The following is a 57,553-nucleotide window of genomic DNA, read 5'->3' on the forward strand; positions in this document are numbered from 1 at the left end:
CTCCATTCCGAACCTGGAAGTTAAGCCCTTCAGCGCCGATGGTACTGCGACCGGGAGGTCGTGGGAGAGTAGGACGTCGCCGGACATTCACACTGTTAAGGGCCACCCCACACCGGGGTGGCCCTTAACATTTCCCCCACCAGTTTTTGATCCTTAACTGTTCTGACCTCGAGCGGTCGGCCCATCAGGCCGGCCGCTTTCGCACGTCCAGACCACTTCGCACGTCCAAACACTCAGCGCCTATGGGACGCATGTTCCATCCGCCACTGCCCTCAAGCCTGGTTTGCTACCAGCTCAAGTCTTTTGAGCGTGCGGCTACCAGTTGTCCGTTCCCGCCCGAGGGAGCGCCGGCGTACGTGAGATCGCGGCACACGAGCGCTACCCGGGAGGTGCTGGCGTTCAGGTCCTCACCCAGGATCGACAGGGGCTGGGTCGTGGTGGTGCCAAGGTTGACGGCGCCGCGGCAGATCGAGTGCCCCAGACACTTCTGGTCTTCGTTGTCGCCCGGCTGCCCGGCTGCCCGGCTGCCCGGCTGACCCGCCTTGGCCAGGGGCTGACCGGCATTGCCGTTTGGCCGGGGGCTCAGCGGCATCGCCGTGGTGCGCAAGATCCGCGGCCATCGCGCCGGCCCGCCCGGTGACGATCCGTGCCGCCGGTACTCCGGCGGCGGCATCGCGACCCAGGCGCTGCGCGAGCAGACGATTCGCACCGCCGGTATTACGGCGGCGGCATCGCGATCTAGGCGCTGCGCGAGCACAAGGAGGTCGTCACTGCGGTCCGCAGGGGCCACCGGAGCAGGCCGGATTCGCCAGGCCAGGTCGTCGCGCGGGTTCATCAGCCGTCTGTCGGCAGAGTGGTGGGCCGTCGCTGGCGCCGCCGTGGCCGAGGGCCTCACCGGCGGCACGGGCCTGGACTTGCCCTGGTGGGTGAACAGCGCCCTGCCGGGCGCTCTGGCGCGCCGGGTAGAGGTGGAGGGGTCACCATCCCGTGTGGCGGTCGACTCGGATGCATCCCCGTCGGCCCGGAGTTGGGCTGCCGCACCACGTTGCCTCTGGGCCAGCGCGATTCGGTGCCTGCGTGCGGGAGCGCCAGGTTGTGTGGGGTGTCGGCGGGGAGGGTGGCTTCGTGGAGTCCGCCGCCGAGGATGCGGAGACCGTCGCGAAGGAGATCCCCAGAGTAGTCATGAGCTCGTATGCCCGATGAGCAGGTCGTCGCACTGGTCCTCGGCGAGGCCGCGGGATGGAACAGCGTCCCCGAGCGGCAGCGTATCTCCATGAGGACCGGCGTGGCCGGGCGGAGGTGGCTGCGGAGGGTTGTTCGGTGAGCTGCTTTGCGGAGGGTTCGGTGGCGCGGGCGTGGCGTCGCATGCATGCCCGGGGTTCTCGACGAGCGCGTGCGAGGTGCGGTACTGGTGCCTCGTGGAATCAGAGGTGCGGTGCAGAACGTCGTTGGAATGACCTGAGACTGGTGGCTTGGAGCCGGCAGCAGGTCAGAGGTCTTCTGGGGTGATTCCTACGAGGGCGGCTGCGGCGCAGATGTGGACCGGGGAGAGGTCTATGGGGGCTACGGGGGCCTCGAGGAGGGTGCCTCGTTCGAAGGGGGTGAGGTCTATGTCGATGCCGTGGGCGCCGGCGACCATTCCTCGTACGTAGGTGAGCCAGCCCATGGTGGGGATGCCGCGGCGGAAGAGGCCGGCGGCTGTGGCGAGCTCGGTGTCGGCGATGCTGGCCCATTCGGGTTCCCAGATCGTGACTACTGCTCGGAGGACCTGGGCGAAGCGTTCGGACTGGATGAGGGCGTCATCGTCGCTCCAGTGCAGGGTGAGCTGGTCTGACGCGGTGGTCAGGGTGCTGCCCATGGAGAGGTCGAAGAGCCAGGGGAGTTCGCCGGTGCTCTGCAGGTGGAGTCTGGTGGTGCTGGAACCGTTGGAGAGGACCTTGGTGGTGGCCTCGACCATCTCCTCGAGGGGAGTGGTGCCGTCGGCCTCCAGTACGTGGTACCCCCAGCGCTCGTCCTGGGTCCAGGCGTGGACGTCGGGGAAGGCCACGGCGACTGCGGTGAGTGTTCGGCCGACACGGAGTGCGCGCTGCTCGACGGACTCGTCGCGGTGCGACCACTGGGCGCGCAGAAGCCAGGATGCCATTCACGCCCTCCGATCGGTTACCGGCTGGAGTTGCCCCACGGACGGTACGCCGCGTGATGACGGGTTGGCCAGATGTGAGCGGTGGAAGCGGGTGACATCCCCGTTCAGCAGACGCATCACAGGTCTAGTGTGGCGGATCCCGGGTGTGGACCAGACCACCGGGGTGCCTATTCCGCAGTATCCCGCCCTAACCTGCGCTGTTTGGTGGGGGTGGGGCGGCGCCGTGGTGCTGGGTTACGGGGTGTCGAGGGTGGGGGTCGGGAGGTCGAGGGTGGGGGCTGGGCCTCGGTAGGAGTCGAGCCAGGTGCGGAGGAGTTCTACTCGGGCGGCGTAGTCTTCGTTGCCCTTGACGACGGGGGCCTGGTTGTAGGGCATGGTGTCGGAGCTTCGGCGGAGTTTGACGTAGAGGCGGGACGACGCGAGGGCGTAGCGCTCCATGTCGTCCTGGAGGGCGCCGATGACGGTGATGTTGCGGTCTCGGCCGATTTGTTCGAAGAGGGCTACTGCCTCTCGGCGGTGCTGGGAGCCTAGGTTGCGGCCGAGCTCGTCGAGGATCAGGAGCAGGGGGCGGTCGCTGCCGCCGGCCAGGGCTGCGGCGCAGACGAGTTTGACGGCCTTCTCGTCCATCTGGGCGGTGTTGCCCTTGACGTTGAAGGCGGAGAACGGGCCGCCCTCGGAGCGGCGCCACTTGGGGGTGACGGTCCAGCGCCAGGGCTTGTCGGGCTCGGACGGCGGGTCGGGTTCGGGGTACTCGAGCTTCGCGCCGTAGCCGCCGTACGCCTGGTCGAGGCGGTCGAACTCGTTCGACACGAGTCGCAGGCGGGACTTGATGCCGTCGGCGAGGGATGCGCGGTGGGCGCGGGCGGTGCTTTCGGCCTCACCGAGGCCTTCGCGGGCGCGTTCGAGGGCGGCGTTGCGCTCGGCGCGCTGGCTGGCGATCTGCTGTTGCTGCAGGCTGTCGAAGGTCTCGTGCTGGGCGAGGTGGCTGGCCAGCGTGCGCTGCAGCGCGGGGACCAGGCCGACGCGGGTGCCGAGGGTGCCGGTCGACCAGCCGTCGGGGCCGTTCAGGATCTCCCACAGTTCGCTGGGGATCTCCTCCCGGGAGCGCGCGTTCGGGAAGCAGCGGCGGATGACGTCGTCGAGCTGGGTCGAGGTCTGGTGGTTCCAGTCGGCCGTCGTACGGCGCTGAGTGTCGCCGGCGAGGGCGAGCAGGAACTCGGACGCCTCGTCGGCGGTACCGCCCCAGGCCGTCGTACGGGACACGAGGTCGAGGCCGGTCTGCTCCTCGAGCAGGATCAGGCGGCGGCCGCCGAGCTCGTCGAGCAGGCGGTCGTGCTCGCGGCGGGTGGCCTCGAGGTTCTTCAGGCGCTCGTCGCGGACCAGCTGCTGGCCGGCCGCGGCTTCCGCTGACTCCTTCGCGGCCTGGAGCTGGGGGGCGAGGGCGTCGCGGTCGGTTTCGTGGCGGTCGTTCTCCTCGCGCAGGGCGAGCATCTGCTCCTGCAGGTCGGAGGCCGTGCCGAGGGCGCGGGCGGCCGCCGTACGGCGTTCAGCCTGCTGGACGCGGGATCGGGCTTGTTCCAGCGCGGCGGATGCGGCGGCGCGTGCCTCGACGGCGGATTCGACGCGGCGGCGGGCGGCCTCGATGCGGGCGGTGCGACCGGTGATCGGCTCGTCGTGCTGGCCGACGGAGATGACGCCGGCGGGGTCGTCGATGAGTTCCTTGCTCGCGCGTGCGGCGAGGGTGGAGAAGAAGGTGTCGAGCGAGAAGCGCGGGTCAGCTGAGCTCGGGCCGTTGGCTGCCGACTTGCGGCCCTTCGCGGCCGAGCCGGACGCCTTGGCGGCGGCCGCGCTGGTGCCGGGGGCAGAAGAGGCGGCGCCGTCGGAGGCCGAGGTGCCGGAGGAGCCCGAGGCCGAGGCAGCGGGGGCGCTGTCGCCGGGGCGGTTGGCGAGGACCAGGAGGAAGCCTGGGTAGCCGGCGTCGGCCAAGGCCGACGCGGCCAGAGTGGCGTCGTCGGCGTCGACGACTACGGCTTCGCTGTACGGCGAGAGGCGCGGTTCCCACTCGGCGCGGTCGCCGGCGGGGAGTTCGGTGATGTCGGTGAGGGCGCCGCAGGCGATGCCGGCGTTCTCCAGAACCTGCTGCTGCGGCGCGGACACGGTCTGGCCGCTCTCCGCCTCGCGCAGCTCGCCGGACGCCTGGTCGACGGCCAGTCGGGCCGCGTGGTCGCGGCCGATGTGCTCTTCGAGTACGGCGCGCGCTTCGTCCTGCTCGGTGAGCGCGACGTCCAGTTCGCGGCCGTCGGCCGAGCGGCCGGCGTCGACGAGGCGGCGGTGCTCTTGGCCGAGGCGCTCGAGCTGCTCGCGTACCGAGCGCTGCGCGAGGTCCAGTTCACGGTCCCGGGCGTCGAGCTTGTCGCGTTCCTGGCGGGTCAGCTGTACGTCGCGGAGGAGGTTCTCCTCGCTGCCGAAGGCGTCGATCTCGGTGTCGACGGCCTCGCGTCGGGCTTCCTGCTCCGCGACGCGTTCGTCGAGGGCAGCCAGCTCGTGCAGGATCTCGCTGTTCCGGGCGTCGCCGTCGACCAGGTGACGGGCGCAGCGTGCCAGCCAGGACTCCTTGGCGGCGGCCAGAGCGGAGCGGGCCGCAGCGCGCTGGAGGATGCCCGCCTCGACGGTGGCCATCTCCTGCTCCCAGCGCTGCAGGTCTGCGGCCGCCTGCTTGGTCGCCTCGCGCTGGGTGTGCTCCGCGGAGCGGTGGGCCTGCTCCTGCTCGAGTTCGTGGTCGAGGCCGGTGAGGGTGGCGATGGCGTTGAAGATGCGCGCGGGGCCGAGCTCGTTGAGCGGCTCGGCGAGGAGGTTGGCGGTGGGGCTGGAGCGGACCGAGGTCGACAGGAACGAGACGCAGCGCACCTGGCCGCCGTACAGGACCTGGGAGAGCTTGTTCGCGTGGTAGTCGGTGCGGCCGTTGGAGTGGGGGAGTGCGGCCCAGAGGGCGTCGGCGCCGGCGGCGCGTTCCGACTCGGTGGCGCCGTACGGGACGTGCAGGCCGTTCTTCCAGCGGAGGTCGAGGTACGACGCCTTGCGGTTGATGCGGATCCAGACGGTGATCGCGGCGGACTCGATCTCGGCGAGGTCGGTCAGGTCGGGGTCGGAGAAGACGCCGACGATGTAGCCGCGGTCTACGTTCGACCAGTTGCCTTCCTGGCCGGCTGCTTCTGCGGTGAAGAGGAGCTCTGCTGCGCCTGGGGCGCCGCTGGTGAGGCGCCATTGGTCGTCGGCGTGGAGGAGGGAGAGCGCGGCGATCCAGGAGGACTTGCCGGCGCCGTTGGAGTCGACCGGGCCTTGGCCGGCGACCGTCACGAGGCCTTGGCCGACCATGGGGATGGGGTGGGTCGAAAGGCGGGAGAGGTCGACGACCTGTACGCCGATCAGGACCTTCGAGCCGAGGATGTCGAAGGCGCCGTCGGACGGGCCTTCGGTGGTACGGCGGGTGCTGGGCTTGGGCTTGGCGTCCTTGCCTGACGGGGTGTCTGCAGAGGTCGCCTCCGCCGACTTGGGGGTGGATGGCGTGCTGGCGTTGGCGTTCGCGGTCGCCTTGGTGTCGGTCGCGGTCGCGGTCGCTGCCGTGGCGGCCTTGGGCTTCGCGTCCTTGCCTGACGGGGTGTCGGCAGGGGTCAGCTCCGCCGACTTGGGGGTGGATGGCGTGCTGGCCTTGGCGTTCGCGGTCGCCTTGGTGTCGGTCGCGGCCGCTGCCGTTGCGGCCTTGGGCTTCGCGTCCTTGCCTGACGGGGTGTCGGCAGGGGTCAGCTCCGCCGACTTGGGCGTGGTCGGGCCCTCGGGGGCGTTGTTGTGCTTGCCCTCGGGTGATGCTGGGCTCATGCCGCTCCCTCGTCTTCGGTGATGCCTTTGCGCGCGCGGATGGCCTCCGCGATCGGGCTGGCCGGTGCGGCCGCGAGGATCAGCTGATCCTGGAGGCGGCGGCGGGCGGCCGGGGTCAGTCGTTGGAGTTGGGGACCGGGGATGTAGCTCGGTCCGCCGGAGTGGTCGCCGGAGAGTTGGATCAGGCCGGCGGCTCGGAGTCGTTGCAGGGCTAGGCGTCGTTCCTCGCCGCTGATTTTCGTGGTGCGCAGTTCGTCGACGGTGGTTGGGCGGGCTGACTTCCAGCTGTCGCCGGTGAGGATGCCTTCGCTGCGGGGGATCGCGACTGAGTGCACGAGGACCAGGACGAGTACGGCGCGGTCTACGGCGGACAGGGGTTGCCAGCCCTGCGCTGTCAGGGTTTTGGCGACGTCGTCGGCGTAGCCGGAGGTCCAGTGGGTGCCGTCGACCTTGACCAGGACTCGGCCGATCAGGGTGAGCATCTTCTGGACCTGGCGGCGGAGGGTGACGTCGCGGAGGCCGGGGAGCTGGACTTCGGCGACCGGGTTGGCGGCGTACTGGACGGCGCTGAACGCCGCGAGCACCTCGTCGCGCGAACGGTCGCTGAGGTCGCGAAGGATGGGGTCGAAGAGCGCGTGCTGCTCAGTCATCGGAGTCCCCCGATGCGTCAGCCGAAGCCGGAGAAGACGAACCGTCCGAACGCGCCGGGTCCGCCGGAGCATCGGAGGAATCCTCCGATGCGTCAGCCGGAGAAGACGCTCCCTCCAAGGGCGCCGGGTCCGCCGGGGCATCGGAGGCGTCCTCCGAGACAACAGCGGCCGCATCGGCCGGTCCATCAGGTCCAGGCACCCGGCCGTCCGGTGCAGGCGAGGAGGAGTCCTCGGAAGGCAGCGGATCCGCGGGCGTTTCCGGCTTGCGTTCAGCCAGTACGGCGGCCGGCGGATCCGGGAGGACTCTGCAGATTTCCCGAAGGGTGGCGAGGTCAGACGTACCCCAGGTGATCGTGCGAGGTCCGAGTCGAACCTCCCCGACCTTCTCGTCCCAGAGGAGCCAATGCGTGGAATGCAGTCGGCGAAGACTGCCGATGATCAGCGTGAGGTCACTGGACTGCTCAGGCCGCCCACGCATCCCCGCGTACACCGCCTTGATCTGCACCAAGGTCCCGACAACGCCAGGCCAAGCAGACGCATCCCGCTCGACCCAGCAGCACGCCACGCAGATCGACAGCACCCGAGCCGTCTCGTTCGGCATCTCGACAGCAACCGGCGGCGAGCCAAGCTCCTCCAGTACGCCGTGCCCCGCACCATCCGGCAACGTCGGCAGCACCCACACCCCCGACCCATCAGGCTCGACCGCACGCGCCAACCCAGCGACCGCAGGCGTGTCCACCGGGACCTTCAACGCCCCGCCCGACTGCACCTTCGCCCACCACAACGCGTTGTACACGCGCCCGTTCTCCACAACCTCCGACGAGGACGAGGACGACGTCATCGCGTCACCCGCCGGAACTCGCCCTCGGTCGCCCACGGCGTCCCCGCGGCAGGATCGATCCGCATCCCGTCCGACCACACCAGCTCGTAGTCCAACTCGTCGTGCAGATGCGCCGCCGTCAGCTCAGCCAGCACGCGACGCGCAGTCACCCAATCCCCGGCGTCGTCGACCACCGACACGATGCTCACGGTGTCCCGCCCGGCCAGCACCCGCTCGGCCTCGGCGCGCAGATCCTCCCGATCGGTCGCCGCGGCGGACTCCGGCGCCTCGGTCTCCGCCGACGGTCGAGGTGGCGCCATCCGCGCCGTACCGGTACGACGGCCCGTCTCGACAGCCTCCAGCATCGTCTCGGGCGAGAAATCCGGAGCGGCCGTGTCGAACAACAGCCCATCCAGTACGCCGGCTAACACCTCGGTGTCACTCCCACGCGTGAAGGACAGCCAGGTCTCGATCGGCAGCAACCCCAGCGCCCGCGTCGTACCGGCCCGTTCCACAAGCCGCCCGGCCGCGAGCTGCACCGCATCGGCGTACGCCGCGAGCGCCATCCGCAGCTGCGTGCAGTCCCGGTGCAGGGTCGGCCAGCGCTCGAGCACGATCCGGTGGACCTTCTCGGCCTGCTCGATCAGCCGCTCGTTGCCCCACGCGAGCTGCGCGTTCTCGCGGAGCTGGGCCGTCGTACTGGTCGAGACCAGGATGGCCAGCTCGTTCCCGAGCAGCCGGAAGACCTTGGTCAGCCGCAGGATCGACGCCTGGCCCTCGTCCTCGGTGGCGCGCGGGTCGCTGACGCTGTGCGCCTCGAGGGTGAGCAGCTGGTGCAGCTCGCCCTGGCCGCCCTGCACCGACATCCGGCGCAGGAACATCAGCATCACGTACGGCGCGAACGCCGCGCGGTGGCGCAGCTCGTTGGGCCGGTCGACGAGTTTGGTGATGGCGCCGTACTGCCGCAGCACCTCGAAGCGGCGGACCACCAGGTCGTGCGCGAAGGCGCGGCAGGCCTGGGTCGCCTGCTCGACGGTCATCCCGTCGCTGCCGGCCTCGGCGAACGCGTCCAGGATCGCCTGGTCGACGTCGAGCAGCTCCGGGTCGACGATCATCGCCCCGGCCTCGCGGGCGAGCACGGCGAACACCTGCCGGTAGACCCGCAGGACCGCGGCTTCCGCCTCGGCGTCCAGCAAAGTGGCGTCCATCGCACCTCCTCCCGTCGGCCACCGCCCCGAATTCGGCGACCAGACAAGGGACTCTAGCGACCAGGACCCACAGACCGAAAACCGACCGACCGGCATCCTGTGGACAACTCGATGACAACTACGAGGAGCGCGGCGCCGCCGTCGATTCCCGCGTGATCAGCCGGACGTCGAGCGTGATCGGATCGGCCGGGTGCTCGGCGCGTTCGACCGCCGCCAGCAGCAGCCGGACGGCGATCGCCGCCTTCTGCGGGATGTCCTGGGCGATCGTGGTCAGCTTCGGCGTCACGTACCGGCTCAGGTCCAGGTCGTCGAACCCCAGCACCGACACATCTCCCGGCACCGAGCAGCCCGCCTCGGCCAGCCCCTCCATGATCCCGATCGCCAGGATGTCCGCGGTCGCGAAGACAGCTGTCGCGTCAGGATGCGACGAAGTCAACCCGAGCCCCAGCGAAAGCCCCGAAGCGTGATCGGTGGTCGAGACCGTCACCAGCCGCTCGGTCCACGGAACCCCGGCCTCGGCGAACGCGGCCCGGAACCCCTCGTACCGCTGATGCACCACACCGACGTCCGAGAACGCCGGCCCCGCGAACACGATCTCTCGATGCCCCAGCGCCAGCAGATGCCGGGCCGCAAGCAGGGCGCCGGTGTAATCGTCAGACCGTACGCCGGTAGTCAGCGGGTTGGCCGAGTAGCTGTCGATCGCCAGCAGCGACACCTTCCCCACGGTCGCAGCGGCCAGCCGGTCGATCTCCTCGTCCAGGAACCCGAGCAGCACCGCGCCGTCCAGGCTCCACGACTGCAGCGCCTCGGCGACCTCGGCCGGCTGCGAGATGCCGCGCAGCAGCAGGTGGTACCCGCCCTTGCGCAGCTCGCGCTCGATCAGCCCGACGATCGCGACGTTGTGCGGACTGATCATCAGGCTGTCCTCGTCGGCGGCCGGAACGAGCAGCCCGATCAGCCGCGACGACTTGGCCGCGAGGCTGCGTGCGGACGCGCTCGGGACGTAGCCGCGCTCGGCGACGATGCGCTGGATCCGCTCGATCGTCTCGGGTGAGACGCGCGCCCGCTTGCCGTTCACCACGTTCGACACCGTCATCATGCTCACCCCGGCCTCGTCGGCGATGTCCTTCAGCGTGACCCGCACGGATCTCCTCCCGACCTGTTGACAATCCCGATTCCCAGACTCTACGGTCCACCACAAGGTGGAGCGCTAAACCTACCATCAAACAAGGCGTTCCGGGACAGGGAGTGGACGATGGAGTCGAGCCTCGAGCCGGCAGTCGCGGCCTCAAAAGAGTGGTGGCGCGACGCCGTGATCTACCAGATCTACCCGCGCAGCTTCGCCGACGGAGACGGTGACGGGACCGGCGACCTGGCCGGCGTACGGGCTCGTCTGCCGTACCTGAAGAGCCTCGGCGTCGACGCGCTCTGGTTCACCCCGTGGTACCTCTCGCCGTTGGCCGACGGCGGGTATGACGTCGCCGACTACCGCGTGATCGACCCCGCGTTCGGGACCGTCGAGCAGGCCGAGCAGCTCATCGCCGAAGCCCAATCGTTAGGCATCCGAACGATTATCGACGTGGTCCCGAACCACATCTCCAGCGAGCACGTCTGGTTCCGCGAAGCGCTGGCGGACGAACCAGGGGCCCGCGAGCGCTTCTGGTTCCGCGAGAGCGAGGAGCTGCCGACCGACTGGGTCTCCAGCTTCTCCGGCGACACCTGGACCCGCACCAAGAACGCGGACGGTACGCCGGGGGAGTGGTACCTCCACCTGTTCACCCCCGAGCAGCCCGACCTCAACTGGAACCACCTCGACGTGCACCGCGAGCACGAGGACATCCTTCGCTTCTGGTTCGACCGCGGCGTCGCCGGAATCCGGATCGACTCGGCCACGATGCCGGTCAAGGACCCGACGTTCCCCAACCTCGCCAATGCCGAGCAGCACCCGTACGTCGACCGCGACGGCGTCCACGACATCTACCGGGAATGGCGCAAGGTGGCCGACGAGTACGACCCGCCGAAAGTCCTCGTCGGCGAGATCTGGCTCGCCGATCCCGAACGCTTCGCTCGCTACCTGCGCCCGGACGAGATCCACACCGCGTTCAACTTCGACCTGATGGGCCGCCCGTGGGACGCCGCCGAGCTGCGCGAATCGATCGAGACGACGCTGGCCGCGCATGCGCCGGTCAACGCGCCCGCGACCTGGGTGCTGTCCAACCATGACGTCACCCGCCCAGTCACCCGCTACGGACGGGAGGACAGCTCGTTCTCCTTCGCCACCAAACGGTTCGGCGTACCGACCGATCTCAAGCTAGGCACGCACCGGGCGAGGGCAGCCGCGTTGCTCACGGCCGCGTTGCCGGGCTCGCTCTATCTGTACCAAGGCGACGAGCTCGGTCTCCCCGAGGTCGAGGACCTGCCGCACGACGCGCTCCAGGACCCGATCTTCCACCGCTCGGCCGGTCAGGACCCGGGCCGCGACGGCTGCCGGGTTCCCTTGCCCTGGACAACGACCGGCGCGAGCTTCGGCTTCAACAGCCAGGGCTTCACGCCGTGGCTGCCGCAGCCGGCCGACTGGGGCGCATGGTCGGTCGAGAAACAGCAGCAAGAAGAAGACTCGATGCTCCAGCTCTACAGAGCAGCCCTCCACCAGCGCAAGCAGCTGCCAAAACCCTTCGCCTGGCACGAGCTCAACCACCAAGATCTGATCGCCTTCACCCGCGGCGAAATCCTCTGCCTCGTCAACTTCGGGCCGCCGCTCGCGCTGCCCGCCCAGTACGAAGTCCTGCTCGCCAGTACGACGGTCGCCGGCGAGCTCCCCACCGATGCCGCTGCCTGGCTCCGGCCCATCCCCACAGGAGTTTGACCCATGAAGAAGCTGATCACGCCACTCGTCCTGGTGGGCCTGCTCGCCGCGTCCGCCTGCAGCGAAAGCAAAGAACCCGAGGCCGACGCCGGCCCGGTCACCCTGAAGGTCGCCCGCGATCCCGGCCTCGACAAGGGCGCGATCGCCGCGTTCGACGAGCGGGTCGCGCAGTTCGAGAAGGCCAACCCCGGCATCGACGTCCAGCCGCAGGAGTACAACTGGACGGCGACCACGTTCACGGCCCAGCTCGCCGGCAACACGCTGCCCGACGTGTTCACGGTCCCCTTCACCGACGGCCGCGGCCTGATCGAGCGCAAGCAGATCGCGGACATCGGCGGTCTGGTCGGCGGTCTCCCGTACGGCGCGAAGTTCAGCCCGAACGTCGCGAAGTCGGGGCAGGCCGAGGACGGCAAGATGTGGGCCGTCCCGATCGCGGCGTACGGGCAGGCCCTGCACTACAACCGGACCCTGTTCAAGCAGGCAGGTCTCGACCCGGACAAGCCGCCCGCGACCTGGGACGAGATCCGCAGTGCGGCCAAGCAGATCGCCGAGAAGACCGGCAAGGCCGGATACGCCCAGCTGACCACCGACAACACCGGCGGCTGGATCCTCACCACGCTGGACTACGCGTTCGGCGGCCGCGCCGAGAAGATCGACGGCGACAAGGCGACCGCCGAGCTCGACACCCCGCAGATGGCCGAGGTGCTCCAGCTGCTGAAGGACATGCGCTGGACCGACAACTCCATGGGCGCCAACTTCCTCTACGACTGGGGCAGCATCAACCAGGCGTTCGCGGCCGGCCAGATCGGCATGTACGTGTCCGGTGGCGGCAACTACGGCTCGCTGTTCACGCAGAACGCGCTCAAGCCGGCCGACTACGGCGTGACCGTCGTACCGCTGAAGGACTCGCCGGACGCCGGTGTGCTCGGCGGTGGCACGCTCGCGACGGTCAGCGCGAAGGCCGGGGAGTCGACTAAGGCCGCGGCGGTCAAGTGGATCGACTTCTACTACCTGAAGAAGCTGATCGACCAGGAGTCCGCCGTACTGGATGCCAAGACCACGGCCGCGTCCAAGCAGCCGGTGGGGGCGCCGCAGTTGCCGGTGTTCGACAAGGCGACGTACGACGAGTCGCTGGGCTGGGTCAAGCAGTACGTGAACGTCCCGCTGGAGCAGATGGTGCCGTACACGGACAAGATGTTCGACCAGCCGCTGGTGACCGAGCCGTCCCGCTCGACCCAGGAGGTCTACAAGGTGCTCGACCCGGTGGTGCAGACGGTGCTGACCAAGAAGGACGCCGACATCGCCGACCTGCTGAAGAAGGCCGACGCCGAGGCGCAGGCCCTGCTGGACCGGAACTGACCGGATGCGCACCTCCTCCAAGGGCGCCCTGGTGTTCCTCCTGCCGCTGCTGCTGGTGTTCGGGCTCTTCTCCTGGTTCCCGATCGCCCGCGCCGTGGTGATGAGCTTCCAGGAGACCAACCTGGTCACCCCGCCCACGTTCGTCGGGCTGCAGAACTTCCAGGACGTCCTGGCCGACCCCCTGCTCTGGACAGCGGTCAAGAACACCCTGTACTTCGCACTGCTCGCCCTGCTCTTCGGCTACCCGGTCCCACTGCTCGCGGCAGTGCTGATGAGTGAGGTACGCCGGTTCAAGGGGCTCTACAGCGCACTGGCCTACCTGCCCGTCGTCATCCCACCGGTGGTTGCCGTACTGCTCTGGAAGTTCTTCTACGACGCGTCACCGAACGGAGTCTTCAACACCATCCTCGGCTGGGCCGGACTCGGCCCGGTGTCGTGGCTGCAGGACTCCGGCTCGGCCATGCCCGCACTGGTCCTGGAAGCGACCTGGGCCGCGACGGGCGGCACGGTGATCATCTACCTGGCCGCACTGACCGGAGTCTCCACCGACCTGTACGAGGCCGCCGAGATCGACCGCGCGTCGATCTGGCGCAAGGTCTGGCACGTCACGCTCCCGCAGCTGCGCGGGATCCTGCTGATCACGTTCATCCTGCAGATCGTTGGTACTGCCCAAGTATTTCTCGAGCCGTTCCTCTTCACCGGCGGCGGCCCGGCCAACTCGACCACGACGATCCTGCTGCTGATCTACAACTACGCCTTCGCCAACAGTCTCGGCGGCGCGTACGGCTCGGCGACCGCGCTGAGCATCATGCTCGCGGTCGTGCTCGGCCTGCTGTCCGCGCTCTACTTCCGCCTGACCCGATCCTGGAGCACGACATGAGCAGGGGCATCCTGTCCGACTCGGACTGGCGCCGGCCAGGTCTCCGGCGTACGTCGTACGGCGTGCACGCGGTGCTGCTCGTGCTCCTCTTCCTGGCCGGACTCGGCCCGATGCTGTGGCTCGCCAAGGGAGCCCTGACGCCGACGCAGGACACCCTGCGCGCGCCGCTCGCACTCTGGCCGAACGGGATCGACTGGGCCAACCTGTCCACCGCGTGGACCCGCGTCGAGATCGACAAGTACTTCTTCAACACCGTCGTCCTCGCCGCCGGCTCCTGGCTGGTGCAATTGCTCGTGGCAACGACCGCCGGGTACGCCCTGGCGATCCTCCGACCGCGGTACGGCAAGCTCCTGACCGGCGTCGTCCTGGCGACGCTGTTCGTCCCGTCGGTCGTCCTGCTCGTCCCGCTCTACCTCACGATCGTCGACCCGCCGCTGCTGAAGGTGTCGCTGATCAACTCGTTCTGGGCGGTCTGGTTGCCGGCCGGGGCGAACGCGTTCAACATCCTGCTCGTGCAGCGGTTCTTCGCGAACCTGCCGCGCGAGGTGTTCGAGGCCGCGCGGGTCGACGGCGCCGGTCCGTACCGGCTGTTCTGGTCCGTCGTCCTGCCGATGTCGCGGCCGATCCTCGGGGTGGTCTCGGTGTTCGCCGTGATCGCCGCCTGGAAGGACTTCCTCTGGCCGCTGCTGGTCCTGCCCGATCCCGATCGTCAGCCGCTGTCGGTGCGGCTGCCCGCGTTGCAACGGTTCGTCGAGCTCGACGTGTTCCTGGCCGCGCTCGCGATCTCCACCGTCATCCCGGTCGCACTGTTCCTGGTGTTCCAGCGCCTCTTCCTGAAGTCCGGGGCGCTGGGCGGTGCCGTCAAGGGATGAACCACCTCACCCAGAGAAGGGCCCGCCCATGCCCAGATTCCGACTCGTTGCTGTTCTAGTGCTCGCCCTGGCAGCGCTGACCATCCCAGCCGAAGCCGCAACACTCGAAGCCGAGAGTGCCGCACTCTCGGGCGGTGCAACCGCCCAGACCGAGCACGCCGGCTACACCGGTACGGCGTACGTCGGTGGTTACACCGACGGCAACAAAGGCAACGCCGCCACCACCTTCACCGCCTCGTCGGCCCAAGCGGGAACCGGTACGGCGACCCTGCGCTACGCCAACGGCACCGGCGTCACGATGACGCTGTCCCTGTACGTCGGCGGCTCGAAGCTCCGCCAGATCAACCTCCCCGCGACCGGCGGCTGGGCGAGTTGGGGCACCTCGAGCGAATCCGTCCCGCTCACAGCCGGCGCGAACACCATCGCCTACCGCTTCGACACCTCCGACTCCGGCAACGTCAACCTCGACAACCTGAACGTCTCCGCGCCCGTCCCGCCGTCCGACGGCACCGGCCTCGAAGGCGGCTTCCTCTCCGGCGGTGCGACCATCGGCACCGGCGTCAGCGGCTTCACCGGCAGCGGGTACGTCACCCTGAACAACCAAGGCAGCCGCGTCATCCGCACCGTCAAACTCAATGCCGCAGGCAACATCAACACCATCCTGCGCTACAACAACTCGACAGGCAGCACCAAGACCCTCAGCGTCTACGCGAACGGCGTCAAGACCGGCCAGCTCTCGTTGCCCCCGGCCACCGGATGGTCGACAACGCAACAATCGCTGCCGCTGCGCCAAGGCCTCAACCTGATCGGCTACCAGTACGACACCGGCGACAGCGGCAACGTCGCCCTCGACGACGTCACCGTCACCGGCGCGGCCGCCCTCGCGACGCGTGGCGCGACCGTCAACTACACCGAGTACGAAGCCGAGAACGGCAGCACGAACGGCACGGTCCTCGGCCCCGACCGCACTTACCGAACCATCCCCTCGGAGTCCTCCGGCCGCCGCTCGGTCCGCCTCGACAACGCCGGCAAGTACACCCAGTTCACCCTGACCCAGCCGACCAACTCGCTCGTCGTCCGCTACTCGATCCCGGACAACGCCGCCGGCACCGGCATCTCCGCACCGCTCGGCATCTACGCGGGCGGCACGAAGGTCAAGGACGTCACGCTCACCTCGGCGTACAGCTGGGTCTACGGGCTCTACCCGTTCCCGAACGACCCGGGACTCGGCAACGGCCACCGCTTCTACGACGAGGTCCGTACGACGCTGCCGAGCTACCCGGCCGGGACCGTGCTCAAGCTCCAGAACGACGGCTCGACGCCGATCACCGTCGACCTGATCGACACCGAGGTCGTCGCTCCGGCCCTGACCGCACCGGCCGGCGCGCTCGACGTCACGTCGTACGGCGCGACCTCCGGCTCCGGCGACGACACGAACGCCTTCACGACGGCGATCAGCGCGGCGAAGTCGCAGGGCAAGCCGCTCTGGGTCCCGGCCGGCACCTTCGACCTGACGAACCGGCTCAACGTGGACAACGTGACGATCCGCGGCGCGGGGATGTGGCACACCACGATCCGCGGCAACAACGGGCTCGGCGGGTTCCTCGGGATCGGTAGCAACATCCAGCTGGCCGACTTCACCTTCGCGGGCGACGTCCGGTACCGCGATCCCGACGGCGCGGTCACGACGCACGCGGCGATGCAGGGCGACTTCGGGACCGGCTCGCTGATCCACAACGTGTGGGTCGAGCACGCGAAGGTCGGACTCTGGGTCAACAACGCCAACGGGCTGTACATGGCCGGCGTACGGATCCGGAACACGTTCGCCGACGGCGTGAACCTGAACGACACCGTCAGCAACTCCCGCGTGGACCAGACCGTACTGCGCAACACCGGCGACGACGCGCTCGCGATGTGGTCGTTCAGCGCGTCGGTGACCAACAGCGCGTTCACCTTCAACACCGTCCAGTCGCCGGCGCTCGCCAACGGCGCCGCGATCTACGGCGGCAACGGGAACCGGATCGAGGACAACCTGGTCTCCGACACCGTCTACACGGCGTCCGGGATCACCGTCTCGACCTGGCACGGTGCGCAACCGTTCGCCGGTACGACGGTCGTGCAGCGCAACACGATCACCAGGGCGGGCGGGTTCAACACCGACTGGAACAGCAGCCAGGGCGCCCTGTGGATCTACGCCGAGTCCCGCGACATGACGGCACCGGTGCTGATCAAGGACGTCGACATCCTCGACAGCACGTACCAGGGCATCCTGATGACCTGGCAGCGGCCGATCACGAACATCACCTTCGACCACGTGAAGGTGAGCGGAGCCGGCACGTACGGCATCGAGATCTTCAGTCCCGGTTCCGGCACCTTCAACTACGTCACGGTCTCCGGCACGGGCAGCGGCGGTCTCAACAACACCACCGGCTACACCCTCAACCGAGGCCCGGGGAACTCGGGCTTCTGACCCCCTGAAAGCTCGCCGACGACCGAACCGGGAGAATTGGTTCGGTCGTCGGTGAACAGGGAGAGTGACGTGACGTTCGTGCCGGGTGAAGTGGTCGCGCCGGGGGATCCGCGGATCCTGCTGGAGGGACAGTGGGGACACCAGCCGGGGCTGGCGGTCACGGTCAACTCTGGGTCCCGGATGTCGTTCGGGTTCAGCGGGACCGGGCTGCAGGTGCTGTTCGACACCGACGGGCTCGAGGTCGCGCCGCACCTGTGGGTCACCGTGGACGACGGCGAGCCGACGCTGCACCTGATCGAGCAGCCAGTGCTCGAGCTGAGCGTCGACGACGGCCGGCACACGGTCGAGCTCGTGGTGAAGGACGTCAACGAGTTCGTCAACCGGTGGGAGCCGCCGTTCGCCTGCGCGGTGAGTTTCGCCGGGCTGATCCTCGACGACCGGACGACGCTGCGGCTCGGGGCGCAGCCGGGCGGTCCGCGGTTCGAGTTCTACGGCGACTCGATCACCCAGGGCGTGCGCGCCCTGAGCGAGGATCCCGAGTCGGCGGGCGCTGACGGGACGAAGGCCTTCGCCTACTTGACCGCCCGCGCGTTCGGCGCCACGTCGTACCAGGTCGGCTTCGGCCGGCAAGGCGTCATCAAGCCGGGCAACGGCGGCGTCCCGGCCGGTCCGGAATCCTTCGGCTGGAACTTCGCCGGCTCCCGCGCGCTCCGGATCGCCGCTCCCGACCTGGTCGTGCTCAACCTCGGCGTGAACGACGACACGCTGAGCCCCGAGCAGTACGCCGACTACCTGCGAGTCGTCCGTACGGCGTACCCGACGAGCACGATCGTTGCCGTCAGCCCGTTCAGCGGCAGGTACGCCGTGGAGATCGAGACCGGTGTGAAGTCGCTCGACGACCCGGCGGTCCACTACGTGCCGACCACCGGCTGGATCACCGAGGCCGACTGCACCGACGGCCTGCACCCCTCGGTCACGGGTCACGCCAAGATCGCCGACCGCCTGATCCCGGTGCTGCAGGAGATCACGGGCCTGCGGCTACGCTGAGGTATGGCGGACTTCGCAACGATCGACGAGTACCTGGCCGCGCTGCCCGCGGACGTCCGGCCGGTGGTCGAGCGGATCCGGAAGACGCTGCACGACGCCGTACCGGACGCGGGGGAGAAGATCGCGTACCAGATGCCGACGCTGACGCTCGACGGCAAGTCGCTGGTCCACTTCAGCGGCTGGAAGCAGCACGTCTCGCTGTACCCGGTCCCGCCGGTCGACGACGAGCTCGCGGCGGCGATCGCGCCGTACGTCGCGGGCAAGGGCACGCTGAAATTCCCGCTCAACCAGCCGATCCCGTACGACGTGATCGCCCGGCTCGCGCAGGCGTACGTCGACTCCCGCTGACGGCCTAGCGCAGCAGTTCCTGCGGATCCGCCGCCGGCGGACCGTCCAGCGTCCAGTCGCCGAAGTGCTCGGTGAACAGGTACCACAGCCCGTCGCGCCCCAGCCGCAGCTGCCGCCGCCCCGAGGTCACCCTGTTCTTGTCGACTCGCGGCGCATCGGCCCACGCCGGGCCGCGACTCGCACCGGCCAACCGACCGCCGTCGTTGTCGAGCGCCGCCAACGCAGTCTCGCCCTCGGCCAACGCGCCAGGCTCCGGCTTGAACGACTCGGCCGCAACCGCCAGGCCACCCGGCCCAGCGTCCCGCCACGCAACCGCCCAGTTCGTCAGCTTCCGCGAAGACACCCCGGCCCGATGCGCGAGATCGGCCAACGCCGACCGGCCAAGCACCTCCGCAGCCCGCCGCGCGAGATCCTGCTCGAAGGTCAACGACAACCCGCCGTCCCCAACGGCCAACTCCCACGCGCGCCGCGCGGCATCCGTCGCGAGCGTGACCAGATCCGAGCCCTCGACACCCGACGACCGAGGCGGCGCCAACGCGAGCACCGCCGCAGGCACGCCCGGCTGCCCGCCAGGCCGCAACGGCGTCGGCACCTGACCCGGCGTCGCAGCAAAAGCCTTCCGAGCCAGTACGCCGGTCGGCTTCACCTTCACCGTGCTCGGCGCCGTCTTCCGCCGCGCCCGCAGTGCGTCGAGCAGCTCGTCACGCCGCCGCCCGCGCAGCAGCATCAACGCGAACGGATCGTCGTCCAGCGCATCCGCGATCAGGTAGGCGACCGCCGCCGCATGCTTGCACGGCACGGCGAAGTCCGGGCAGTTGCACGCAGTCCGCACCTCACCCGCGCCCGGCAGCAGATCCAGCCCAGCAGCCTGTACGTCGTCCACGAGCTCCGGCGGCAGTTCACCGTCGAGCAGCGCGGCGACCCGCCCGATCTGCGCCGACACGATGTCGAGCACGGCGTCCCACTCGGCGTCGGTGAACGCCCTGATCTCCACCGTCACCCCGTACGGCGTGACGCGGCTGCCCTGCACCTCGGCGTGTACGACGCCCGGATCGACCGTCAGCTCCAGCACGCTGCCGCGCCGCGCGTACGACCGGCCGCGGCCCAGGCGGTTCGGATCGAGCCGCGCCCGCTGCTCCAACGCCTCGAGCCACGCCTTGCCCCACCACGTCGTACCGAACGGACGTCGCGCACCCGGTCCCTTGACCGCGGGCAGTCCGGCGTTCTCGCCGCCGCCTCGCCAGCCGCGCCAGGGCGCGCGGTCCTCCGGACTCATGGCGTTTTCCCAACAGCAGAAGGGTTGTGGAAGCTCGCGGCGCCCGCCTTCACCGGCGTGGTCGACAGTTCGACCAACTCGGTCAGCTCGGTGTCGGACAGTTCGCTCAACCACGCCTCGCCCGAGCCGACGACCGCGTCCGCGAGGTCGCGCTTGGCCGCGATCACGGTCGCGATCCGGTCCTCCAGCGTGTTCTCCGTGACGAGTCGATGCACCTGCACCGGCTGATCCTGGCCGATCCGGTACGCGCGATCGGTCGCCTGGTCCTCGACCGCCGGGTTCCACCAGCGGTCGTAGTGCACGACGTGCGTCGCCTTGGTCAGCGTCAGCCCGACCCCGCCCGCCTTGAGCGACAGCAGGAACACCTGCTGCTCGCCGGCCTGGAACTGCTCGACCATCTGCTCGCGCCGCCGGACGCCGATGCCGCCGTGCAGGAACAGCGACCCGATCTGCCGCGACGCCAGGTGCGCCTCGATCAGCCGGCCCATTTCGACGTACTGGCTGAAGATCAGCACCGACTCGCCCTCGGCCAGGATCACGTCGAGCAACTCGTCCAAGGCCGCGAGCTTGCCGGACCGCCGGGGGAGTGGGCCGGGCTCGTGCAGGAACTGCGCCGGGTGGTTGCAGACCTGCTTGAGCTGCGTGAGCAGGCTCAGCACGAGCCCGCGGCGTTCGATGCCCTTCGCCTGCTCGATCCGCGCGAGCGTCTCCCGCGCGACAGCCTGGTACAGCGTCGCTTGCTCGGTCGTCAGCGGTACGACGACGTCGTGCTCGGTCTTCGGCGGCAGCTCCGGCGCGATGCCCGGATCGATCTTGCGTCGGCGGAGCAGGAACGGCCGGGTCACCCGCGCGAGGCGAGCGGTCGCCTCGGCGTCGTGGTACCGCTCGACCGGTACGGCGAGGCTCTGGCGGAACCGCTCGAGCGTGCCGAGCAGACCGGGCGCGGCCCAGTCCAGGATCGACCACAGCTCGGACAGGCGGTTCTCCACCGGCGTACCGGTCAGGGCGAGTCTGGTTGCTCCGGGCAACGTTCTCAGCGAGCGGGCGGTCCGGGAGAGCGGGTTCTTCGCGTGCTGCGCCTCGTCGGCGACGACCAGGCCCCAGCGGATCTCGCCGAGCACCCGGTGGTCCTGCCGGACGACGCCGTACGTCGTGAGCACGACCTCGTCCTCGCCGAGATCGCTCAACGACCGAGCGCCGCCGTGATAGCGCCGTACGGCGACGTCAGGCGCGAACTTGGCGAACTCGCGCTCCCAGGTCCCGAGCAGCGTCGACGGGCAGACCACCAGCGTGGGGCCGCGCCCGCGGCCGGACAGGTGGAGGTGCAGTGCGATCACCTGGATCGTCTTGCCCAGGCCCATGTCGTCGGCGAGGCAGCCACCCAGGCCGAGCTCGGCGAGCTGCGCCATCCAGGCGACGCCGCGGCGCTGGTAGTCGCGCAACGTCGCGTGTAGCCCCGCGGGCTCGGCGAAGAGGTCGCTCTCGTCGGCGGACTCGTCCGCTGTCGGCCCGAGCTCGTCCGCGTCCGCGGCGCCGGTCCCGTCCGCGGCCCCGGTCCCGTCCGCGGCCCCGGTCCCGTCCGCGGCCCCGGTCCCGTCCGCGGCCCCGGTCCCGGCCGCGGCCCCGGTCCCGGCCGCGGTCCCGGCCCCGGTCCCGGCCGCGGTCCCGGCCCCGGGCTCGGCGGGCGACGGATCGCGGGCGTCGTCGCTTCGGTTGGCTCCTGGACCCGTGCGCAGCCGGTCGACCATCGTCTCCAGCGAACCACTCGGCTCGAACGCGACCAGCTCGCCGTCGACCTCGACCCGGCCGGTCAGCGCAGCGGCCAGTGCCTCAGCACCGGTCAGCTTGCGCGACGTACCCCGCCGGAGCTTGCGGACGAGGTCCTGGTCGATGCGCACCCAGCGGCCGCGCATCCGGATCATCGGACGCTTCGCCTCGGCCAGTGCGGTGATCTCCTGCTCGGTCAGCTCCGACCCGTCCAGCGTCGGCCGCCACTTGAACGCCAGCAGGTCCTGCAGATTGAAATCCGGCCCACTCACCGCAGCAGGAGTCGGAGTCGCCTGCACCGAGCCACGCACAGCCAGCTCACCAGCGAAGAGCTCAGCCGGCCAGAGCACCTCGATCCCCGCGCCGTCGAGCGCCGTACTGTCCGCAGCCAGGTCATCCAGCGCGTCGTCGTCGATGGTGATGTCAGAAGGCGCTGCGTCCTCCAGCGCGGCAGTCAGCGGAGGCCAGACCCGTGCGCCGCGCCGCAACGCCAGCAGCAGGTCCGTCTCGGCCCGCTCACCCAGTGCGGCCAGTACGGCGGGTGGCGCGCTCCACACGTCAGCCACGTCGACCAGCAGGCTCGGGTCGACTCCACTGCGCAGCTGCAGCACGGCCCGGAAGTCCTCCAGGTGGTCAGGCGGCTCGATCCGCAGCACCAGCCGCGCCCCGGCCTCCTCAGCCAGCGCCGTCTCAGTCAGCCACTCGGTCGGGCCGGTCAGCTCACGCGGCTCGATCTCAGCGAACGCACCCGCACTAGCCCGTACGGCGACCGCCGCCGCAGGAGTCCTCACCAGCATGTCGGCCAGTGCGTCCCAGAACGCCCGCACCAATTCGTCAGCCCCAACCAGCCGCAACGGCCTCGACCCCTCGACCGCCAAAGCATGCCCGTACGCCGGCATCGCCGCCGCAAGCTTCTTCAGCCAGCCCCGATCCACCGGATCCAACGGAGCCACCCGCCAAGCACCGAACCCCGCCGGACTCACGTCAGGAACGATCCGCCCCCGCCCAATCAGCCCAAACCCAGCCCAGAGCGCAGCCGCCCACGCCCGCCGACTCCCACTCCCCGCCTCGTCTACAGCTGCGCCCGCCGCGCCCCAAGCACCAGCCCCCGCACCGGCCTCGCCCCAACCCCCAGCGCCCGTCTCGCCCCAAGTACCAGCCCCCGCAGCGCCGCCCGCGTCGTCTACAGCTGCGCCCGACTCGCTCCAAGTACCAGCCCCCGCAGGTCCGCCAGCCTCGTCTGCAGCTGCACCCGACTCACTCCAAGTACCAGCCCCCGCAGCACCTGCCTCGCCCCAAGCCCCAGCGCCCGACTCACTCCAAGTACCAGCCCCCGCAGCGCTGACCTCGCCGACACTCAAATACTCGATCGCTTCCTCGATCGTCAGCAGCTTCGCCGGCACCAGCACCCGCCGTACGCGCTCACCCCGCGGCTGCACCAGCTCGATCCGCTCGTCCCCGACCACGCCTTCGCCGTACAGCGCAAGCCGCCCCGCGCGCGGCGGGTCAGCAGGCAGGAAGACGACCTCGACCACGCAAGGGAGGGTACGCGGCCGCACCGACAACTTGACCTCAACCATAGTTCAGGTAGCACCGTAGCGGCATGACAACGACCATGCGCGCAGCAGTGGTGACCGCCTTCGGCGACGCCGACGTGATCCAGCTCCAGCACCTACCGACCCCGACGCCCGGCCCCGGCGAAGTCCTCGTCGACGTCCAGCTCACCGACCTGATCTTCGTCGAGACCGCGATCCGCTCCGGCCTGCACGGCGGCTTCTTCGACGTCACCCCGCCGTACGTGCCCGGCAGCTCCTTCGGCGGCGTCGTCCGCGCGGTCGGCGACGGCGTCACCACGGACTGGATCGGCAAGACCGTCACCGGCCGCACACCATCCTTCGGCGCCCACGCCGAACAGGCCGTCGCCCCCGCGGAAGGCCTGCTCGAAGTCCCGAACGGACTGACGCTGGAAACCGCCGTGGCAGTCTCCGGCGACGGCTACACCGCGCTCATGCTGGAAGAGCTCGCCCCCAACCTCAAGGACAAGCACGTCCTGATCACCGCGGCAGCCGGCGGCATGGGCATCCTCCTCGTCCAGCTCGCCCACCAGGCCGGGGCCCACGTCATCGCCGCGGCCCGGGGCCAGGCCAAGCTCGATCTGGTGAAGGCCCACCACGCCGACGTGGTGATCGACTACAGCCAACCAGGCTGGGACAAACTGGTGCTAGAGGCAACCAACGGTGCCGGCGCCGACATCACCTTCGAAGGCGCCGGCGGAACCCTCGGCGCCACCGCGTTCACGGTCGCCGCCGACCACAGCTGGTTCTCCGCCCACGGTGCTCCCAGCGGCGGCTTCGCGGCGTACGACGAAACCGACGCCGAGCGCCGTGGCATCACCGTCAAGGGCATCCGCGACCTCCGCGTCGACACCACCACAACCACCGTCTCCGCCGCCCAGGTCCTTACCCGAGCCGCCCAAGGCGACCTCGTCCCGGTCATCGACCGTATCTACCCCTTGGACCAGCTAGCCGACGCCCACCGAGCCATGACGTCCCGCGAACTCGTCGGCAAGGCCCTGATTCGCATCCGTTAGCCAACCGCCACCGGGGGAACCGGGCCGGGTGAGGAGGTTCTACCGATGACTGTCGAACTCAACAAGAAGGCCCTCGATCACGCCAAGCACCTGATCAAGCAAGGGCAGCTCCAGCGCGACGAGCGGGACGACTGGAGCGAGCACGCGCCCAGCGCCGACCAGGAGAACGACTACCTCGACAAGCACGGCTGGGACGACTACGCCCAGTGGTACCTCGGTGTCGACACGTCGATGGGCGAGGAGACCAAGGGGCGCTACAAGTTCCCGTACGGCGATTTCCGGCGGGTGCACCGCTGCGGTGTGATCAGTGCGGAGTCCCGAGCCGCTCAGCAGAGCTACGACGACATCACCGAGGCCGTCGCCCAGCTGCACGAGCTGCTGGACGGGGACCACGCCTAGCTGAGCACGCGGCAGTTGACGTTTGCGTTAGCGGAAGGGCCAGTGCGGGCACCATCCCTGTAGGGAGGTCCCGCCATGGCCGAACCTCGAGCACGCCGACGGTGTCGTACTACGGGCGCCCGGCGGCGTGCCCTGGGTGGGTCAGTTGTCGATCGGCTGGGGGTCGACCGGCGCCGGCGGGTTGGGGCGGGCCGAGACGATCTGGTTGCGGCCGCCGCGCTTGGCGGTCAGGAGGGCGTTGTCGGCGGCCAGGATGAGCTGGTCCATGGTGCCGGCGACGTCGGGGTAGACGGCGGCACCGAACGACGCCGGGACGCCGCTGATGATCGCGGTCCGGTTGGCGACGGTCTCCACCGAGACGGTCAGGGCGCTGAGCCGGTCACGGATCCGCTCGGCGACCTCCAGCACCTCCACCTCGGACGCACCGGGCAGCAGCACCGCCAGCTCGTCACCACCGACACGGGCGACCAGGTCGCCCTGCCGCACCTCGGCGCGGACGCTCTCACCGACGGCCCGCAGCGCCCGGTCACCAGCCGGGTGCCCGTAGGTGTCGTTGATCTCCTTGAACTTGTCCAGGTCCAGCATCAGCAGACCGACGCTGCTGCGCAGGGACTCGGCCCGCGCGAGCTCGAGCGGCACGGCGTTCGCCCAGTACGACGGCGTGGCCAGGCCGGTCTTCACGTCGACGCCGGCAGCCCGCTGGTACTGCGGCAGCAGCAGGTCGCGGTGCAGGGCGAGCACGGTCACCATCAGGACCGGGACGACCCACGGGTACGACGACTGCAGCGCAGCGATCGCGATGCCCAGACCCAGTCCGGCGCAGATCACCAGCTGGTGGGACAGCTCGCCGAGCGCGTCCTTGGCCTTGGCCTCCGGCGAGGAGATCAGGATCGCGCCGACGACCAGCGCGTAGTTCACCAGCCACCAGGTCGCCGCGGCGGCCAGGACCACGAGGAGGGACCAGAAGTCGGTCGGCACCCGCGGCTCGCTGATCAGACCGCCGCCACGCAGTACGGCGGCGGCAGCGGCGCTGGCCAGGATGCAGGTCGAGTTGGAGAAGATCTTGCGGTGCGCGATCGTGCGCCCGAAGACCCGGAACCAGGAGTACAGGTACGACAGCACGACCAGCGGGATCACCAGCGACAACGGCAGCAGCAGCAGGCTGGCGAAGAACCACAGGCACTTGAGGTTCGTGTGCGGGGACGTGTTGGCGGCCATCTCCCGGCGCCGCTCGATCCCGCGGGCGGACTCCAGGTGCAACGTCGACGCGACCGCCAGCACGGCGAACGCCGTCCACTCCGCACTGGTGATCGGGCCGCTCAGCACCGTCGAGCGGACGGCCAGCGCCGTGATCACGAACGCGACCGCGTCGACCGCGATCACGTAGCCCAGAGCGGTGGGCGGCAGGGACCACAGTTTCCATTGCCGGGGTGGCACCCAACCGCTCCGACCGATCAGAATCATCATTAGCCTCACACTGTTCAGCCTGAACGGTATTGCAGTCATCGTAGTGGTTTGCTCACTTCAGGTCACCCCCACCCCCGGGGTAATCCTCAAACAGTTGTTCGGAAGGGTCGAGAATCATGGCTAAGGCGACGCGCGTCACGGGACACAGCAACGACTGGTTCACCGGTGGCAGCAACGACTGGTTCGCTGGTGGGAGCAACGATTGGTTCACCGGTGGGAGCAACGACTGGCTCGTCGGCGGCAGCAACGACTGGTTCGTCGGAAATGTCCGTACGGCCAGCAACGACTGGTGACGGTCGGTAAATCTTTACTGCCCTCTTACATTCAAACCCGGTGATTCCGGAAACGGAATTCGGAATTCACTTCACGGTGATTTGACCGGGATCGGTCGCAGCCCGGTGGGCACGTGCCCAGGCAGTGCCTGCCGCGACCGCGGCCAGGGTGCCCGCGACGCCCATCACGGCGAGCGCCCGCGGTGCACCGAGCGGTTCTGCGAGCGCGCCCGCGAGCAGGATGCCGAGCCCTTGGCTGCTCTTCAGAGCAGTGCTGGCCACACCGAAGGCCTGTCCCCTTTGGTGGTCCGGCACGGCCTGGACGAAGGCAGCGCTCGTGGGCAGGTGGTACGCCGATGCGAGGCCCGACAGCGCCCACAACCCGACAGTGGGCAGCAGGCGGGGCTCCAGCGCGCACAGCACCAGTGGGACGCACGCGCCTGCCGCCAGCGGCCCGATCAGCTTCATCCTGCGCTCCGGCGGCAGGAGGGTGATCAGCCACATGCCCAGTACGGCGCCGGCGGGGCTGGCGGCCAGCAGGAGGCCCGACGCCTCCTTGCCCTGGCCGATGGCGTCGGCGTACGGGACGGCGAGGCCTTCCACAGTGACGTAGAAGCCGGCGACGGCTGCCAGGGAGATCAGCGCGCGCAGCTTCGGCGTACGGAGTACTAGAGAGGTACCGGCGGCCAGGTCGCTGAAGTAGCTGCGTCGCGGCTCGTCGCTGACGCCCTCCTTCGTCGGAGCCGGGCGACTCCGTACGCCGAGAGCGATCAGCAGAGCGGACAGCAGGAACGTCCCGGAGTCGAGCAGCAGGCCGCCGGAGACGCCGACGGCGACCACGATCACCCCACCGGTCCCGAAGCCGAGCACCTGGCTGAACTGCACCACCATGTCGTTGGCGGCCTTGCCCAGCACGTAGTGGTCGCCCGGCAGTACGACGGGCAGCGTGGCGGCGCGTGCGGCGTTGAACGGCGAGCCGAACGCCTGCAGGCCCAGCAGCAGCAGGATGACCGACCACAGGGGGAGTGCCTCGATCGCCATCAGGGCGACCACGACGGCCCTCGCGAGGTCTGTGACGATCATCACCTGGCGACGCGGGTAGCGATCGGCGAAACCGGCCAGCAACGGGCCGAACACCAGGTCCGGGATGAAGGTCAGGGCGTAGGTGAGAGCGGTCAGTCCGGCTGACGCCGTGCGCTCGTAGACGAGGACGGAAAGGGCCACCCGGGCCAGCTGGTCACCGGCGACGGACAGGATCCCGGCCAGGAACAACGCCCTGAACTCCGTCTGCCCGAACACGTCCCGCCAGCGCGCACGCTCGACCCCCACCCCACCAACCATGCAGAGACCTTAACCACAATCCGTGCTGCCACACCTGCCCGCTGTGACGACAGGGGAATCCCTTCGGCGTGACCTTCCTGACACCACCAGTGGATCAAGGGTTTGCTCGCGGCGAATCAGTGCCACATCTCCTGCCCGGGTGTCGATGCGCTTGTCCGGGCCCTCTATCCTGGAGTCCTTCGGTACCGGGGTCTGGGCGGGGCGGCCCCGACCCTGGTACCGGAGTCTTTCTCCCGGGTCGAGCATCGCTCCCCGGATCTCTAAAAACTGTCGGTGGCGGACGGTAGCGTTCTTCTTGCCAGGGGCGGCTCCTGGACGTGCTTCCTTCTCCTTTCCAAGGCCTAGTAGCGCGTCCGCTCTCCGCCCCTGGCGCTGTCTTCTTTCGCCCACTGCCGGGAGGTTCGATGCCGGACGCGCTCGCCGCGGTGCTGCTGCGCCGCCGACGACTGGTCGACGGCGACCGCCTCACCCCACCGGTCCGGCGCTCCGCCTGGCAGTGGCTGAAGCGACCGCTGACCACGCAGGCCGGCCTCGGCGCACTGCAGGCCGACCTGATCCAGCGCGGCTTCCTGACGTCCGTCGCGCTGTACCGGTACGCCGCCGGCCTGAACCCGCTGGCCCTGACCGGCTTCGGACGCGACCTGCTCGCGCTGCTCGACCAGGAGTCCGGTGCGGACGCCGAGCACGTCCCGCTGTTCCGTGGCTTCCCGGAGAGCGTGCCCGGCAACACCGAGACCTTCTACATCAACCGCGTCTTCGCCCGGCTGCTGCAGGAGCCCGAGCAGCCGTGCGTGCTGTGCGGTGAGGTCGACAAGGTCCACGCCGTCTCCCCGTGCGCCCACCTGGTCTGCCGGTCGTGCTGGGACGGCTCCGACTTCAGCGCCTGCCCGCTGTGCCTGCAGCGGATCGACCCCGACGACCCGTTCCTCGAGCCGTCGTTCGACGAGGTGCCGGCTGACCCAGTGGATGGGGACCGTCTCCGTTTGCTCGGCCTGGCGCCGCTTGATGCCGCGCAGACCACGGCCGCCGACCTGCTCGCGCGCCGATCGCCCTTGTCCGTGGTCGATCGCGCCGACCTCGCCGTACTGCTGCAGGACGCCGACCCGACCTGGCTCCCGCCGGTCATCCCGGTCCGCGAAACCCGCGCGGTCGTCGTCGCTCAGCTGATGCAGCAGCATCCGTCGGTGATCGACCTGGTCGAAACGGCCACTGACGCGCTCCGTCTGCTCTACGTGCTGATGGACGCCGATCCGGGCCTCCGCACTCCGCCTGTACGACGACGCTCGCTGCCGCGCTCCGTCCGCCGCACGATCCTGTCGCGCCTCGACCGTGTGCCGCTGGAAGCTCTCGTCGAGGACCTCCACCGCCACGAGCGCACGTGGAAGCGTCTCGCCGAAAACCTCCACCCGTTCGAGCATGCGGCCCGCTACCCGTCGGCAGCGACCGCCTTCGCCCTGATCCGCGGCACGACCCTCGACCCGGCAACTCCCGCGCACCGCGCCGTACTCTCCGAGGTCGCGCGCCAGCCGTGGATCCGGCTCGAGCACCCTGCGCCCTCTGCCTCTGCCTCCGCCACTGCCTCTGGCGCGTCAGCTGCGTCCGCCTCCGCCACTTCGGTTGGCGTGCGGCTTGCGACCAGCACCTTCGCCAGCCGGGTCGAGGGTGCGTTCGCGGCGGATCGCCCTGTCGCTGCGTTGGACCTCTTGCGCCAGCGCCCGGGCGAGCTCGTCCGTCGGCTCGTCCACCTCGCGCGGGTGCTTCCGCCCGACGCGCACGGCGTACTGGTGGAGGCCCTCGGCACCGCCGTCTCCGACGTCTCGCCCGTCGTCCTCACCGCCGCACTCGGCCAGATCCGCACCCCACCAGGCGATCTGCGTCTGTTCTTCCCCCGCGGCGGTACGACGAAGGTCTGGACCACCGTCGACGAACGCGACCCGCTCCCAGCACCGCTCGCCGCGGCGCTGGCCGGTCTGCTGGTCTCCGAACTGTTGCGCAGGGCAACCGCTTTGCCGCGCCTGCGTCGTGCCTTCCTCGACGAAGACCTCAACCTGCTCGCCGCTCCCGGCAGTGAGCGCGGAGCGTCGTCGACGCTGCTGCGGATGACCCGGGGGAGCGCCCAGCCGATCCCGATCGACGACGAGCTGCGCCTGTTCCTGCACTGGCAGGAGCCTGCGGGGCAGCGGGTCGATCTCGACCTGTCCGTCGCGGTCTTCGACACCGAGTGGCGCTTCGTCGGCCTCTGCGACTACACCCGCCTGCGCTTCGACCAGGATGCGCTGGTGCACTCGGGCGACCTCACGTCCGCCCCCGGCCCGCTGGGCGCGACCGAGTTCGTCGACCTCGACCTCACCGCCGTACGCCGAGTCGGCGGGCGGTACCTGCTGCCTGTCGTCTTCAGCTACAACAACGTCCCCTTCGACCGCCTGCAGCGCGGTTTCGCCGGCGTCATGCGCCGCCCGTCCGGGCTGTTCGACCCGATCGCCGTCGAGGACCGCTTCGACCTCGCCGGCCCGGCGAAGATCCTGATGCCGTTCGGCGTCGACCTGCACACCAAAGAGCTGCGCTGGTACGACGTCAACCTCAGCGCCGCCGGGTACCGCCACAGCATCGCCAAGTACGCCGGGCAGCTCGCCCTGATGTCAGCCGCCCTCGAGGAGGTCCACGGCTCCGGCGACCGCGTCTCCCTCTGGGAGATCGCCTGCTGGCACGCGGCCGCCCGCACTGACGAGGTCGTGGTCCGCTGCGCCGACGGCTCCGTCGTCGGCTACGTCCGCACCCCCGACGAGGACACCACCACCTTCGCCCACCGCCTCACCACCCGCCGCGAACCCGACCGCGTCTGGGACACCGACGCCGCCCAGCGCGCCGACTTCGTCGCCGTCATCACCACCGACGACCTCAACCCGCCACCCGGCGCGACGGTCTACGCCCTGCACCCACGCCTGCTCGACCCCACCACCCACAACCTCATCGCAGCCCCGGCCCTGCTCTCCCCACTGACCCCCGACACGAGGGCCCGCCTCACCACCCACTGACGACCGCCCCAGCCCCCGCGCGCCCGCCCTGACCCCGGGGTCCCCAGGCCCGCGCTTGCTCCCGCGCCCATCGCCGCACGCGCCACCGCCCCGACGTACCGGCCCCCGCCCACCCCAAGTACCAACCCCCGCACGCGCCACCACCCCGACGTACCGGCCCCCGCCCACCCCAAGTACCAACCCCCGCACGCGCCACCACCCCGACGTACCGGCCCCCGCGCTCCACTCCAAGTACCAACCCCCGCACGCGCCACCACCCCGACGTACCGGCCCCCGCGCTCCACTCCAAGTACCAACCCCCGTACGCGCCACCGCCCCGACGTACCGCCCCCGCGCCCCACTCCAAGTACCAACCCCCGTAAGCCCCGCCCTTCCACTCCCACCAGCCCCCGAACCAAGCGGCGGTGCCGCCGGCCTCTCACCCACCGGCGGCACCACCGCCCGGCTCACTCACCCCGATGCAGGGGATCGCGGGAAGGTTGCGGAGTTTCACATTCCGGTGACGTGCCGCGGTTCGGCGGCGACGGAATTGCGGGACCGGAGTACAAAGGAAGTGTCGGCGAAGGGAGCCAACCATGACCTACGACGTGGTGGTGCTCATCGAACGTGAGATGAGCGAGGGCGACGCTGCAAGGGTCGCCGCCTTGCACGCGAGACATGACGACGCAGTGCACTACCACCTGCTCGTCTCCAGCCATCCGACCGAGGGAATCGCCGGACCGATGGCGCTGCTCGGGTCCAGTTTCGCCGACGTCGCCGGGCTGTCCGGCGGTGCCGTGCAGAACCGCGCCCACTCCGGTACGGCGACCGCGCTCGCGGACCCGCAGTACGACCTCGCGTCGGTGATCGAACACAGTTCGCGCCGCCTCCGCGGCCGCAACCCCGGCTCGGTCAACGTGTCGATCACCCACGGCGAGATCCTGCTCGCGCTGCGCACCCTGGTGAACAGCACCAAGAGCCAGGAGGTGGTCGTCGTCGCCTGGCCGGAGACCGCCGCCCGCTTCGTCTGCTCCGACTGGCCCACCCGGGCCCGCAAGGAACTCAAGGTCCCCAGAGTCCGCGTAGTGGAACACGACACCTGACCGGCGTCCGGCCGTACGACGTACGGCCGGAAGGTCCTTGACACCTGCAAACGCGCGGACGAACCTAGTGAACCGGTTTGCCCGAGGGCGTGGCTCCGGGTCTGCTGCTTGTCGAGCGGCAGACTAGGGGGCCACACCCTCCGACCAGTTCAGGAGTTCTTGCGTGAAGTCCTACTTCAGCCCCGTGGTCGCGCTGCTCGGATCGGCCGCGTTGCTGGCCGTCGCGGCCTGCTCGGCCGGTTCCGGCTCGTCCTCGGGGTCGGGGTCGCCCGGCGCGGACGACTCGCTCGCGATCGGGCTGGTCGCCGAGCCGGCCAGTCTGGACTTCACCACCACCGACGGTGCCGCGATCCCGCAGGCGCTGCTCGGCAACGTGTACAACGGGCTGGTCAAGCAGGACGAGACCGGCAAGATCGTGCCGGACCTGGCCACGTCCTGGAAGGTCTCGGCCGACCGCAAGACGTACAGCTTCACGCTGGTCGACAACGCGAAGTTCACCAACGGGCAGGCGTTCACCGCCGACGACGCGGTGTTCAGCATCGACCGGGTGAAGACGGCGTGGACGACCTCGCTGAAGTCCGCGATGGACGTGGTCCAGACCGCGAAGGCGGTCTCGCCGACCGAGCTGCAGGTGACACTGGCCAAGCCGAGCAACGACTGGCTGTTCAAGATGACGACGCGGATCGGCGCGATGTTCTCCAAGACCGGCGTCGACAAGCTGGCCACCGACCCGGTCGGCACCGGCCCGTACAAGTTCGGCGCGTGGAAGCGCGGCGACTCGATCGTGCTGCAGCGCAACGACGCCTATTGGGGGACCAAGCCGCACTTCGGCCAGGTCACGCTGAAGTACTTCAAGGACCCGACCGCGCTGAACAACGCGCTGCTCACCGGCACGATCAACGTGATCGGCACGGTCCAGGCGCCCGAGGCGCTGAGTCAGTTCACCAGCAACGACAAGTACCAGGTGATCGAAGGTACGACGAACGGCGAGGTCCTGCTGTCGTTCAACAACTCCCGTGCGCCGCTGTCGGACCTCCGCGTCCGCCAGGCCGTCCGGGCTGCGATCGACCACAAGGCGTTGCTCGACACCTGCTGGGCCGGCCGCGGCAAGCTGATCGGCAGCATGGTGCCGCCGACCGACCCCTGGTACGAAGACCTGACCAGCGTCGCGCCGTACGACCTGACCAAGGCGAAGTCGTTGCTGCAGGCAGCAGGTGCCACCGGCAAGACCCTTCGGTTGCGCTTGCCAACGTTGCCGTACGCAACCTCCTGCGGCCAGGTGGTGAAGAGCCAGCTGGAGCAGGCCGGGCTGAAGGTGCAGATCGACCAGCTCGAGTTCCCGGCCGCGTGGCTGACCGCCGTCCTGAAGAACGCCGACTACGACATGTCGATCATCGCGCACGTCGAGCCGCGCGACCTGGGCGCCGTCTTCAACGCGAAGTACTACACCCGGTACGACGACCCGACGCTGCAGGCCGAGCTGGCCGCGGCCGACGCCGGTGACGAGGCGACGCAGGTCAGCGAGATGAAGAAGGCTGCCCGCCGGCTGTCCGAGCAGGCGGCCGCGGACTGGCTGTTCCTGATCCCGAACCTGATGGTCGCCGACAAGGACGTGAAGGGCCTGCCGCAGAACGCGATCACCGAGTCGCTCGACCTGTCCACGCTGTCGCGATGATCCGTCGATCGGTGGCGCGATGAACCCGGAGCCGGCGCGCCTGGACCTGGTGCCGCGAGCGCTTTCGGACCTGGTGCCGCGAGCGCTTTCGGACCTGGTGCCGCGAGCGCGCCCGGAGCTGGTGTCGACGACGGGTCCGGAGCTGGTGGCGCGGTGATCCTGCGTCTGGTCGAGCGGACCGCGGTGCTGCTGGTCAGCCTCGCGGTCAGCTCCGTGCTGGTGTTCGCGTTCCTGGCCGTGCTGCCCGGCGATCCCGCGCGGGTCGCGCTCGGCGTCAACGCCTCCGACGAGGCGGTCGCCGAGCTGCGCCGCCAGTTCGGGCTCGACCGGCCCTTGCCGACCCAGTACGTCGACTGGCTGACCGGGCTGCTGCACGGCGACTTCGGCACGTCTTATATCTCGAAGGCGGAGATCGGGCCGCAGATCACCGACCGGTTCCAGGTCACGTTATGGCTTGTCGTGGTCGGGATGGTGATCGCGCTGCTGGTCGCCGCGCCGGCCGGGACGGTGATGGCCGCGCGGCACCGCAAGCTCTCCGGGCTCGCGCTGTCGGCGGTGTCCCAGGTGGGCGTCGCCGTACCGGCGTTCCTGGCCGGGATCCTGCTGATCATGCTGTTCGCGGTGAAGCTCGGCTGGCTGCCCGCGAACGGCTGGACGCCGCCGGCCGAGGATCCGGCGATGTTCCTGCGGCAGTTGGTGCTGCCGGCGCTGTCTCTTGGGTTGGTGCAGGGTGCGGTGCTGACGCGGTACGTGCGGTCGGCCGTGCTCGACGTACTGCGCGAGGACTACCTGCGGACCGCGCGGGCCAAGGGGCTGCGGCCCTTTCGCGCGTTATGGCGACACGGGCTGCGCAACGCCGCCGTACCGGTCGTGACGGTGCTCGGGTTACAACTTGCGACGTTGCTGATCGGCGCGGTCGTCGTCGAGCGGGTCTTCGTGATCCCGGGGCTCGGCAGCCTGCTGCTGGACGGGGTGTCCAATCGCGATCTCCTGGTGGTCCAGGCCGTGGTGATGGTGCTCGTGGTCGCCGTACTGGTTGTGAACTTCCTCGTTGATCTGCTGTACGTCGCGCTGGATCCGCGGCTGCGGGTGAGTCGATGAGCGCCGCGATCAACCCGGCCGGTCGGGTCGGCGGTCGCCGCCGCTGGAACCCGAGCTTGCTCGTCGGCGGCTTCATCGTTGGGTTGATCGTCCTGCTCGCGCTGGTGTCCTTCGTCTGGACGCCGTACGACGCGACGCTGGTCGACCCGGCCGGCCGCTTGGCCTCGCCGTCGTGGTCGCACTGGCTCGGCACCGACAAGTTCGGTCGCGACATCTTCAGCCAGCTCATGGTCGGCTCGCGAACGACGCTGTTCGTCGGACTCGTTGCCGTCGGCGTCGCGGCCGTGATCGGTGTCCCGCTCGGCATCCTCGCCGCGATGACGCGTCGCTGGTCGAGCGAACTGATCATGCGCGCGAACGACCTGCTGCTGGCCTTCCCGGCGTTGCTGCTGGCAATCATGTTCGGCGCCGTCTTCGGCGCGAGCACCTTCACCGCGATGGTTGCCATCGGCATCGCCACGATCCCCAGCTTCGCGCGCGTGATCCGCAGCGGTGGTCTGCAGGTGATGCGCACCGAGTACGTGCTCGCCGCCCGCGCCGCCGGTCGCCGCCCGTTCCCCATCGCCGTCCGGCACGTCCTGCCGAACGTGGTCAGCCTGATCACCGTCCAGGCCTCGGTCTCCTTCGCCATCGCCGTACTGGCCGAAGCCGCACTCTCCTTCTTGGGTTACGGCACCCCGCCCCCGACGCCGTCCTGGGGCCGGATGCTCCAGGAATCGCAGGAGTTCCTCTTCAGCGCACCCCGCCTAGCCGTCTTCCCCGGCCTCGCGATCGCCATCGCCGTCCTGGGCTTCAACCTGCTCGGCGACGGCCTGAGAGACCACTTCGACCCCAAACTGGAGGACCGCCGATGACCCGCCCGGCGGACGCCGTCAACCCGCCCCCGGCGGATGCCGTCAACCCGTCCTCGGCGGATGCCGAGCCTTCGATTGACGCGGCGCCCTCGGACGCGGATGCCCCCGGCCCTTCACCCGACGCGGCTGCGGCGCAAGACGTCTTGACCGTGCGTGGACTCACTGTCTCCGTCCGCGACCTGCAACTGGTCAGCGACGTCGACCTCTCGGTCGGCCCGGGGGAGCGGGTCGGCCTGATCGGCGAGTCCGGCTCCGGCAAGTCCCTCACCGCGCTGAGCCTGCTCGGTCTCCTCCCCGAGGACGTCACCGCCACCGGCTCCGTCCGCCTCACCGGCATCGACCACGACCTGATCGGCGCCGGCGAACGCCGCATGTCGCGCATCCGCGGCAACCACCTGGCGATGGTCTTCCAGGAGCCGATGACCGCGCTCAACCCCACCATGCGCATCGCCGACCAGGTCGCCGAGACGATGCTCATCCACCACACCCGGTCCGGCCGCCGTACCGCCCGAGCCGCCGCCATCGACCTCCTCGAACGCGTCGAACTGACCGGCGTGGCCCGCGCGTACCCCCACCAACTCTCCGGTGGCCAACGGCAACGAGTAGTCCTCACCATTGCCCTCGCCAATGATCCCACCCTCCTCATCTGCGACGAGCCGACCACCGCCCTCGACGTCACCGTCCAGGCGATGGTCCTCGACCTCATCCTCCGCGGCGTCACCGCCCGCGACGCAGCCCTGCTCTTCATCACCCACGACCTGGCCGTCGTCGCCACGATCTGCCAACGCGTCCTCGTCATGTACGGCGGCCGAGTGGTCGAGTCCGGTCCCGTCCACCAGGTCTTCACCGCACCCCGCCACCGCTACACCGAAGGCCTCCTCGCCGCCTCCGACCTCGAATCCGCCGACTCCGGCGAGATCACCTCATCGGAACCGGCCCGCCGCCGCCTCCCCACCATCCAAGGCACCGTCCCCGCCGCCGGCCACTTCCCCAACGGCTGCGTCTTCCGCACCCGCTGCCCCCAAGCCACCGACCTCTGCACCACCCCACCCCCTTGGACCGGCACCCCCACCACCGGCTACGCCTGCCACCACCCAGCCGGAGCCCCCAATGCCTAACCCCACCACCCCCGCCCAACCGGCCCGGCCCGCCTCACCCACCGTCCCCGGCCGACTGGTCCGGTCCGCGTCGCCCATCGTCCTCGGGCAGCCGGCCTGGTCCGCATCGCACACCGCCCTCGGACAACCGGCCTGGCCGACCTCGCCCACCGCCCTCGGGCAACCGGCGCAGGCAACCCCAACCACCACCGCGGCTGCTCCGACCCACTCTTCTTCCCTTCCGGCCGCAGCGGCCTCACCCCGCACAGCCCACCCGGCCGCATGGGCACCTGCGGCAGCCCAGCCGCCGCAGGCAACCCCACCCACCACCGCGGCTGCTAAGCCCCACTCTTCTTCTTCTCCGGCCGCAGCGACGTCACCCCGTACAACCCACCCGGCCGCATGGGCACCCACCTCAGCCCACTCCGCCGTACGGACCAACAACCGCCCCGCCGGAGCAACCAATGCCTGAGCTCACCCGGCTTCCACGCCCCTCCGACGCGGCACACCGCCCAGACCCCCTCATCAAAGTCACCGACGTCACCCGCGACTACCCGCGCCCCCGCACCTCACTCTTCAGACGCGCCGAGGTAGTCCACGCCCTCCGTGGTGTCAGCCTCGACGTCCAACCAGGCGAACGCTTCGGCATCGTCGGCGAATCCGGCTGCGGCAAGTCCACCCTCCTCCGCATCATCGCCGCCCTCGACCGCCCGACAGCAGGCAAGGTAGTTGTCGACGGCAAGGACATCACCAACCTTCCCGAACGCCGCCTGCGCTTCCTCCGCGAGAACCTGCAGCTCGTCTTCCAGGACCCGATGAGCTCCCTCGACCCCCGCATGCGCGTCCGCGACATCATCGCCGAGCCTCTCGTCGTCCAAGGCCACCCCGCCTCAGGCGCCCGCGTAAAGGAACTCCTCGACGCCGTCGGCCTCTCCGCCGACGCCGGCGACCGCTTCCCGCACCAGTTCTCCGGCGGCCAGCGCCAACGCATCTCCATCGCGCGAGCCCTGGCCCCCAACCCCAAGATCCTCATCGCCGACGAACCGGTCAGCGCCCTCGACGTCTCCGTCCGCGCCCAGGTCCTCAACCTGATCTCCGACCTCGTCGACGAACTGGATCTCACCCTCGTCTTCGTCTCCCACGACCTCTCCGTCGTCAAGCACGTCTGCGACCGCGTCGCCGTCATGCACGCCGGCGAAATCGTCGAGACCGGTACGACGGGCGAGGTGTACGCCGCCCCCCGCCACCCGTACACCCGCCGCCTGGTCGCCGCCATCCCCACCCTCCCCAAAGCCCTCGCCGGCGCCACTCCCCAAGACCTCATCCCGAAGGGAGCCCGAGCATGACCGAGAACCCCATCAGCCCCGATTCCGCGCTCCCACCCACCTCGGACCCCGCGCTCCCACCCACCTCCGGCCCCACGCCTTCCTCTCAAGTAGTCCTCCAATTCCCCGCCGGCCTCCCCATCGGCGAGTCCTGGGTCGAGGCCCCCACCACCGCCCCCGTGCACTTCCCGTACGACGGCTCCGCCATCGCCCAAGCCCCAGTCGGCGACACAACCCTCGCCCACCAAGCCCTCGAGAACGCGCTCTCCATCCGCTCTCAAGTAGCCCACCTCCCGTCGTACACCCGCAGGTCAGCCCTCCAAGGAGCGCTCTCCGCCCTCTCCACCAGGCGCGAGGAGTTCATCAACCTCCTCATCCTCGAAACCGGCAAGCCCCGCGTCGACTGCGAGGTCGAACTCGACCGCACCCTGCTCACCCTCCAGACCGCAGCCGAGGAGGTCGCCCGCCTGCACGGCGAAACCGTCCCCCTCGACCTCCTCCCGAGCGGCGAGAACCTGATCGGCTTCTGGGTCCGCAAACCGATCGGCGTCGTCATCGGCATCACCGGCTTCAACTACCCCCTCCTGCTCGCCGCCCACAAGATCGCCCCCGCGCTCGCCGCTGGCTGCCCGATCATCGTCAAACCCGCGCCGCAGACCCCGCTCGCGACCCTCTGGCTCGTCCACCTGTTCCGCGAAGCGCTCGCGGAAGCCGGCGCCCCGAAGTCCGCCGTACAGCTGATCACCGGGGGAGTGGACGTCGGCTCGACCCTCACCACGGACCGCCGCATCGGCGCCGTCTCGTTCACTGGTTCGGCCGCCGTCGGCCACCAGATCGCGCGCGACGCGGCCCCCACCAAAGTCCTCCTCGAACTCGGCTCCAACTCCGCCCTAGTCGTTGCCGAAGACGCCGACCTCGCCGCAGCCGCCGACGCGGTCGTCCGCGGCGGGTACTACGCGTCCGGCCAGGCCTGCATCAGCGTCCAGCGCGTCATCGTCGTCGAATCCGTCCGCGCCGCGTTCCTCGCCGAACTCACCCCGCGCCTCGACGCCGTCAAGGTCGGAGATCCCCGCGAGAGCGCGACCCGCGTCTCCGCCCTCATCGACGAACGCTCCACCACCCGCGTCAACCGCTGGATCGACGACGCCGTCACCGCCGGCGCCACTCTCGCCCACCAAACCCAAGTCGCCCAAGGCAACAGCAGCCCGGCCTCCAGGTCAGTTGCCCAAGGCAACAGCAGTCCGGCCTTCGGACCAGTTGCCTCGACGCCGGATTCCGTTGCCGAAGGCGATCATCAGCTGCGCCCGATCATCGGCCCCACCGTCCTGCTCGACCTCCCGCACGGTCAGCAGGCCTGGGACGAGGAGATCTTCGGCCCGGTCATCGCGATCCGCTCGGTCCCCGACGTCGAGAGCGCGTTCCAGGTCGTCAACGACACCCGGTACGGCCTGCACGCCGCCGTCTACACCGCGTCCCTGTCCACCGCATTCGCCGCGATCGACCAGCTCGACGTCGGGGGAGTGGTCGTCAACGAGGTCCCCGGCTTCCGCAGCGACGTCATGCCGTACGGCGGGGTGAAGGACTCCGGCACCGGCCGGGAGGGCCCCCGCTTCGCGATCGAAGAACTCACCACCACCCGCATGGCCATCATCCGCCCCAACCCCTGACCCGACCGGCCAACCCCGATCAAGCCCACCGTCCCCCATCCACCGTCGACCCGAACACCCGCGCCAAACCCTGACCCGCCGGCTCATCCCGCTGCCCGACCCGAACACCCGCCGATCCCCTGGGAGGTCCCCGTGCCGCACGACTACGCGAACCTGTTCCGCCTCGACGGCCGGCACGCGCTCGTCGTCGGCGCCGGCAGCGGAATCGGCCGCGAGGCCGCCCTCGCCCTGGCCGCCCACGGAGCCCGCGTCACCTGCGCCGACCGCGACCTCCCCGCCGCAGAACAAACCGTCGCCCTAGGCAACCCAAGCACCTCCGACGCCCAAGGCAACGCTAGCCGCCGCACATCCAATGCCCAAGGCAACCCAGACCGCGGCACCACCGATGCCCAAGGCAACGCCGCGCTCACGCCGTACGAACTGAACGTCCTCGACCCCGAAGCGATCACCACCGCGGCGCAAACCCTAGAACCCGTCGACATCCTGGTCTTCACCGCCGCGACGAACGTCCGCAAACGCATCCTCGACTACACCGGCGAGGAGTTCGACCGCGTCGTCGCCCTCAACCTGCGCGCCTCCTTCGACCTGATCCGCGCCTTCGGCAAGCAGATGTCCGACCGCGGCCGCGGCAGCATCATCGGCTTCAGCTCCATCCGCGCCACCACCGTCGAACCAGGCCAATCGGTGTACGCGGCAACCAAAGCCGGCCTCGTCCAGCTCCTCCGCACCGCCGCCGCCGAACTCGGCCCCAACGGCGTCCGCGTCAACGCGATCGCCCCCGGCGTCGTCGAAACCCCGCTCACCGAGCAGATCAAGGCCAACCAGCCCTGGTACGACGCGTACGCCGCCAAGAGCGCCCTCAACCGCTGGGCCACCCCCGACGAACTGGCCGGCGCCGTCGTCTACCTGGCCTCCGACGCTGCCAGCTTCGTCACCGGCTCGGTCCTCCACGTAGACGCCGGCTGGACCGCCATCGACGGCCGCTTCACCCCACCCAACTGACCGTCGTACTGGAGACAGCAGATGAGCCTCGCCGATCTGACCGCCATCGACCTGGTCGCGAAGTACCGCGCCGGCGACCTCTCGCCCGTGGAGGTGATCGACGACGTCCTCGCCCGCGTCGAGTCCCTCGAACCCCGCCTCCAAGCGACGTACGCGCTCAACCCCGACGCAGCCCGCCAAACAGCCCGCGAATCAGAAGCCCGCTACCGCCGCCAAGAACCAACCGGCCCGCTTGACGGCGTACCAGTCACCGTCAAGGAAAACATCGCCACCCAAGGCACCCCAGTACCCCAAGGCACCGCAGCCACCGAGCTGATCCCCGCCAAGGAAGACCACCCTGCAGCAGCCCGCCTCCGCCAAGCCGGCGCCGTGATCTTCAGCAAGACCACCATGTCCGAGTACGGCATGCTGTCGTCCGGCGTATCAACCTTCCACCACCTGGCCCGCAACCCGTGGGACCTCACCAAAACCCCCGGCGGCTCCAGCGCCGGCGCCGCCGCAGCAGCCGCGGCAGGCTACGGCCCGATCCACCTAGGCACCGACATCGGCGGCAGCGTCCGCCTCCCGGCAGGATGGTGCGGCGTCATCGGCCTCAAGCCAACCCACGGCCGAGTAGCTGTCGGAAATCCCTACCCAGGCAGGGCAATCGGCCCCATCACCCGTACGGCGTCCGACGCGGCCCTCACCCTCCAGGTCATCTCCGGCCCCGACCGCCGAGACCAGACCTCCCTCCCGCCCTTCACCGACGATCCCCGCCCCCTCTCCCTGCAAGGCACCCGAATCGCCCTGCTCCTGGACGCCGGCCCAGGCCTCCCGGTTGACCCCGAGATCACCGCCGCCGTCACCAAGGCCGCCCAGACCCTCGAAGCGACCGGCGCGATCATCACCGAAATCCCGCCGATCATCACCCGCGAAATGCTCGACGGCCTCGACCACTTCTGGCGAGTCCGCTCCGCCGCAGACCTGGCCGCCCTCCCCGAGAACCGCCGCGCCAAGGTCCTCCCCGCCATCCGCGAGTGGACCACCACGGCCGATTCCCTCACCCCGTACGACGTCTTCCACGGCCACACCCAAATGCAGAACATGTCCACCGCGGTCGACCACGCCTTCGCGGCGTACGACTTCATCCTGTCGCCCACGGCCCCCATCCCGGCCTTCCCCGCCGACCAGGCCTACCCCACCAACAACCCGCTCCAGCCCTTCGAACACATCGCCTTCACCGTCCCGTACAACATGTCCACCCACCCCGCAGCCACCGTCAACTGCGGCCACACCACCACAGGCCTCCCCATCGGGCTACAGATTGCAGCCCCCCGCTTCCACGACCTCCGCGCGCTGGCCCTGGCGGCGTATCTGGAGACGATCCTGCCGATCACCTGGCCGACGCCCTGACCGAACTGCAGCAGCTCAGCCGATGGAGATGCGCGGCCGGCTGTCGCTCCCGGCCTCCAGCACTTCCCGCAGTACGGCGGTCGGCAGATGCAGTTCGTCAGCCAGCTGCTCGTGATCGAACCCAGCCTGCTGCAGCACCTCGGAACTGAGCTGGAGCAGGGAAGGCGCCTCGACCGTCGACAACGGACCCGGCTCCGGATAGCCCCACTCCTTCAGCTGCTGCATCCCTCGCCGATAGGCGTTGGGCGTGAAGACCCCGAGATGATGCCCGCGGTAGACCAAGGCCTTCAGCGAGACACCCCACCGCTGTTTGAGCAGGTGGAGCTTCTGCCAGTCGAGCCGGCCGGGCAGTTCGTCGCGGATCTCCTCGCTGGGCATCAGGAACTCGGCAGCGAACGAGTGGGCCTCCTTCTCGACGATCCTCGATCCCGGCGACGCGTCGAAGTGCATGACGAGGTGAGCGAGCTCGTGCGCCGCGTCGAACCGCGCGCGGGCCGCATCGCCCTTGGCCGGGTTGAGCAGCACGACGGGCCGCGTCGGCAGATGAGCCGAGAACGCATCGACAGCCTGTGAGGTCTCGGGCAGCCGCAGGACGAGAACGCCGGCGGTTTCCAGCAGCCGTACGACGTGGGGGACCGGCCCGGCCTCGAGCTCGAAGAACGACCTGGTCTGAACCGCCAGGTCGGTGATCTCGTCGGCGGTCGGCGACTCGGGCGCCCGCAGGTCCGGGAGCAGCGGTTGCGGCAGCTCGACCTTCTGCTCCAGCGCGGACAGTACGTCGGCCGCCAGCTCGGCGAAGGCCAGCGCCCGGTCTCGCTGCAACTGGCTGGTCGTCCGCAGGCTGCGAAAGTGCGGACTCGACGCCGACCCCGGTTGGAGAGGGCGATCCAGCGTGAAGAACTCGGCCGGAACCCCCAACGCCAAGGCGATCGCGGCGACCAGTGGCACCGTCGGCCGGGCCTGTCCACGCTCGAACTGGCTGATCGCCGCCGGCGTCACGTCGACCAAGGAGGCCAGCTCGGTCCGCCGGAGTCCGCGCAGCCGGCGCGTCAGCGCAAGACGGAGCGGATCGAACCGCACCGCGGCTCCCGCGGCTCGACGTTCCCGCGCGTCGAGCCGGGGATCAACCACGATCGCCGTCGGCTTCCCGGCGGTCTTCGCGAAGGCGTACGGCGACCTGCGGTACCGGGCGCTGGTCGAAGCGGTCGGTGTCGGACTCGGACCCGCCCGTCAGGACCGGCAACTGGTCGCCGAGCTCGTCGCGGTAGACCGTGGTCACGGCGTACCACGGCGAGCCGCCCTCGGCGTTGTCCCGCGGGAACCCGAGGTGCACGGCGACGTTGCCGTTGTCGGCGTCGCCGGCCCAGGCCAGGTGAAGATGCCGCGGCTCCGAACCGCGCGCGTTCTCGAGGAGCTCTTCCTCCGGCAGGCCGAACAGCTCCAGCTGCTGGCTGTTGGCCATCGGTCCGCGGTGCCGTGCGACGGAGGTCTCCCAGTCGATGCTCTGCGGATCGGTCTGTGCCGACTTGCCGGGCAGCTTGGACGCCCGCAGCGTGCGACCGAGGTGGACCACCCTCAGCGAGTTGTTCTGCAGGTCGGCCTGTACGCCGTGGCGCAGCGCGAACTCGCGCACGACGCGATTGGCGAAGTTACGCGCCGAGCCCATGCCCAGGGTCACCGCGTCGTCGCCCAGCTCAGGCTCGTGGCGCTCGACATTCGTCCGCCAGACCTCCCGGACGACACCGATCAGGCCTGGCAGGACCATGGTCGCGGTCCAGTCGTCGACGACGTTCCGCAAGAGCGTCTCATGCATGACTTCATTTATAGCGGAAGCCACAGACAATCGCGGCAAAATCAAGTGGAGCGTGTCGGGGTTCAGTACTCCCCGTACACCGAGACCGTCGTACCGATCTTGGTTTCCTTGAAGATCTGGCGGATCTGCGGGCGCATCACGCGGACGCAGCGGTGGGAGGCCGGGTAGGTCTTGATCAGCGTGTTGGACCGCGAACCGTGCAGCGCGATTCCCGGGCGGTCCTTCAGGAAGTAGATCGAGTCGTACATGTACGCGTCGTCGTACAGGCTGCTCTCGTGCGCGCCGGCCCACTTGCGCCAAACCTTGCCGGTGCGGTTCGGGGTGTCGTAGCCGGGAGCGCCGGTCGAGACCCAGACGATGCGGCGGTACGTGTTGTCGACGACCTGGTACAGAACCTGGCAGGTCTTGTTGACGTAGATGCCCGCGGGCTTCGTCGGCGCCGGGCGGTTCTTTGCCAGCAGCACCGATCGGACGTCGGCTGTGGTCAGGCGCTCGCGGTTGATCGGCAGGCCGTTCGTCTCGCGCCATGCGCAGAGCGCCTGCTTGGTGCGTGCGGTGATCTCGCCGTCGACGTCGCCGACGGGATATCCCCAGGCGGCAAGGCGCTTCTCGACCTCGAGGGGGTAGTTGACCTTCGCCGGGGCGACGGGAGTCGTGGGCTTCCCGGTCGTGGGCGTGGTGGTCGGCGTACCGGAAGGCGTCGCAGACGGCGTCGTGGAAGGAGTCTCCGAGGGAGCCGTGGTCGGCGTACCGGACGGCGCCGAACTCGGCGCGGACGTCGGCGTACCGGCCGAAGGAGTCTTCGCCGGCTCGTCCGCCGCGACATCGGTACACCCGCTGAGCACCACGCCCAGCACCAGCAAGCCGGCCACGATTCCACGTCGACGCGCCACGAAATCCCCTCTCCTCAGGACTTTCAGCGTCGCAGACGGGGCCGTTCCGGGGCGGAAGCCTCGCCGTACTGCGTTCGCTCGCCGAACGCTAGTACTCCGACAGGTCCCCGGAGGCCGACGTTCGCACACCCGTCACCGAACCGTTGTGATCGGTGACGTACCGCCCCTTGGACAGGTCCAGCAGCACGAGTCTGTTGCCGAAGGCGTCTACCACGACAGCACACCGACCAACCGGTACGTCGAACGCCGGCGTCACGACGCCGTCGAAGGACCCGACGGCGGCATCGACGTCATCGACCAACCACGTCGGCGCGTACGGCAACCCGGTCGTCAGCACGATCTCGGTGTCGCTGTCCGGCATCCCCAGCCCCGCTTGGCCGATCGCGTCGTTGCGCCAGAGCAGGGGATGGCCGAGCCGGTCGCGGTAGTACGCGAGCCCGCGATCGAGATCCGGCACCGGGACCGTCACCGCGTCGATCTTCCGCAGTACCGGCCCCGCCATGGCCTACAGCCCCAGGTCGCGCAGGAACTCGGGCTTGTACGCCTGCATCACCACGTACCGCGGGTCGGGGACCTCCATGCCGGCGTTCTTCGCCGCGTCCTCGGCCGGACTGTGCGCGCCCTCGGGCGCACTCGGATCGGTCCACTCCTGCGCGGCCGCGTTCCACTTGGTCACGGTGTACTCCGCGCTCAGGTCGTCCCCGGCGACGAGCTCCTTGACCGTGCTCTCCGCCTCGCGAGCGTCCTCGAGGGTGTGCGTGTAGAGCAGCATCCGGTTCCCGTCGCGAGTCACCGTCACCTGCCGCCCGAGCCGCTTCCGCGCGTCGTCGTCCAGATCGAGCGCCCGCAACCGCTCCCAGAACGTCAACCCGTGCTCATCGCTCCCGAGCCCGACCTCAACCCGAAACTCCTCATCCGCCATGCCGCCCACCCTACCCAGCCAAGGTCCTGCCTCCAGCACCCTGTACGCCGGTACGCCGCTCGCGTCGTACGGCTAGCCTGCGTGGACCTGACCTGTCGAAGGGGACGTCGTGCAGCTGGTGCCGGACGAGCTGCTCCACCAGATCGTCACCCGCACCCGTGGAACAGCTCGGGACCTGGATCAATCCACACTCCGGCCGCTGCTACCTGGACGTCACCATGCGAGTGGCGGGCAAACAAGCAGCACTCCGCGAAGCCCGCAGGGTCAGCGACCTCGACGGCCGGAAGATCGTCACGATCTACCACCCGGGCCTCGATCAGACCGAGTACGTCTGGACCGGCGTGAGGTCCTGACTGCGCCGTACGGCCCGTGACTGTTGAACATGAAATCGCCGACGGGACAATCCGTTCTGATCCATCGACTAGAGTTCTGAGTCATGGAGCTTCGCCACCTGGAACACTTCATCGCCGTCGCCGAGCAGAAGCACTTCACCCGCGCCGCCGAGGCGATGTCGATCTCCCAGTCGGGGCTGTCCGCATCCATCCGCGCGCTCGAACGCGAGCTCCACGCTTCCCTGTTCGTCCGCAACACCCGCAGCGTCGAACTCACCGAAGCCGGCCGAGCCCTCCTCTGCGAAGGCCGCCGCACGCTCGCCGCGGCCGAAGCCGCCCGCGATGCCGTCGCAGCCGTCCAAGGTCTCGTCCGCGGGCACCTCACGGTCGGCCTGGAACAGTGCCTCGGCGTGGTCGACGTACCGGCTCTCCTCGCGAAGTTCCGCTCCGCCTACCCCGGCGTCGAGATCGAGGTCCGCCAGGCCGGCTCCACCCCCATGCTCGACGAGTTGGCCTCCGGCCGCCTGGACGTCGCCTTCGTCGCGACGGCCGGCCACCCGGTGGACGGCCTGGACCTCCGGCCGCTCTCGAGGGAATCCATGGTCCTCGTCTGCGCCCCCGACCACCGCCTGGCCGGCGCCCCCGAGGTCGATCTCCAGGACCTGGCCGGCGAATCCTTCGTCGACTTCGACCGCACCTGGGGCGCCCGCGCGATCTCCGACCACGCCTTCGCCGCCGCCAACGTTGCCCACCCCGTCACCATCGAGGTCAACGACGTCCACACCCTGCTCGCCCTGGTCGCCCACGACCTCGGAGTGGCCCTCGTCCCCGAACGCATCGCCGCCAAACGGGGCGACCACAAAACCGTCCCCCTGGCGCCGGGCGCAGCCTCGGCCTGGCAGGTCTCAGTAGCAGTCCCCACCAGCCCCGCCGCGAGCCTCACCGCAGACGCGCTGATCGGCATGCTCCCGACAACCCGCACCTGAGCGACTCGCAACCGACGACACCCTTGACGACGCGCGGTCTGGCAAAGGATCCCGGATCCTGGATCAGTGATGCTGCCGGCACAAGCCCGTGAGCGAATGACCCGCAGGGCGAAACAGGCCTTGCTGGACGGGTTTCCCAGGGTGCTTGGCCCGCCTCTGCCCTTGGCGCCAACCGACTGGTCGCTCTGCGCGGAAACCCTCGAATTGCGGCGGTTGCTCGAGGATTGGAACGTCGCGAGGTCACGAGTAGGTCGAGCAGCGCTCCGAAAGAACGGCCGCGGCCTGGAGACTGCAGCGAAGGAGCTCGCGGATACGACGCTGGAGCTGGCTCAAGTCGTCACCTGCTTGACTGAGTTCGACGCGCCGCAGGCATTCGACGGACACACTCTGCTCGAGGAGATCAGGGTGCGGAGCCTCGGCTGCTTGGACGGTCGAGAAGATGGATCGGCCATCGAGCTGCGAGGCCTGCCGCTCATGGCAGACGGGTCGGCGGAAGCGGAACCCTCGGTGGACCCGTATCTGGTCTTCTTTGATCTCGGCCCTGAAGCGGCTGTCGACATCAAGGGAATCAGGACTGCCGCGGCTTTGATGTCGGCGTACAGCGGTCGTACGGACGAGCTGACGGCGAGAGCACGTCGAATAGCCGATCGGCTGACCGATGCCCCGCTGGAGTTCATGAAACTGTTGTACGTCGCCCGATGCCTACTCACCGACTCCGGGCCGGTGCGGCTCCGCACGGCGAGGCTGGTCAAGGAAGAGATTCTGCGAGCGTTCGAAGCGAGGCCGGATACGGTCGGCGCCGCCCTCAACGATCTTCGGCTTCAGTCGGACCAAAGCTCGGCGGGAGCGACGCGGATCACCCGGACCATGATGATGATCAACGCCGCTACGGACGACGCCGAGCGGGCAGACCTGATGATGGACTGGTACCGACAGTACGTCGAGGGACAGCTGCGGCCGTGGGCATGGACCTTGATGAGGATTGCCGGGGTAGCTGGGCAAATGCCCAACCTCGGCCCGCTTCGCGCAATGCTGCAAAGCTGTCCGGATCCTCTTCGTCAGAACTTCGTGCGATGCATGGTGGCAATGGCCCGGAACGCGGCCGCGCACGAGGGCTGGAGATGGAACGCGTGGACACAAGTGATCGAGACCGACGCCGGCGAGATCACGCTCGACGACCTCGACGCCGCGCTGGCACTTGCTGAGGCGTTGGTCGGAGGCGCCGAGGCCGGGTGGTCGGCGGCACTTGCCGAATCCCCGAGGCTCACGGCAGCGATGAGTCACGGCGGTCCTGATCCGGTCGCCATTCGCAGCCGTACTGTGACCGGCTTCTTCGCGCTGAACGGACTCCAGGTCGCAGGTTCACGGATGGCCGGAACGGCCTTCGAGGTGACGCTCGCCGAGTTCGAGCCGAGCCGTGTCAACGTCTGCTTCGGCGCCTTCCTCAGATCCGCCCAGGTTCTCCGGGAGGCCGACTCGTTCAGGCTGTGTGTGGCGGGTGTGAAGCAGCCCGTCCTCGACATCCCACGCGCTCCTGTCGCCGAGTCGTACAGCCTCTGGACACAGGCTGATCAGTGGTTCGGGCAGATGCCGACCAGCGTCGTGCTCCCGATCAACACAGCTGCTCGACTGGCTGTCGAGTCACCGGATGTAGCTGGTCGTGCCTCGGCCCGGTTGGCGCTGGACGACGTGATGCATGCGTTCGACGCGGGTGGCGCGGGGCTCTCCGGTCGGGAGGAGGCGCTTGTTCACCTGTGGAGACGGCTCTATGTCGCAGCTTCGGGCGCGCGGCACAGTTTGGCCATAGTCAGTCCGAAGGGGAGCGGCGAACTCGCCGAGGTCGTAAGGCTGCTCGATTGGGCTGTACTTGCCTTCGCGCGCGGAGGCGACCATCGGTTCAACGCGCGCGACCGCATCAGGCGCATGTGGAGCAATCTGAGTCCGGTATCTGTGGTCCCGACCTGGCACTTCGGCGGAGATGGATTCACGGACCGCGGGGTCGGTTCGTCCGCCTCAGCGAACGATCCGACCCACTAAGCGGTACCGGCTTACTGCATTACCAGGCGTAGTCCTCAGGGGAGGTCTTGTACCCCGGGAAGATCTCGTCGAGCCGGTTCAGCGCCTTTTCATCGAGCTTCAGGTCAACAGCCCGTACGGCGGACTCCAGCTGCTCCATCGTGCGCGGCCCAACGATCGGACCAGTCACAGCCTTCTGGTGCAGCAACCATGCGAGCGCCAGATCACCAGGCTGAGTCCCGAGCTCGTCGGCGAACGCCTCGTACGCCTCGATCTGCGGGCGCAGCTTCTCGACGGTCTCCTTCGCGCGGCCCTCGAGGCGGCGTACGCCCTCGTTCTCCTTGCGGATCACGCCGCCCAGCAGTCCACCCTGCAGCGGCGACCACGGGATCACGCCGAGCCCGTAGTACTCGGCGGCCGGCAGCACCTCCCGCTCGACGTCCCGCACGATCAGGTTGTAGATCGACTGCTCGCTCACCAGCCCGGTGAAGTTCCGCTTCTCGGCGGCCGCCTGGGCCTGCGCGATGTGCCAGCCGGCGAAGTTCGACGACCCGGCGTACAGGATCTTGCCCTGCTGGATCGCGACCTCGATCGCCTGCCAGATCTCCTCCCACGGCGTGTCGCGATCCACGTGGTGGAACTGGTACAGATCGATGTAGTCCGTCTGCAGCCGCTTCAGCGACGCATCCAGCGCCCGCCGAATGTTGAGCGCCGAGAGCTTCCCCTCGTTGGGCCAGCCCTCGCCCATGTCTCCGTACACCTTGGTCGCCAGCACCGTCTTGTGCCGCTTCACCGGGTCCTTCGCGAACCACTCACCAAGGATCTCCTCGGTCCGCCCCGGGTAGATCGCCCGCCCGTACCCGTTCGCGGTGTCGAAGAAGTTGATCCCCTTCTCGTGCGCCGCATCCATGATCGCGTGGGAGTCCTCCACGCTCGTGTGAGGCCCGAAGTTCATCGTCCCCAACACGATCCGACTGACCTTCAGTCCCGTCCGCCCAAGCTGAGTAAAGTCCATACCTCCCACCTTGCGCGCCCCACGCTCAGACTTCCAACAGAAGAATCCGCACAGTCCGATCAACTGAGCTTCTGAGTTGGAAGCGGCGTTCGAGCGGCCCGAGAATCAGGATCGAGATCGATCTGCTCGTCGCGGCTCCGCAAGTGCTCACCGACGGGCGTGCTTGCCTTGAAAAGTTGGCCGAACTCACCTATCAAGCAACTTCAGGCTGTGACTTTGTGGCCGGAGCAGTACATCCGAGGCTTCTATATTGTTGAGGGCCCTTTGCGGAACATGTGACGGAAGTTACGGAATCCTATTGACGGTTCGATCCGATGGATCTCTGGCAAATCTGCAGGTCACTGTGGAAGTGGGCTCGACTCGACCTCACGGATATGGGTGCGCCCTATCCCGTCAGTAGCAGTGGGGCTTTCGGGATGAGGACCGGGGCGAGCCGTGGAATACCTGTGACCGCCTTCTCAGGTGGGACGTCGATGCGGCATGAGCTCCAGCAGCCGTACGAACCCTGATCGAGAGGGACCTGTCTACTGATCCAGCCGCTGTCGATCGAAGCAACTGCATCGATTGCGAGCTGGCTGTTGAGCCGGACGATGACGAGTTGCCAGCCAGCATCGAGTCGCATGGTCTCGAACTCGTTGCGGGAAAGGAAAAAGGAGAGTCGGTTACGGCGAGCCGTAGCCTTGGCCTCGATGCGCAGGCTGTGCTGGCCGGCGTGAACGGCGATATCGTAACCGTATCCGTCGGAGTGAGCAGCCACATGCTCGATCCGTGCCATCGAGTAGGTAGCGAGCAGTTCCACCAGGGCAATCTCGCCCGCAAAACCGATCCGCTCGCGTTCGGCGCTGTCGACCTTGCCCCAGACGGCATGAACCTCCCGGTAGACATGTGTCTCGTCGAACCCCAGTGCTGCGGCGGCGCGTAAAGCGTCGGCGGGCAGCTCCTCCGGCGCCTGGACGAGTAGGTCGGCATCCGCCAGCCACGGTGGTCTGCCGGTTAGCAGGGCGGCGCGCAAGATCCGCTCCCTGATAGGCAGAGCTGTGTCCAGGCCGCCCATCAGACCGGCCTCGTCTATCCAGCTGTAGGCGCTCTCATACTGACCAGGGCTAATATCGCTGTACTCAGCGTGGGAGGTGAACATCGCACGGCATCTTGCTCGTCCGCTATCAGGTAACTTCTCCAGCCACCGAACAGCTGCTCGGAGGACGGCGTCAGGTGGCACGGGCACGGAGGTGACCCATCAGCGTCTGGAGGTCGGCTTGGTCGAGGCTACCCCCAATCGAGGGCTCCTCCTCGAGATCAGCGAGCTGCTGCACGGCGGGATCATCCAAAACCGTGCCCATGAACTTCAGTTTCATCGCCAGACGGGCTTCTACGACTTCGTCGATGCTCTCCTTAGAGGCTAGTACGGTGATGCGCGTCTCGGTTCCGGGGAGCAGACCCAAGCGGTGGATGCGATCGAGACTCTGCAGGAAGCGTCCGGCGGCAAAGTCTCGATCGACGTAGACCGCGTCGTGGCAGTGGTGATGGAGGCTGATGCCCTCGCCAAGAGTGGCCGGGTTCGAGAGCAGAACCAAGCAGTCCGGATCGTTGTGGAAGCGGGCAAGCTCCGCTTCGCGATCCTCGGTGCCACCGTGGACAACTGCTGGGCTGAACTCCTTCAACATCCGCTGAAGAGTGTTGAGGCTGCGGATGAACGTCGACCACACCAGGGTTTTTCGCCCCTGGGCGGCGTTAGCCGCGACGATGGCGAGGGTTTCGCGGTACTTGGGCGACAGCTCATAGCTCGGCAGGTCGCGAAGTAGCTCCGATAGTGGTGTTCCCGGCGGAACGGGGAGTGGTGGGACCTGGTAGGCCAAGGGTTCATAACGAGTGGTCCCGACCGCCAACAGGGCGGGACTGGTGGCGGCCATAAGTAGGTAGACCGCAATCTTCCCCCATGCTTGGAAATCGGCTTCGGAGCCCGTCGCGCGAGCGGAGAACCGGCCCAAGAGGGCATGGTAGATCTCGGTATGCAGCGGCGGCATGTCCAGCAACCTGACCGCCGGCTCGACTGGAGGGAGATTCAGCTCGTCTTTGGTCGTGCGGGTGAACAGCGGACGAAGAGCCTGGCTCGCCTTGGCAAGGTTGCCGCCACCGACGGCCTGGATCACCTGCTGGCGGCCGTAGCCGGGCCAGACGAAACCGAACAGATTCTCGAGGTCTTTGGCGCCGTTTGGGGCGGGCGTACCGGTCAGGATTAGGCGGTGCTTGGCCCGAGGCCCGAGAGCTAGGCATGCCGAACCGTAGACACCTCGGGCTCCTGCCTTCATCCGATGCGCCTCGTCTAGCAGCAGTAGGGTAGGGCGCGCCGAGAGCCACTGACCGAGGCTGTTAGTGGCGCCCTCAAGCCGCTCGTAGTTGATGATGAGCGCATCGGCTGACGGGTCCGGGGTCCTGCCGAAGACGGCCATTCCCAGCGGCTGACTGAAGCACTCTTGGTTCTCGAACAGCCAGGATTCGTAGCTGGACTTTGGGCCGACGATAAGGAGTCGCTCGACGCTGCCCTTACGTCGTAGTGCGTGGAATATCGCCAGGCCGACCCGTGTTTTGCCTGCGCCCGGCACCGAGAAGTTCGCACCGTGCCGCAAAGACAGCAGCTTGGCGATGTCGCGACGCTGGAACGGAGCGAGGTCGGCCCTCCAGCCGGGCCCTAAGAGCTCGTCGAGATCTTGAAGGGTGATGGTGGCATCGAACTCGTCGGGTGAGGCGAGCCGCTTGGCGACCACCTGAGCGTCGTTGGCCGAGTCTCGGACGAGGTCGGCTAGGCCGGGAGCCCAGCGCACAGCAGTGTCGGGCCATGTAGTGAGCACCCGCAGGTTGCCGAACAGGTCGTCGATCTCGACTTCCAGAGTGCGAGGAGTGCGCTGGACGCTGCTCTGGAAGCGCAAGGCGAGGTTTCGCAGATCGGCTGTTCGATCTTCGCGAGCCCGCAGCCATGCAGTGGTCGCCTCGTCCCCGAAGCCGATCTCCAGACTTGGTTCGGCAGCAGCCGCGCTGGTCACCGGTCCCTCGTTGTATTCAGCAACCACTCCACGCCATCACCCGGGGAGGGAAACGCTCGACTGGCGTGCTTGGCGAGGCGCGCCAGGCTGTCGCGCAAAGTGATGAGGGCGTCATCGAAGGCGTCTTCCTCCAGGGCGCGCTTAGCCCTCGCGTCAGCGAACTCAGCGGCGCATTGGTTGATGTACTCGGCCGCGTCTGTTACCCGCTCCGGAACGGCAGTTTGTCGCTTGCGCAGACTCTCGTCCCTACCAGCCAAACTGGTAGCGGTCTCAAACATTGCGGAGGCCGAACTGAAGACCTCATTTGCGGCGGACACCTCGGCCGGGGCGAGGCTGTTAGCCGCCCGGCGAACGGCATCTGCCTTGAGCAGCTTGTCGGTCAGGGATCGGACGGCTTTGACATCGGCTGTGTTATCGGGAACTGAGACGCCGTCTAGCCCTGGGATGTCCAGAGGAGCGCTCTCCTCGGGAGCGGAGTGGAGCGATTCGGGCAGTCGCTCCACTAGGTAGCGCTCGTAGAAGTCTGCCTCCGCAAGACGGAGCGTCGTCTTGGGAAGATTGAGAACTACCATGGCAAGGCGCGCCTCCTTGAGGCGCTCGCCCGCATCGGGGTCAGTTGCTGCCAGCTTGGCGTAATCGCGCGCAAGTTCTCGCAGCTTCTCCTGCTGATCCTCAAAGTCAACCAAACGGAGGCTGGCCCCGCTATCGGTCTGGCTGCGCTTAATCGCGTCGGTGATCAGCGCGTAGACCCACCGATCCTTCTGGAGGGTCGGCGTCTTGATATTGAACTCTTTGGCGACGTCCTGCGGCTTCCGTCCGGACTCCAGCTCTTCCTCGATCGTAATGAGCCGGTTGATGTATGAATAGTCACGGCGCTTATCGCGGCGCAGCTGTAAGGACAACTCGACTCGGCTGATGTCGTGCCACGAGGTGTCCTCGGGCAGAACACCGACGCGGATGTACTCCTTCCCCAGCTCCCGAAGCGCGGCGCAACGAGTGTTGCCGTCCACAAGGACACCGTACGGACTGATGATCCCAGGCTCCCGTTGGCCGAACTCCTCCAACTCCTCCATGAGCGCGTCGTAATCCGGATCGGACTTGCTGGGGTTCTTGGGGTCGCGGCCGAGCAGGAAGCGGAGGTACTCCTGGCCTTCCTCGCTCCAGGGTTTCTCCTCAAGGATCCGGTTGCGGTCAGGGTCGAACGTGCGCTGGGCACGGACGCGGTGGGTGTCTGGATTGAAGTACAGCATGCTGACCGGCATGGCGATCACATGCAGGTGCCGCTGCCCGGCATCGCGCCAGTCGACGGTTACCTTGGCGCCGTTCTCAATCACTGACTGCCTGAGCCTCTCTTCAACAAGACTTTTGATCTTGTCGCCCTCGGGCGGTATACCAAAGCTCGCAACCATGAATAAGGTCCCCTCCAGAGGTAGCGTGCAACCACTTGCAGCGCCAGTGCACAGATAACGATGGTTGCTGCAAGTTGTCAACTACGGTGATGGAAAGAGGATGCAGTGGACACACCTGCCTGGGACGACTCGGGCCTCAAGGGGGGCGGGATGGTGAGAGCGGCTCTATGGCTAGTCCAAGAAGTAGGCGAGGGTAACACTTTCACCAAAGCACAATTGCGGATCGCATTCCCAGGCATGTCGCAGATCGATCGGCGCGTGCGCGATCTCCGTGACTACGGTTGGATCATCCTGTCCAACACTGAAGATGCCTCTTTGATGACCCGGGAGCAGCGCTTCGTAACGACCGGGGTAGCTGTCTGGGACCCCAAGGCGAGGCGTGCGGCGGCACCGAACAACTCGCTCTCGACCCGGGAGATCAGAGCGGTCCTCGAGCGCGACGAATACACGTGCACGGTCTGTGGTATTGCCGGCGGCGAGGAGTACCCCGACGATCCGACGAAGACAGGTGTCCTGTCGGTGAGCCGGCGCAGAACCATCCATCCCGGTGGAGAGGAAGAATTGCTGCTGCTGACCGAGTGCAAGCGCTGCCGGGCCGGGGATGGTGGTGCTCCTACTCGGGCGGACACAGTCGCCTCGGAAATTAGTGCGCTCGATCCCGCCGACCGCAGGCGCCTCGCTCGGTGGATCGAGCTCAACCGCCGCGTCCCCACTCCGCTGGAGCGGGCCTGGTCGGCCTACCGCAGGCTGCCTGTGGACGCACGAGGGAAGATCCGCTCGGCTCTTGATATCTAGGTTCAGTCCGTGACGCTGTCGATTGGTCGGCCCTGGCTTGTCGTGAGTATGAGCACGGGCTGACCTCCGGTGGGCCTGAGTCCGTGGGGCTCTGTAGCCGGTCAGGTGCGCTCTGTAGGGCATGATTGGCCCTGGGGGCTCGACGGCAAGCCTGCGGAGCGGGGTGCAGTCCAGACGCTAAGCTTTGGCATGTTTCTTCCGCATTCCCGGGAAAGTTGATCATGCGGTCGCTGGTGGCTCGTACATCGAGCGGGCAGTCGTGACGGTTGCGATGAGGCACGAGAGCCTCCGAATCCTGAGTCGCCGAGATCTGACTGTAGGACTAGGCGACCGTTTTGGTGTGTCAGCCGGACATCATCTAGACTTCGAACAAGCGTTCGAATTTCGAGGAGGCCTCTAGTGGATGCCCTGCGAGTAGTCGAAATCTGTGCAGGTGCTGGTGGTCAGGCGCTCGGACTCGAACGCGCTGGTTTCGAGCACTTACTGGCGGTGGAAATTGACCCGACGGCCGTTAAGACCCTGGAGCACAACCGGCCAGACTGGGACGTCCGGTTGGGTGACGTTGCCGATGAGAGCGTCTGGGATCCGGAGCAGTTCAAGGGCGTAGAGCTGCTCGCGGGCGGAGTTCCGTGCCCGCCGTTCTCCATCGCTGGCAAGCAGCTCGGCTCTAATGATGAGCGCGATCTGTTTGCTTGGGCTGTCGAGTTGTGTGCGGTGATCAAGCCCCGTGCACTGATGCTCGAGAACGTACGCGGCCTGTCGGCACCACGGTTCTCTGCCTACCGTCAGCATGTTCTTGATCGGCTAGGCGAGCTCGGGTACGTCGCTGATTGGCGCCTCCTGCACGCGTCGGACTTCGGTGTGCCGCAGCTGCGGCCTCGGTTCGTTCTAGTGGCTCTTCAGAAGGAGTACGCGCCCTACTTCAGCTGGCCTGAAACGGTCCCGCTGCAAACGACAGTTGGCGAACTGCTGGAAGACCTCATGGAAACCGGGGGCTGGAAGCATGCCGCCGATTGGGCCAAGCGTGCGAGTGGAATTGGACCGACTCTGGTTGGCGGTTCGAAGAAGCATGGTGGTGCTGACCTCGGTCCTACCCGGGCGAAGCGAGCCTGGCTTGAGCTCGGCGTCGATGCGATGGGCGTCGCGAACGAGGCACCTGCAGCCGGCACACCCAAAGGTCATAATCCGAAGCTGACCGTTGAGATGGTTGCTCGCTTGCAGGGATGGACGGGATCCGACTGGGAGTTCGTCGGACGGAAGACCTCTGTGTACCGCCAGATTGGCAACGCGTTCCCGCCGCCCGTGGCCGAGGCGGTTGGCGCGCGTATTGCTGCCGCGCTTCGCCGCGAAGGCGTCGCGCGGGAGCTTGCCGAGGTGGTAGTGCATGACGTGGTCTATAAGATTCTGCGATCGGCGGAGAAGCCGATGACTGTGCGAGAGATCATCGCTGAATCTGGTGGGGAGCTATCGCAAGAAGAGGTGAACTTGCGCCTCAAGCATCTCGAGCGCGACTTCGATATGCCCGAGGGCAAGAAGCGCGGCGAAAAGACCTACGAGCTCGGTAACTTCCGTGCTTTCGTCGGCCAGGACGACCACATCAGGCACGAGTACCTAGCCTCGATGCGATCGAAGGTCAGCTAGCGAGTCGACGTCGATCCACGGTCTGCTTGACCATGCGAACGGCCTCTTCGATCGATTCGTGCTCCCAGATGCGGACCACGGACCAGCCATCTTCGTGGAGCGCGGTGTCGGCGAGGCGGTCGCGCTCCACATTTCGCTGCAGCTTGGGAGACCAGTAGCCCGAGTTCACGGTCGGCTGCCGTCCGTGGATCGGGCAGCAATGCCAGAAACAGCCGTCGACGAAGACCGCTACCTTGCGTGCTGTGAAGACGATGTCGGGTCTCACCCGCCGCAACGAGGTGTAGATGCTCAGATCCTTACGGAAGCGATAGCCATCGCGATGCAAAGCTGACCTGAGATCGACCTCGGGCTTGGTGTTCGTCCGACGGATCGCCTGCATGTTGCGGGACCTGCCCGGCGACGTCGGAGTCGCGTACTCAGTCGGCTTGCGACTGGATGCCGGCGCTCGTTTAGCGGGCTTCGTCATTGAATGTCAGGCGTAACTGTCGACGACGATGGCTTTGGCTTGCGGACGTCTGGGAGCTTCGGAGCCGGTTCCGTCGATGGCTCGCCATCTTGAGCTAACCGCCAATGGCGGCCCTCAAGTGCAATCGTCCAACCATCACTTTCAGCGGTCGGCACTACCCTCAGGCTGACCACCTCGCCGGGCTCAGGCACAGCAGCGCCCAGCTGACGCGCGACGTTTCGGTGAGCCTCGTAGTCGCCCCCGGGAATGAGATAGCCCTCTGCGCGAAGCGTCGTTCGAGCACCGTTGCCGTTATCTCGTAGCCGGGCCATGTAGTCGTCCTGCTGAGCCAGCGTGGCGATTG

47 protein-coding genes and 1 rRNA gene (1 of these 48 cut by a window edge) are annotated in these 57,553 nt (G+C 68.4%); 26 read left to right on the forward strand and 22 right to left on the reverse strand.

Going from position 1 to position 57,553, the window contains the following annotated elements; all coding sequences use genetic code 11:
• A 5S ribosomal RNA gene (rrf, locus tag ACYVIO_RS42705) occupies nucleotides 1-85 on the forward strand; the annotation flags it as partial.
• A 201-nt stretch (nucleotides 86-286) separates the two neighbouring features.
• Here rrf and ACYVIO_RS42710 read toward each other — a convergent pair.
• From ACYVIO_RS42710 to ACYVIO_RS42740, 7 genes are all read right to left on the reverse strand, one after another.
• Nucleotides 287-835 (reverse strand): hypothetical protein, encoded by a 549-nt coding sequence (locus ACYVIO_RS42710; RefSeq protein WP_460656750.1) that lies wholly within the window; start codon nucleotides 833-835, stop codon nucleotides 287-289.
• A gap of 654 nt (nucleotides 836-1,489) precedes the next feature.
• On the reverse strand, nucleotides 1,490-2,143 hold the full coding sequence (locus ACYVIO_RS42715; protein ID WP_460656751.1) for a hypothetical protein: 654 nt from the start codon (nucleotides 2,141-2,143) through the stop codon (nucleotides 1,490-1,492).
• A 234-nt stretch (nucleotides 2,144-2,377) separates the two neighbouring features.
• Nucleotides 2,378-6,019 carry a coiled-coil domain-containing protein gene (locus ACYVIO_RS42720; RefSeq protein ID WP_460656752.1) on the reverse strand — a complete coding sequence of 1,214 codons (3,642 nt, stop codon included), beginning with the start codon at nucleotides 6,017-6,019 and terminating at the stop codon, nucleotides 2,378-2,380.
• On the reverse strand, nucleotides 6,016-6,669 hold the full coding sequence (locus ACYVIO_RS42725) for a hypothetical protein (RefSeq protein ID WP_460656753.1): 654 nt from the start codon (nucleotides 6,667-6,669) through the stop codon (nucleotides 6,016-6,018). Before ACYVIO_RS42725 ends, ACYVIO_RS42720 begins: the two co-directional genes overlap by 4 nt.
• Entirely contained in the window at nucleotides 6,662-7,510 is an 849-nt protein-coding gene (locus ACYVIO_RS42730) for a hypothetical protein (protein WP_460656754.1), read from the reverse strand. Before ACYVIO_RS42730 ends, ACYVIO_RS42725 begins: the two co-directional genes overlap by 8 nt.
• Nucleotides 7,507-8,697: a hypothetical protein gene (locus ACYVIO_RS42735; protein ID WP_460656755.1), complete on the reverse strand. Its 1,191-nt coding sequence runs from the start codon at nucleotides 8,695-8,697 to the stop codon at nucleotides 7,507-7,509. The genes ACYVIO_RS42730 and ACYVIO_RS42735 overlap by 4 nt, the downstream gene beginning before the upstream one ends.
• Before the next feature lie 118 nt (nucleotides 8,698-8,815).
• A complete protein-coding gene (locus ACYVIO_RS42740; protein WP_460656756.1) occupies nucleotides 8,816-9,841 on the reverse strand; it encodes a LacI family DNA-binding transcriptional regulator in 1,026 nt (341 codons plus the stop codon).
• Between the two features lie 111 nt (nucleotides 9,842-9,952).
• Between ACYVIO_RS42740 and ACYVIO_RS42745 the strand changes: the two genes are divergently transcribed.
• The 7 genes from ACYVIO_RS42745 to ACYVIO_RS42775 all read left to right on the forward strand — a co-directional run bounded on the left by ACYVIO_RS42745 (nucleotide 9,953) and on the right by ACYVIO_RS42775 (nucleotide 18,539).
• Nucleotides 9,953-11,563, forward strand: coding sequence for a glycoside hydrolase family 13 protein (locus tag ACYVIO_RS42745; protein WP_460656757.1), 1,611 nt, complete (start codon nucleotides 9,953-9,955; stop codon nucleotides 11,561-11,563).
• Between the two features lie 3 nt (nucleotides 11,564-11,566).
• The gene (locus ACYVIO_RS42750) at nucleotides 11,567-12,922 is read left to right on the forward strand and encodes an ABC transporter substrate-binding protein (protein ID WP_460656758.1); all 1,356 of its coding nucleotides are present in this window, start codon (nucleotides 11,567-11,569) and stop codon (nucleotides 12,920-12,922) included.
• Between the two features lie 4 nt (nucleotides 12,923-12,926).
• Complete coding sequence (locus ACYVIO_RS42755) at nucleotides 12,927-13,802, forward strand: carbohydrate ABC transporter permease (RefSeq protein ID WP_460656759.1); 876 nt, start codon at nucleotides 12,927-12,929, stop codon at nucleotides 13,800-13,802.
• Nucleotides 13,799-14,674, forward strand: a complete 876-nt coding sequence (locus tag ACYVIO_RS42760; RefSeq protein ID WP_460656760.1) for a carbohydrate ABC transporter permease — start codon at nucleotides 13,799-13,801, stop codon at nucleotides 14,672-14,674. The genes ACYVIO_RS42755 and ACYVIO_RS42760 overlap by 4 nt, the downstream gene beginning before the upstream one ends.
• 28 nt (nucleotides 14,675-14,702) lie before the next feature.
• Complete coding sequence (locus ACYVIO_RS42765; RefSeq protein WP_460656761.1) at nucleotides 14,703-17,144, forward strand: carbohydrate-binding protein; 2,442 nt, start codon at nucleotides 14,703-14,705, stop codon at nucleotides 17,142-17,144.
• A 69-nt stretch (nucleotides 17,145-17,213) separates the two neighbouring features.
• Nucleotides 17,214-18,191, forward strand: coding sequence for a GDSL-type esterase/lipase family protein (locus ACYVIO_RS42770; protein ID WP_460656762.1), 978 nt, complete (start codon nucleotides 17,214-17,216; stop codon nucleotides 18,189-18,191).
• 3 nt (nucleotides 18,192-18,194) lie between these two features.
• On the forward strand, nucleotides 18,195-18,539 hold the full coding sequence (locus tag ACYVIO_RS42775) for an iron chaperone (RefSeq protein ID WP_460656763.1): 345 nt from the start codon (nucleotides 18,195-18,197) through the stop codon (nucleotides 18,537-18,539).
• Between the two features lie 4 nt (nucleotides 18,540-18,543).
• Here the strand turns inward: ACYVIO_RS42775 and ACYVIO_RS42780 are convergent, their stop codons facing one another.
• Nucleotides 18,544-19,815: an SWIM zinc finger family protein gene (locus ACYVIO_RS42780; RefSeq protein ID WP_460656764.1), complete on the reverse strand. Its 1,272-nt coding sequence runs from the start codon at nucleotides 19,813-19,815 to the stop codon at nucleotides 18,544-18,546.
• Nucleotides 19,812-23,117 carry a DEAD/DEAH box helicase gene (locus ACYVIO_RS42785; protein WP_460656765.1) on the reverse strand — a complete coding sequence of 1,102 codons (3,306 nt, stop codon included), beginning with the start codon at nucleotides 23,115-23,117 and terminating at the stop codon, nucleotides 19,812-19,814. The genes ACYVIO_RS42780 and ACYVIO_RS42785 overlap by 4 nt, the downstream gene beginning before the upstream one ends.
• Nucleotides 23,118-23,185: 68 nt before the next feature.
• Between ACYVIO_RS42785 and ACYVIO_RS42790 the strand changes: the two genes are divergently transcribed.
• Nucleotides 23,186-24,172, forward strand: coding sequence for a zinc-binding dehydrogenase (locus ACYVIO_RS42790; RefSeq protein WP_460656766.1), 987 nt, complete (start codon nucleotides 23,186-23,188; stop codon nucleotides 24,170-24,172).
• A 45-nt stretch (nucleotides 24,173-24,217) separates the two neighbouring features.
• On the forward strand, nucleotides 24,218-24,571 hold the full coding sequence (locus tag ACYVIO_RS42795) for a hypothetical protein (RefSeq protein ID WP_460656767.1): 354 nt from the start codon (nucleotides 24,218-24,220) through the stop codon (nucleotides 24,569-24,571).
• Nucleotides 24,572-24,712: 141 nt separating this feature from the next.
• Here the strand turns inward: ACYVIO_RS42795 and ACYVIO_RS42800 are convergent, their stop codons facing one another.
• Nucleotides 24,713-26,038: a GGDEF domain-containing protein gene (locus ACYVIO_RS42800; protein WP_460656768.1), complete on the reverse strand. Its 1,326-nt coding sequence runs from the start codon at nucleotides 26,036-26,038 to the stop codon at nucleotides 24,713-24,715.
• A gap of 116 nt (nucleotides 26,039-26,154) precedes the next feature.
• On the opposite strand from ACYVIO_RS42800, the gene ACYVIO_RS42805 reads away from it, so the two are divergent.
• Complete coding sequence (locus ACYVIO_RS42805) at nucleotides 26,155-26,331, forward strand: DEAD/DEAH box helicase (protein WP_460656769.1); 177 nt, start codon at nucleotides 26,155-26,157, stop codon at nucleotides 26,329-26,331.
• Nucleotides 26,332-26,397: 66 nt separating this feature from the next.
• Here the strand turns inward: ACYVIO_RS42805 and ACYVIO_RS42810 are convergent, their stop codons facing one another.
• Entirely contained in the window at nucleotides 26,398-27,651 is a 1,254-nt protein-coding gene (locus ACYVIO_RS42810) for an MFS transporter (RefSeq protein ID WP_460656770.1), read from the reverse strand.
• A 404-nt stretch (nucleotides 27,652-28,055) separates the two neighbouring features.
• Here ACYVIO_RS42810 and ACYVIO_RS42815 point away from each other — a divergent pair, with 404 nt between their 5' ends.
• From ACYVIO_RS42815 to ACYVIO_RS42860, 10 genes are all read left to right on the forward strand, one after another.
• Nucleotides 28,056-30,686 (forward strand): MXAN_6230/SCO0854 family RING domain-containing protein, encoded by a 2,631-nt coding sequence (locus ACYVIO_RS42815; RefSeq protein ID WP_460656771.1) that lies wholly within the window; start codon nucleotides 28,056-28,058, stop codon nucleotides 30,684-30,686.
• Nucleotides 30,687-31,261: 575 nt separating this feature from the next.
• The gene (locus tag ACYVIO_RS42820) at nucleotides 31,262-31,768 is read left to right on the forward strand and encodes a hypothetical protein (RefSeq protein ID WP_460656772.1); all 507 of its coding nucleotides are present in this window, start codon (nucleotides 31,262-31,264) and stop codon (nucleotides 31,766-31,768) included.
• A gap of 163 nt (nucleotides 31,769-31,931) precedes the next feature.
• A complete protein-coding gene (locus ACYVIO_RS42825) occupies nucleotides 31,932-33,443 on the forward strand; it encodes an ABC transporter substrate-binding protein (protein ID WP_460656773.1) in 1,512 nt (503 codons plus the stop codon).
• 153 nt (nucleotides 33,444-33,596) lie between these two features.
• On the forward strand, nucleotides 33,597-34,544 hold the full coding sequence (locus ACYVIO_RS42830; RefSeq protein ID WP_460656774.1) for an ABC transporter permease: 948 nt from the start codon (nucleotides 33,597-33,599) through the stop codon (nucleotides 34,542-34,544).
• Entirely contained in the window at nucleotides 34,541-35,398 is an 858-nt protein-coding gene (locus ACYVIO_RS42835; protein ID WP_460656775.1) for an ABC transporter permease, read from the forward strand. Before ACYVIO_RS42830 ends, ACYVIO_RS42835 begins: the two co-directional genes overlap by 4 nt.
• Nucleotides 35,395-36,516 carry an ABC transporter ATP-binding protein gene (locus ACYVIO_RS42840; protein ID WP_460656776.1) on the forward strand — a complete coding sequence of 374 codons (1,122 nt, stop codon included), beginning with the start codon at nucleotides 35,395-35,397 and terminating at the stop codon, nucleotides 36,514-36,516. The genes ACYVIO_RS42835 and ACYVIO_RS42840 overlap by 4 nt, the downstream gene beginning before the upstream one ends.
• A 443-nt stretch (nucleotides 36,517-36,959) precedes the next feature.
• A complete protein-coding gene (locus tag ACYVIO_RS42845) occupies nucleotides 36,960-37,841 on the forward strand; it encodes an ATP-binding cassette domain-containing protein (RefSeq protein ID WP_460656777.1) in 882 nt (293 codons plus the stop codon).
• Complete coding sequence (locus ACYVIO_RS42850; RefSeq protein ID WP_460656778.1) at nucleotides 37,838-39,487, forward strand: aldehyde dehydrogenase family protein; 1,650 nt, start codon at nucleotides 37,838-37,840, stop codon at nucleotides 39,485-39,487. The genes ACYVIO_RS42845 and ACYVIO_RS42850 overlap by 4 nt, the downstream gene beginning before the upstream one ends.
• Nucleotides 39,488-39,619: 132 nt before the next feature.
• Entirely contained in the window at nucleotides 39,620-40,489 is an 870-nt protein-coding gene (locus tag ACYVIO_RS42855; RefSeq protein WP_460656779.1) for an SDR family NAD(P)-dependent oxidoreductase, read from the forward strand.
• Nucleotides 40,490-40,510: 21 nt separating this feature from the next.
• The gene (locus ACYVIO_RS42860) at nucleotides 40,511-41,881 is read left to right on the forward strand and encodes an amidase (RefSeq protein ID WP_460656780.1); all 1,371 of its coding nucleotides are present in this window, start codon (nucleotides 40,511-40,513) and stop codon (nucleotides 41,879-41,881) included.
• Between the two features lie 15 nt (nucleotides 41,882-41,896).
• Here ACYVIO_RS42860 and ACYVIO_RS42865 read toward each other — a convergent pair whose 3' ends face one another.
• The 5 genes from ACYVIO_RS42865 to ACYVIO_RS42885 all read right to left on the reverse strand — a co-directional run bounded on the left by ACYVIO_RS42865 (nucleotide 41,897) and on the right by ACYVIO_RS42885 (nucleotide 45,509).
• Nucleotides 41,897-42,961, reverse strand: a complete 1,065-nt coding sequence (locus tag ACYVIO_RS42865) for a helix-turn-helix domain-containing protein (RefSeq protein ID WP_460656781.1) — start codon at nucleotides 42,959-42,961, stop codon at nucleotides 41,897-41,899.
• Nucleotides 42,962-43,004: 43 nt separating this feature from the next.
• Nucleotides 43,005-43,694, reverse strand: a complete 690-nt coding sequence (locus tag ACYVIO_RS42870) for a hypothetical protein (RefSeq protein WP_460656782.1) — start codon at nucleotides 43,692-43,694, stop codon at nucleotides 43,005-43,007.
• Between the two features lie 62 nt (nucleotides 43,695-43,756).
• Nucleotides 43,757-44,587 (reverse strand): L,D-transpeptidase family protein, encoded by an 831-nt coding sequence (locus ACYVIO_RS42875; protein WP_460656783.1) that lies wholly within the window; start codon nucleotides 44,585-44,587, stop codon nucleotides 43,757-43,759.
• A gap of 88 nt (nucleotides 44,588-44,675) precedes the next feature.
• Entirely contained in the window at nucleotides 44,676-45,089 is a 414-nt protein-coding gene (locus ACYVIO_RS42880; RefSeq protein ID WP_460656784.1) for a VOC family protein, read from the reverse strand.
• A gap of 3 nt (nucleotides 45,090-45,092) precedes the next feature.
• Entirely contained in the window at nucleotides 45,093-45,509 is a 417-nt protein-coding gene (locus ACYVIO_RS42885; RefSeq protein ID WP_460656785.1) for a hypothetical protein, read from the reverse strand.
• A gap of 158 nt (nucleotides 45,510-45,667) precedes the next feature.
• On the opposite strand from ACYVIO_RS42885, the gene ACYVIO_RS42890 reads away from it, so the two are divergent.
• From ACYVIO_RS42890 to ACYVIO_RS42900, 3 genes are all read left to right on the forward strand, one after another.
• Nucleotides 45,668-45,862 carry a hypothetical protein gene (locus ACYVIO_RS42890; RefSeq protein WP_460656786.1) on the forward strand — a complete coding sequence of 65 codons (195 nt, stop codon included), beginning with the start codon at nucleotides 45,668-45,670 and terminating at the stop codon, nucleotides 45,860-45,862.
• 83 nt (nucleotides 45,863-45,945) lie between these two features.
• Complete coding sequence (locus ACYVIO_RS42895) at nucleotides 45,946-46,827, forward strand: LysR family transcriptional regulator (RefSeq protein ID WP_460656787.1); 882 nt, start codon at nucleotides 45,946-45,948, stop codon at nucleotides 46,825-46,827.
• Between the two features lie 66 nt (nucleotides 46,828-46,893).
• A complete protein-coding gene (locus tag ACYVIO_RS42900) occupies nucleotides 46,894-48,864 on the forward strand; it encodes a hypothetical protein (protein ID WP_460656788.1) in 1,971 nt (656 codons plus the stop codon).
• A 19-nt stretch (nucleotides 48,865-48,883) separates the two neighbouring features.
• Here ACYVIO_RS42900 and ACYVIO_RS42905 read toward each other — a convergent pair whose 3' ends face one another.
• The 4 genes from ACYVIO_RS42905 to ACYVIO_RS42920 all read right to left on the reverse strand — a co-directional run bounded on the left by ACYVIO_RS42905 (nucleotide 48,884) and on the right by ACYVIO_RS42920 (nucleotide 54,308).
• Nucleotides 48,884-49,858: an aldo/keto reductase gene (locus ACYVIO_RS42905; RefSeq protein ID WP_460656789.1), complete on the reverse strand. Its 975-nt coding sequence runs from the start codon at nucleotides 49,856-49,858 to the stop codon at nucleotides 48,884-48,886.
• 385 nt (nucleotides 49,859-50,243) lie between these two features.
• The gene (locus ACYVIO_RS42910; RefSeq protein WP_460656790.1) at nucleotides 50,244-50,996 is read right to left on the reverse strand and encodes a protein NO VEIN domain-containing protein; all 753 of its coding nucleotides are present in this window, start codon (nucleotides 50,994-50,996) and stop codon (nucleotides 50,244-50,246) included.
• Between the two features lie 70 nt (nucleotides 50,997-51,066).
• Entirely contained in the window at nucleotides 51,067-52,899 is a 1,833-nt protein-coding gene (locus ACYVIO_RS42915; RefSeq protein WP_460656791.1) for a DEAD/DEAH box helicase, read from the reverse strand.
• Nucleotides 52,896-54,308: a hypothetical protein gene (locus tag ACYVIO_RS42920; RefSeq protein WP_460656792.1), complete on the reverse strand. Its 1,413-nt coding sequence runs from the start codon at nucleotides 54,306-54,308 to the stop codon at nucleotides 52,896-52,898. Before ACYVIO_RS42920 ends, ACYVIO_RS42915 begins: the two co-directional genes overlap by 4 nt.
• Before the next feature lie 237 nt (nucleotides 54,309-54,545).
• Between ACYVIO_RS42920 and ACYVIO_RS42925 the strand changes: the two genes are divergently transcribed.
• A complete protein-coding gene (locus tag ACYVIO_RS42925) occupies nucleotides 54,546-55,103 on the forward strand; it encodes a hypothetical protein (protein ID WP_460656793.1) in 558 nt (185 codons plus the stop codon).
• Between the two features lie 399 nt (nucleotides 55,104-55,502).
• Nucleotides 55,503-56,744 carry a DNA cytosine methyltransferase gene (locus tag ACYVIO_RS42930; protein ID WP_460656794.1) on the forward strand — a complete coding sequence of 414 codons (1,242 nt, stop codon included), beginning with the start codon at nucleotides 55,503-55,505 and terminating at the stop codon, nucleotides 56,742-56,744.
• Here ACYVIO_RS42930 and ACYVIO_RS42935 read toward each other — a convergent pair.
• Together ACYVIO_RS42935 and ACYVIO_RS42940 are read right to left on the reverse strand one after the other, a co-directional pair.
• Nucleotides 56,737-57,210: a very short patch repair endonuclease gene (locus ACYVIO_RS42935; protein WP_460656795.1), complete on the reverse strand. Its 474-nt coding sequence runs from the start codon at nucleotides 57,208-57,210 to the stop codon at nucleotides 56,737-56,739. The two genes, ACYVIO_RS42930 and ACYVIO_RS42935, sit on opposite strands and share 8 nt — an antisense overlap.
• Nucleotides 57,207-57,553, reverse strand: partial view of a NaeI family type II restriction endonuclease gene (locus tag ACYVIO_RS42940; protein ID WP_460656796.1) — the 3' portion only. 661 nt of this gene lie beyond the right edge of the window; the window shows 347 of its 1,008 coding nt (coding positions 662-1,008); its start codon lies beyond the right edge, outside the window; the stop codon is at nucleotides 57,207-57,209. The genes ACYVIO_RS42935 and ACYVIO_RS42940 overlap by 4 nt, the downstream gene beginning before the upstream one ends.

The organism is Kribbella endophytica, from assembly GCF_054781295.1.

Excerpts from the sequence above, each read along its gene's own strand:
- ACYVIO_RS42710 (WP_460656750.1), bottom strand. The coding sequence starts at position 835 with ATGAACCCGCGCGACGACCTGGCCTGGCGAATCCGGCCTGCTCCGGTG.
- ACYVIO_RS42715 (WP_460656751.1), bottom strand. The coding sequence starts at position 2,143 with ATGGCATCCTGGCTTCTGCGCGCCCAGTGGTCGCACCGCGACGAGTCC.
- ACYVIO_RS42720 (WP_460656752.1), bottom strand. The coding sequence starts at position 6,019 with ATGAGCCCAGCATCACCCGAGGGCAAGCACAACAACGCCCCCGAGGGC.
- ACYVIO_RS42725 (WP_460656753.1), bottom strand. The coding sequence starts at position 6,669 with ATGACTGAGCAGCACGCGCTCTTCGACCCCATCCTTCGCGACCTCAGC.
- ACYVIO_RS42730 (WP_460656754.1), bottom strand. The coding sequence starts at position 7,510 with ATGACGTCGTCCTCGTCCTCGTCGGAGGTTGTGGAGAACGGGCGCGTG.
- ACYVIO_RS42735 (WP_460656755.1), bottom strand. The coding sequence starts at position 8,697 with ATGGACGCCACTTTGCTGGACGCCGAGGCGGAAGCCGCGGTCCTGCGG.
- ACYVIO_RS42745 (WP_460656757.1), top strand. The coding sequence starts at position 9,953 with ATGGAGTCGAGCCTCGAGCCGGCAGTCGCGGCCTCAAAAGAGTGGTGG.
- ACYVIO_RS42750 (WP_460656758.1), top strand. The coding sequence starts at position 11,567 with ATGAAGAAGCTGATCACGCCACTCGTCCTGGTGGGCCTGCTCGCCGCG.
- ACYVIO_RS42755 (WP_460656759.1), top strand. The coding sequence starts at position 12,927 with ATGCGCACCTCCTCCAAGGGCGCCCTGGTGTTCCTCCTGCCGCTGCTG.
- ACYVIO_RS42760 (WP_460656760.1), top strand. The coding sequence starts at position 13,799 with ATGAGCAGGGGCATCCTGTCCGACTCGGACTGGCGCCGGCCAGGTCTC.
- ACYVIO_RS42765 (WP_460656761.1), top strand. The coding sequence starts at position 14,703 with ATGCCCAGATTCCGACTCGTTGCTGTTCTAGTGCTCGCCCTGGCAGCG.
- ACYVIO_RS42775 (WP_460656763.1), top strand. The coding sequence starts at position 18,195 with ATGGCGGACTTCGCAACGATCGACGAGTACCTGGCCGCGCTGCCCGCG.
- ACYVIO_RS42780 (WP_460656764.1), bottom strand. The coding sequence starts at position 19,815 with ATGAGTCCGGAGGACCGCGCGCCCTGGCGCGGCTGGCGAGGCGGCGGC.
- ACYVIO_RS42790 (WP_460656766.1), top strand. The coding sequence starts at position 23,186 with ATGACAACGACCATGCGCGCAGCAGTGGTGACCGCCTTCGGCGACGCC.
- ACYVIO_RS42795 (WP_460656767.1), top strand. The coding sequence starts at position 24,218 with ATGACTGTCGAACTCAACAAGAAGGCCCTCGATCACGCCAAGCACCTG.
- ACYVIO_RS42800 (WP_460656768.1), bottom strand. The coding sequence starts at position 26,038 with ATGATGATTCTGATCGGTCGGAGCGGTTGGGTGCCACCCCGGCAATGG.
- ACYVIO_RS42805 (WP_460656769.1), top strand. The coding sequence starts at position 26,155 with ATGGCTAAGGCGACGCGCGTCACGGGACACAGCAACGACTGGTTCACC.
- ACYVIO_RS42810 (WP_460656770.1), bottom strand. The coding sequence starts at position 27,651 with ATGGTTGGTGGGGTGGGGGTCGAGCGTGCGCGCTGGCGGGACGTGTTC.
- ACYVIO_RS42815 (WP_460656771.1), top strand. The coding sequence starts at position 28,056 with ATGCCGGACGCGCTCGCCGCGGTGCTGCTGCGCCGCCGACGACTGGTC.
- ACYVIO_RS42820 (WP_460656772.1), top strand. The coding sequence starts at position 31,262 with ATGACCTACGACGTGGTGGTGCTCATCGAACGTGAGATGAGCGAGGGC.
- ACYVIO_RS42835 (WP_460656775.1), top strand. The coding sequence starts at position 34,541 with ATGAGCGCCGCGATCAACCCGGCCGGTCGGGTCGGCGGTCGCCGCCGC.
- ACYVIO_RS42840 (WP_460656776.1), top strand. The coding sequence starts at position 35,395 with ATGACCCGCCCGGCGGACGCCGTCAACCCGCCCCCGGCGGATGCCGTC.
- ACYVIO_RS42845 (WP_460656777.1), top strand. The coding sequence starts at position 36,960 with ATGCCTGAGCTCACCCGGCTTCCACGCCCCTCCGACGCGGCACACCGC.
- ACYVIO_RS42850 (WP_460656778.1), top strand. The coding sequence starts at position 37,838 with ATGACCGAGAACCCCATCAGCCCCGATTCCGCGCTCCCACCCACCTCG.
- ACYVIO_RS42860 (WP_460656780.1), top strand. The coding sequence starts at position 40,511 with ATGAGCCTCGCCGATCTGACCGCCATCGACCTGGTCGCGAAGTACCGC.
- ACYVIO_RS42870 (WP_460656782.1), bottom strand. The coding sequence starts at position 43,694 with ATGCATGAGACGCTCTTGCGGAACGTCGTCGACGACTGGACCGCGACC.
- ACYVIO_RS42880 (WP_460656784.1), bottom strand. The coding sequence starts at position 45,089 with ATGGCGGGGCCGGTACTGCGGAAGATCGACGCGGTGACGGTCCCGGTG.
- ACYVIO_RS42885 (WP_460656785.1), bottom strand. The coding sequence starts at position 45,509 with ATGGCGGATGAGGAGTTTCGGGTTGAGGTCGGGCTCGGGAGCGATGAG.
- ACYVIO_RS42895 (WP_460656787.1), top strand. The coding sequence starts at position 45,946 with ATGGAGCTTCGCCACCTGGAACACTTCATCGCCGTCGCCGAGCAGAAG.
- ACYVIO_RS42905 (WP_460656789.1), bottom strand. The coding sequence starts at position 49,858 with ATGGACTTTACTCAGCTTGGGCGGACGGGACTGAAGGTCAGTCGGATC.
- ACYVIO_RS42910 (WP_460656790.1), bottom strand. The coding sequence starts at position 50,996 with ATGTTCACCTCCCACGCTGAGTACAGCGATATTAGCCCTGGTCAGTAT.
- ACYVIO_RS42920 (WP_460656792.1), bottom strand. The coding sequence starts at position 54,308 with ATGGTTGCGAGCTTTGGTATACCGCCCGAGGGCGACAAGATCAAAAGT.
- ACYVIO_RS42925 (WP_460656793.1), top strand. The coding sequence starts at position 54,546 with ATGTCGCAGATCGATCGGCGCGTGCGCGATCTCCGTGACTACGGTTGG.
- ACYVIO_RS42935 (WP_460656795.1), bottom strand. The coding sequence starts at position 57,210 with ATGACGAAGCCCGCTAAACGAGCGCCGGCATCCAGTCGCAAGCCGACT.